A 57,281-nucleotide genomic window follows, 5' to 3' on the forward strand; every position below is an offset into this window, starting at 1 on the left:
CACATCGCCTATGACATCGGCATCGAGGGTCTTTGCCGCCACCTTGCCGCGCGGCTCGGTGTCCCGGCGGTGCTCGGCGGCTTTTCCCGCCTGCTGATAGATCCCAATCGCGGCGAGGACGATCCGACCCTGATCATGAAGATTTCCGACGGAGCGATCATCCCCGGCAATCACCCGATTACCGACGAAGAGTGGAATTATCGAATCGAGACCTTCCACCGCCCCTATCACCGCGCCGTGGAAGAGACGATCGTCTCGGTCGCGGATGCGACGGGCAAGGCACCACTGGTGCTGTCGCTGCATTCCTTCACGCCAGCCTGGAAAGGCGTTCCCCGCCCCTGGCATGCGAGCGTGCTCTGGGACAGCGACGAGCGCGCCGTCTTGCCGCTTCTTGCAAAGCTTGGTGCCGATACCAATCTCGTCATAGGCGACAACGAACCCTATGATGGCGCGCTGAAGAACGACACCATGTATCGCCATTGCATGGTAAAGGGCATTCCGCATGCGCTGCTGGAGGTCCGCCAGGATCTGATCGGCGATGAGGCCGGCATCGCCGAATGGGCCGAGCGGCTGGCGCCGATCTTCTCGGCGATGAACGATGACCCGGCGCTGCACGAATACAAGATCTATCCGTCGCGCACCGGTCCATACGAAGAGGCTTGATCCCCAAAAGTGTGAAACGGTTTTTGGATAAGATCATGCCATAGAAGAAATGTAAGGAAGTCACGATGAGCACGCTCAGCAAGCAACAGCAGACCGAACTGGAAGCGGCAGCCTTCCGTCGTCTCGTCGCGCACTTACGCGAACGCAGCGACGTCCAGAATATCGACCTGATGAATCTCGCCGGCTTTTGCCGCAATTGCCTGTCCAACTGGTATCGCGAGGCGGCCGAAGAGGCGGGCCTGCCGGTGACCAAGGACGAATCGCGCGAGATGGTCTACGGCATGCCCTATGAGGACTGGAAGAATCTGCATCAGGCCGAAGCCTCGGCTGTGCAAAAAGCCAGTTTTGAGCAGAACAAGCCGAAAGAATAGACCGGCTTTCGCCAAGACGGCTTGACCTCGCGCTCCATTCGCGGCACGTCAACGGCCCGATCGAATTCGAAACCCCACGCACTCCGGAGACGATGTATCCGAGACTGCCGGCGTCACCCGCGATCAGCTTTGCGCTTCCGTCGAAGCGGATCGAGCGGATGGACGCGCAAGACAAGCGCATGGGATTTCGGCCAGGAATTTCGTAATTCCCGCCTTTAAACAGGGAATTGCATGAACCACAGAGCAGCGCAGGCTGCCGCCTTGAAAGGAAAAGAAAATGGACGACACGACGAGTGTTGAGAATGTCGCCGCCGCCGAACTGCGGGCGTTCATTGAGCGTATCGAACGGCTTGAAGAAGAAAAGGGCGCCATCCAGTCCGACATCAAGGACGTGATGGGCGAGGCAAAGGGGCGCGGCTACGACACCAAGGCGATCCGCACCATCATTCGCCTGCGCAAGAAGGACGCCAACGAGCGCCTCGAAGAAGAATCCATCCTGCAGACCTATATGGCTGCGCTCGGAATGGAATAGGTCGCAGCCCGCCTCCGGGCGCAGCGCTGAAAGCCTATGTTCAACAAAACCCAACGGCCGGCATTGTCCGGCCGTCGATCATTCCGCCTGTTCGACCGATCAGGCGCGCATACCAAATTGCCGCATTGAGCTCGCCCATCGAATGTCGTAGGTGCTTTGCCTGCAAGAGGTGATGGGGACGGCAGTGGGGAAAAAACCCTCCAGGACAACACAGTGGCTGCTGCGCATTCTATGCGCCTTCGCGCTGTTATCCGTCGGCTTTGCCCATCAGCCGGCCGTTGCCAGCGCCGACGAACTGACACCCGCTGCACTTGCCCAATACAGGCTGCCGGACGGAACCCTGCCGGTTCTCTGCGTCACCGAAAAGACGGCGGACGGCAAGGAACACAGCAAGGCGCATGTGCCGAGCTGTGAGGCCTGCCGCATCTCTTCGGCGGCCCTGCTTCCCCTGCCGCCGATGGATATCTGCGAGCATGTCGCCTTCACACGCCAAGATATTCCGGCCCCGAAAACCGAAGCCTTCCACCGCCAGCTCTATCCGCCGAATACCGGCCCGCGCGCGCCACCCCTCCTCCGCATCACCATTGCCTGAGCCTGCGTTGCGGCCCGCGCCGTGACGCTCGTCGTCAACGGCGGCCGGACCATGCACGAGATCTGATCGTGCCGGCTGCGGGTGGATTGCCTCCATGCTGATCATCGCTGCGCGAAACGGGCCGCCTCGGCATCCCAACCGCGGGTGCAGATCCTCATAGGGCAGCGACCGGAACGGTTGTCACCTCCCCCGCAGACAGGCCCTCCCGTCGCCAGCCGGATTTCCGGAGGATCTTTCATGTCTGCCTTCACCGCGGCCGAACCTGCCGCTATAACCACCGACACCATCTCGCTCTATCGCGCGATCTGGCGCTGGCATTTCTTTGCCGGCCTGCTCGTCATCCCCTTCATGCTCAATCTTGCGATCACCGGATCGCTCTATCTCTTCAAGAACGAGATCGACACCACCTTCTATAGCCATCGCCATGTCGTCGCCGATACCGGACCTGCGTTGGCGCCGCAGCAGATCGTCGATGCGGCGACCGCAGCCATGCCGGGCGCCAGGGCTACCTCCTATCGCGAAGCCCCGGCCGGCAATCGATCGGCCGCGGTCACCGTATCGAAAGGCGGCCAGTCAACCGTCGTCTATGTCAATCCGCACAATGGCGAGGTGCTGGATTCGGTCGGTTCCAAACAGGATTTCGGCTGGGTCGTCCGGCGTCTCCACAGCCTCGACTATTTCGGGACATGGACCAACCGGCTCATCGAGATTGTCGGCGGCTTCGCACTCGTGCTTGTCGTCACCGGCATCTATCTCTGGTGGCCGCGCAAGCAGACCGGCGGCGTCCTGACGGTTCGCGGCACACCTTCGCGCCGCGTCTTCTGGCGCGACCTGCATGCCGTCACCGGTGCCGGCGCGGGTGTCCTCATCTTCTTTCTCGCCCTCAGCGGCATGCCGTGGTCGGGTTATTGGGGCGCCAATGTCAAAACCTGGCTGACGGAGCACGACCTCGGTTTTCCCGCCGCCCTATGGGACAATGTGCCGACATCGACAAAGGTCACGGACGATATCCTGCCGGCGCCGGGCTGGATCGTCGAAAAGGCGCCAATTCCCCTATCCGATGTGGCCGCCGCGCAGCCAGCCAAGCCGATCGGCATCGACAAGGCGGTGGAGATCGCCAAGGGGCTCGCCATGGCACCGGGTTTTGCAACCGCCATCCCTTCCGACGCAACAGGCGTCTACACCGCAGCACTCTATCCCGCCGATCTCGCCGACGAGCGCACCATCCATATCGACCAATATTCCGGAAAGCCGCTCGTCGATCTCTCCTTCAGCCAGTACCCCGCTCTCGGCAAGGCGATCGAATGGGGGATCAACGTCCATCTGGGCCAGGAATGGGGCCTCTTCAACCAGCTTCTGATGCTGACGACCTGCCTGGCGATCATTCTGTCCTGCGTGACGGCCGTCATCATGTGGTGGAAGCGCCGCCCAGTGGGTCGCCTCGGCGTTCCGCCCATGCCGCCAAGGAAGTCCGTCTATATCGGCCTTTGGCTGATCGTCATCGCTTTCGGCACCGCCTTCCCGCTCACCGGGCTCGCCATCGTCGTCATGCTGCTCTTCGACCAGATCCTGCTGCGCTTCGTACCGCCGTTCCGGCGCTTCTTCTCATGACGAACGCCTGCCTTACCGTCACCACAACCTGCCGCAGGAAACCCCTGCGGATCCTCAACCTGAAAGGACAATCACCATGCCCCAGATGAAGAAACTCCTTATCGCAGCATTCGCAACCAGCCTCGCTTTCGCGGGCCAGGCCTTCGCCCATGCTCATCTCAAATCAGCCGCGCCAGTCATCGATGGCACCGTGAAACAGGCGCCCTCCGAACTCGACCTTACCTTCACCGAAGGATTGAATCTCAAATTCAGCGACGTGACCGTCACTGGCCCGGATAAGGCGGCGGTGAAAACAGGAGAAGCCATGCTGATGAAAGGCGATACTACGCTGATGATCCCGGTCACAGACAAGCTGGCGGCCGGCAAATACACCGTCGAATGGCATGTCCTCTCCACCGACGGCCACAAGACGAACGGCACCTACAGCTTCACCGTCGCGCCGTGAAATATTCACGATCGCTCCCTGCTACTGGCAAGGAGCGATCAGCTTGCATCCTGCCGCCACTGCGCAATCACCCGGAGACACATTTCTTGATGAAATGGAGCCAGCTGTCGTTGCGGCGAACCGTGGCGCGTGGCAGGCCGAAGGGATCATGGTCCTGCCGCGCTCTGCCGCGCCGTGTGGTCGTTGCCGCGCTGTAGCCAGCCTCATAGGCCAGAACCCGATCGAGCGGCATTTCGTCCCCGTAAGGAAAACAGAAGGAAGAGACGACCTCGTCCAGCATGTCCTCCAGCAGCTCCCGCGAATGGGTGATCTGGCGGCGGGCTTCCGGCATCGGCAATTGCGGAAGGTGGACATGATCGAGCGTATGCGAACCGACCTCATGCCCGAGAGCCACCCATTTGCGCAGCTGCTCCAGGGACATGCAGGGCGCCCGCGCCACGCCGTTCGGAATATCCCAGACATTGCTGCCGCCGACCTGATTGGCAACCACGAAATTGGTGGCGGTGAAGCCGAATTCCTGCAAGACGGGCAAGGCGTTCTCATAGACATTGGCGTAGCTGTCGTCGAAGGTGATGGCAGCAACCTTGCCGGTCTTGGCGCCCTGGATGTAGGGGAGCGCCTCACGCAGCGAAAGAGCCTGCACGCCCAGTCTTTTCAGCCAGGCCATCTGGCTATGGAACGCCTCCGGATGCACCGCCATGCTTCTGAAAGGCGCGCGCCGCGAGGGCGGCACCGCGATCTGATGATATAAGAGAATTGGAACGGCCAACGTGTTTGGTCTCAGCTTGAGCGGCGGGAACGTATAGCGATTTTCGCACGATAAAGCGGTCGCAGGATCTCTCTCGACAGCTTCTCGAACACGGTCTTCCGGCTCTTGATGGTGCTGCCGCCGAGTTGCGCGGATATCTCATGAACGCCGCCCGGCAAGACAGCGAGGGGCGAAAGGCCGGTCAGCCAGCGCATCTGGACCGTCGTGTCGACCGGACGGTCAAACAAGGTCGTCGCCTCAAGCAACCGGATGGCGGCATCGCGGCTGACAAGCTGCGCCACCATGCCAAGACCGACGCGGGCTGGCTGGATGACGCTGGCCTGACCATGCGTCAAAACACACTCACCATGTTCCTTGCCCATCCGGAAAGGAAAGCGAATGAAGGCACCCGGCGTGAGACAAGCTTGAGCGGCGGCAAAAGCGGCGTGAAACGAGGCATCGATCTCCACGTCATCTTCAAACACGAGGCCGGCATCGACACCCTGCTCGACGATTGCCGCCCATGCCTTGCGATGCGAGAGGAAACAGGCGATCTCGCCGACACTCATCTCGAAGGGATAGCGCGGTGTGTGCAAATGCCGCCGATAGACGAGGTCTATGTCGGCGTCGGGCAAAGCGCTTGCATCAACGGCCTGGATGATGTCGCTTCGAACCGGAAGCATGGCCGCGAGCCTCTCCACCTGGGGCAGACGCTCGTGTGCGCGATCCAGATGAATGATGAAGCCGCGTATGTTCGCTTGACCCGGCTGAGGATGGATCCTGCCCAGGGGAGCATTGTCCAGCCCCAATCCGGCATGAGCTCTTTCAAGCGGCGCGGCGGCCAGGGAGCCGAGTTTATAGGTCTGCATCTGAGGAATCTCGCTGTCTTATGCGAGACGCCTAGCAATCGTGAATGAAGGCGGGCTTAGGCAAACCTGACGCGAAACTGAAGACGATCATTTTCAATGATACCGCGCGCAGCGACTTCCTAGGCAAGCATGCTGACGCGGCCGCTCGCTATCTTCTCCTCGACCCAGCGGCGTTCGTCCTGCCAAGCATGGCGCTTCCAGCCTTCCCAGGTGAAGCCGCAGAGTTTTACCTCCCATTCGTCTTCGGTAAAGTTCGAAAGAACATGGCAGATGCCGAGAAATCCCGTGCTCGGAAAGACCTCACGCATTCTGGAGCCCGTTATCCCTAAAGCCGCACAGCCGTGAAGGTAGAATTGCGGCGGCATGATACGGATTTCCTTACCCGCACTGCCGATCAAATCGATCGCCTGCATCGACCAATCAGCCTTCCTTCCCTTCAAACGTGAAAGGATATTCGGCTTAGGGTGATATTGGCGGATGATGCCCGGATGATAGACCAGCACGACCTCTTTCACCGCCTTGAAAGCAGGGCTTTCCAGAAAGGCCGGATCGACCAATCGCCGCTGCATCGCCTTGCTCGACGCGGCCAGCATGAGCATATCCGCGCGCGTGCCGCTCATGCCGCCCGAGAGGTTCGGCTCGTTGAAGCGCATCACGAATTCCGCATCGTCCACGATCGCCGAGACATCGCTTTGCAGTTTTCCGTTGCCGATGATAATAGCCGTCTTGCGTGTCAATGAAGGATATCCAGCCCAGCAGCTATGATGGATTAGCAGCGCTTGCTGAGCCAAGGATGAAGCGAGACTAAATTCCCACGATCACAGGAGCAGGAAGCGGATATGGCCCTATCCGTACAACGGCAACGAAAGCTCGCCGGTCACAACTCTTTGCAGCGTTTCAACGAAGAGAGCGCATTCCGCCTGCATCACGCGCCGCTCGATGGCTGCCACATCGTCCGAGGTATTTATGCGGACCTCCTTGGCAGCAATGACCCGGCCATGATCATAGTCCGCGTCTACCAGATGGATTGTGGCGCCCGTCACCGGCTCCCCTGCGTCAAGAACGGCCTCATGTACTTTTCGACCATACATGCCAGCGCCGCCATACTTTGGCAGAAGCGCGGGATGAACGTTCAAAATTCTGCCTTCGAAAGCCGACAGGGTTTTCGGCCCCAGCCTTCGCAAATAACCCGAGAGAATGACCAGTTCCGTACCGGCATCCATAAGAGCCGCATGAAGCTTCTCGTCGGCTTCGGATTCGATTCCTTTCGTCGGGATGCACAAGGCGGGAATGCCGCACGCCCGGGCATAATCGAGCACAGGGGCGCTCAAACGATTACTTACCAGAAGCGAAATGGTCGCATCGAGCTCGCCGGCGACAATCGCCTCTGCGATTGCGCGAAGGGATGAACCGTTGTTGGAAGCAAGAGCTGCGATACGAAGCGTTTTCATCGCCGTTGGTACTCAATGGGTGTTTTCAACCTCGTTCACGATGTTGAAACAAAAGATCGCCCGCAGCGCCATGCTGCAAGCGATCTCATATCAAATTCAACATTTTCGAGGAACCCGGGCGGCTCTGGCTATTCGACCGAATTGAATTTCTTGACCTGCAGGAAATTCACGGCCGTGCCGCTGAAGCGCTCAGGATCCATCGAGGCGGTCTGCACCTTGAAGCCTTCCGTGTAGACGGCTGTCGGCTGGGCGCGGAGCGTCGGGCTGACGAAGCGCGGTGCCTTGACCGGGCGATTGACGATCTCGACGCGGGCATTGGCGATCGCCCATTGCGAGATCATCTTATCCGTCAGCTTCGGCGGGGTGGTCACTGCGGCGCGACCGGAATCGGCCACCACGGCATCCTGCTTGCTCGGACGACCGCCCTTCGTCGCAACACCCACGGCAATCGGACGTTCCTGCGGCGCCATCACTTCAAAACTGTCGTTGAAGCGGCGGCTTCTGGTCTTGATTTCGCTGGCTGTCGGCGCAAGGGCGGCCACCTGCATCGGCATCTGTTGCGCCGGCCTCTTCTGCGGCAGGACGGCAGCAATAGCCCGCACGGCATCATTGTCAGCCGCAGCGTTATCGGCAGGCAACACCTCATCCTTGGACGCAACATTGTTGGCAACCGTATTGACGGCAACGCCGGTATTCGGGGCCGTTTGATCGGCACGATGCTGCTCGAGCGCGGCAACGATCGATGGCGACAGCGTGCCCTCATCGGCGGCATCGTCGATCGCATCCGGATCGGCATCGGCGGAAGCAAGCAGATTTTCGGCGATTTCCGGACGCTCGACCGGAACCGGAACGCCAACGGCCTGATCGGTTCCGTCAGACGTGGCGGAGGCCAGCTCGGCATCGCCCGGCGTGCGGCGGTTTAGCAGAGCCGGAACTGGAACGCGGTAGTCTCGAAGGTCGGCAAATTGCGATTGCTGGTCATCCGCAGCCGGCATCGCGGCGGCAAGCGCATCCTGAGCAGCATTGCGCGGCGGCGACATCAAAGCCGAAGCGACCTCGCTGCCGGCCTGATTCCCGAAAGCCGGACGAACCTGTGGAACAGGCGCATTGACGCTGGCAACCTGCACCTGCGTCGGCTGGCTGTCGTCGCCATCATCCGTCGCTACCGGAGCCCGCTGGGTATTCTTCGCAACCAGCGTGGTCGGCGCAGCCGCTGCCGGCGTACCAGTATCCGCATTGTCCTCTTCCTCATCAGCACCGCCGCCGCCAAACAACCGGGCAAAGAAGCCACGGCGCGGCGAAGAAGCACTGGCAATCTGGATATCGTCGGACGACATGCGGCGCTTGTAATCGGCAACAGCCTGCTGATAGCCCGGCAACGGTTTGCCATCGGCCGGAATATGCATGGTCTTGCCATCGGGGAATAGACGGACGAGATCCTGGCGATCCATGCGCGGCCATGCGCGCACGCCGCCGACGTCCATATGCACGAAAGGCGAGCCGGAGGTCGGATAATAGCCGACGCCGCCGACCTGCAGCTTCATGCCAAGTTCGCGCAGCTTGGTGAGTTTGACGTCGGGAATATAGAAGTCCATCGCGTTGCCGAGCATATGCTGGCTCTTCTTGGCGACGCCTGTATGGGCCGTGCGCGTGCGCAGCATCTCGTTGGTTCCCGGCGAGCGGAAACCGCAGATCACATAGATAAATTCATGCGAACCGCTTTCGCGGTAGACTTCCCAGATCAGATCGAACAGGCGTGGATTCATCTTGGTCGGCTGGTTTTTACGCCAGTCGCGCAGGATGCGATTCAGCTTTTCCAGACCGTCCGGATCATACTTGCCATTGCGCTTGTAGGTGATGACGGCCTTTTCGCCGGTATGGACATAGTAAATCTTCAGGCTACGGGTTTCCCCGCCAGCCTGAGAGGGCGTTCCAACAAAAACTGGGGTGGAGACAGCCATAGCAAGGAGGCCAACGGCTACGACCTTGGCCACCTTACGAAATATCTCAGAGCACGCAGAATGCCAGCTCAAGCTATTAGGCTTGGTATTTCCACTCAGATTCGGCAATTCGATCCCCGTCCGACAGACAATGTCGCATCGTGTTCCAAATGGCTGTCAATTGCGGTGACACGATGGCAAAAATGCCACACATGGTCGCCCTCTTCATACATGGTGAACGATGCACTAACAAGTGCTTTACGACAGGTAACAAAATATGCTTGCCTAAATATTAACTCGTGCTCAGGCCGCGTTTTTTTGCGGGTCATCAGGATCTATCCCATAGTCTTTCAACTTGCGATAGAGCGTCGAACGGCCGATTCCAAGCTTCCTTGCCACCTGACTCATTTGTCCTCGATAGAATTTGAGGGCGAACCGAATGAGCTCTTCTTCGACATCCGCGAGCTTTCTGACGTCGCCGGACGTATCGGTGCTGACGATGACATTATCCGATATTGGCGAAGACGGCGTCTCGACGATCGAGAGCGGTGAGGTTGTAGTTTCATCCGAAGACGCGACGCGCAAGCCGCGTTCAAATTTGTCGGCTGCGACCGCGTCGACGCTGTAGGCATGCGAATTATCCACAACTAAGGTCGGGTGCTCGCCGGTGAAATAGCCCGGCAATTGCGCCGCGATCTGCGGGAAATCTGTTTCCAGCAGCTCCGGTCCTTCCGATAGAACGACCGCGCGGAAGACCGCGTTTTCGAGCTGACGGATATTGCCTGGCCAGTCATAGGCCGTCAGCAGCGCCAGAGCGCCAGAGCTGATCGACAGCGAATGACCAAGCTTCTGTTCAAACGCAAAGCGATCGGCGAAGGCGCGCGCAAGATGCGGAATGTCCTCCTTGCGGCGGCGCAGCGCCGGCATGGTGATCGGGAAGACGTTGAGGCGATAGTAGAGGTCCTCACGGAACCGCCCGGCCTTTACCTCTTCGATCAAATCCTTGTTGGTGGCCGAGATTAGCCGGACGTTGACCTTCTGCGCCACGCGGGCGCCGACCGTTTCGATCTCGCCCTGCTGCACGGCGCGCAGGAGCTTGACCTGCACCTCCAGCGGCAGATCGCCGACCTCGTCGAGGAACAGCGTACCGCCGTCGGCCTCCATGAACTTGCCGACATGCCGTTCGGCCGCACCGGTAAAGGCACCCTTCTCGTGGCCGAAGAGAATGCTCTCGACCAGATTATGCGGAATGGCACCACAATTGACCGTCACGAAGGGTTTGCCGGCACGGTCGCTGGCAGCCTGGATAGCGCGGGCCACCAGTTCCTTGCCGACGCCGGACTCGCCTTCCAGCACCACGGGGATATTCGATTGCGCAGCACGATGGGCAAGATCGATCACCCGCATCATCGCCGGGCTCGCCGAGACGATATCGTCGAAGCTGATCGTACCCGAGCGTGACTTACGTCCGGCGCGCGCCTTGGCCTCACGCTGATCGAGCTTCAGAGCATTGGCGATCGACGCGGCTATCCGTTCCGGCGAAACCGGCTTGACGACGAAATCGAAGGCGCCGGCCCGCATGGCCTGAACCACGGTCTCGATACCGCCCTGCCCGGTCTGCACGATCACCGGAATATCGGTGCCCATGTCGCTGAGAGCGCCCAGAAGCTCGAGGCCGGTCATCTCCGGCATCATGAGATCGAGCACGATCACATTGATCTGGTCGCCATCACGCTTCAGAAACTCAAGACCAAGACGGCCGTTCTCCACCAGGTGAGCAACATGTCCGTGTCGCTCGATGGCGTTTTTGAGCAGGCGTCGTTGGATCGGATCATCCTCAACAACGAGAACCTGCGCGCCCCCCTTGGCGCTATTAAATATAGTCATTGGTGCCTCACTTCATGCGAAACCTGACGGGAACCTTCGCAGAAAGGCTTGAACACGACGTTTTGCCAAACCATCGTATTTTAATCATTATGACGAATGTAACATCGTCTATGACTCCATTGTCCGACCTTCGAAAGTCCACCCTTGCCGCGGCCTTTTTCGCCGAATAGACACGGATGGACCGGATCGTTCCGAAAAGAAAAACAGAGGAAATACTGTCCATGAGCTCGACCTCGCTCCATTCGCCCCTCAATTTTTCCACCGGCCCGGCCGGTGCCGCGACCAACGCCGCGCTTGGGGATCTGCCCGCCTGGAAGCTCAGTGATCTCTATCCGTCCGCCACCTCCACCGCCTTCACCGGCGACATGGAAAAGGCGGGCAAGCTGGCCATCGCCTTCGAAGAAAAATGGAAGGGCAAGCTGGCCGAGGCCGCAACCAAGACCGGCGACGCCGGCATCGGCGCGGCGCTGAAAGAATATGAAGCCCTTGACGATATCATCGGTCGCCTCGGCTCCTTTGCCGGGCTCACCTATTTCTCCAACACCAGCGATCCCGCAAATGGCAAGCTCTATGGCGACGTGCAGACGCGGCTGACCGACTACGCCGCCCATCTGCTCTTCTTCCCGCTGGAACTGAACCGCATCGACGATGCCGTGATGGATGCCTGCATGGCGAACGACCCCGCCGCCGGCCACTATCTCCCCTGGCTCGTCGACCTGCGCAAGGACAAGCCCTACCAACTCGACGACAAGTTGGAGCAGCTGTTCCTCGAAAAATCCATGACGAGTGCGGCCGCCTTCAACCGCCTGTTCGACGAGACCATGGCGGAGCTGCGCTTCGAGGTCGACGGTGAAAAACTGCCGCTGGAAGTCACCCTCAACATGCTGCAGGAAAAGGACCCGGAAGTGCGTCGCAAGGCGGCGATGGCTTTGACCGCGACCTTCAAGGCCAATCTGCGCGTCTTCACGCTGATCACCAATACGCTCGCCAAGGACAAGGATATTGCCGATCGCTGGCGCGGTTTCGAAGACATTGCCGACAGCCGGCATCTGGCCAACCGCGTCGAGCGCGAGGTGGTCGATGCGCTGGCCGCCGCCGTGCGCGACGCCTATCCGCGCCTCTCGCATCGCTATTACAAGATGAAGGCCAAATGGCTCGGCATGGAACAGATGAATTTCTGGGACCGCAATGCGCCGCTGCCGGAAACCTCCAATGCGCTGATCTCGTGGAGCGAGGCCAAGGAAACCGTGCTGTCCGCCTACGGTAATTTCGCCCCGGAAATGGCCGATATCGCCAAGCGCTTCTTCGATGAAGAATGGATCGACGCGCCGGTGCGTCCCGGCAAGGCGCCGGGCGCCTTCGCCCATCCGACCGTGCCTTCCGCGCACCCCTATGTGCTCGTGAACTATATGGGCAAGCCGCGCGACGTGATGACGCTTGCCCATGAACTCGGTCATGGCGTGCACCAGGTGCTCGCCGGCGGCCAGGGCGCGCTGATGTGCCAGACGCCGCTGACGCTTGCTGAAACCGCATCAGTCTTCGGCGAGATGCTGACCTTCCGCGCCCTGCTCGACAAGACCACCGACAAGCGCGAGCGCAAGGCGATGCTCGCCCAAAAGGTTGAGGACATGATCAACACGGTCGTGCGCCAGATCGCCTTCTACGAATTTGAGCGCAAGGTGCACACCGCCCGTAAGAATGGCGAACTGACTTCCGACGATATCGGCGAGCTGTGGCTCTCCGTGCAGTCGGAAAGCCTCGGACCGGCGATCAAGATTTCCGAGGGCTATGAGACCTACTGGACCTATATCCCCCACTTCATCCATTCGCCCTTCTATGTCTACGCCTATGCCTTCGGCGATTGCCTGGTGAACTCGCTCTATGCCGTCTACCAGAATGCCGAAGAAGGCTTTCAGGCGAAATATTTCGAGCTGCTGAAGGCCGGCGGCACCAAGCATCACTCGGAACTTCTGAAGCCTTTCGGCCTCGACGCCACCGATCCGTCGTTCTGGAGCAAAGGACTGTCGATGATCGAAGGGCTGATCGACGAGCTTGAGGCGCTTGATAAGAGTGCTTGATGCACATTGATGAAGATCCGCGCATGGCCGATGCCCAACCCTACGTCCTCTTTAGGGACGACAGCACAGGACAGGTAATGCTCTTCGCCGAACCGGCGGAGATCATCATCGCTCGGACGCGCGCGGAATTCTTCGATGCCCTCGACCGGATGGAGCAGGCAAAGACCGAAGGAAAATGGCTGGCGGGCTATATGGCCTATGAAGCCGGCCATCTCTTCGAAGAAAAACTTACGCCCTTTGCTGAAGAAAATCGCGAAACGCCGTTGCTCTGCTTCGGCGTTTTCGAGGCTCCAGCAGCGGACGGCCATCCTCTCGCCCAGCCGCTGCAGCGCCTTGAAAACCAGGAGTTCCTGACCGAGCCAACTGCCGCGTGGAATCCCGCTATATATAAAGGGAGATTCGACCGGCTGCATGGGCATATCCGCCAGGGCGACTGCTATCAGGCAAATCTCACCATGCCGATCTCGGCGCGCTGGAATGGCGATATCAGAGCCGCCTTCTGGTCGCTGATCGAGCGTCAGCCGGTGAAGTACGGCGCGCTGGTCGATCTCGGCGGCCCGGTCATCCTGTCACGCTCGCCGGAGCTCTTTTTCCGCACCGACGATGACGGCTGGATCGAGACGCATCCGATGAAGGGCACGGCCAAGCGCGGCGCCGACGCCACCGAGGATGCCGAGATCATCAGCGCCATGCTTGCCGACGAAAAGACGCAGGCGGAAAACCGCATGATCGTCGACCTCCTGCGCAACGATATCTCCCGCATCACCGAAGTCGGCACGCTCGACGTGCCTAAACTCTTCGAGATCGAGACCTATCCGACCCTGCATCAGATGGTCAGCCATGTGCAGGCGAAGCTGCGCCCAGACATGACCATCCGCGATATCTTCGCTGCTCTCTTCCCCTGCGGCTCGATTACCGGCGCCCCGAAAATGCGAGCAATGGAAATCCTGCACGATCTCGAGGACGGCCCGCGCGACGCCTATTGCGGGGCGATCGGCATGATCTCGCCGACGGGCGCCATGCGCTTTTCCGTGGCGATCCGCACCATCACGCTGTTCGACGACGGCCGCGCGGTGTTCAATGTTGGCGGCGGCATCGTTTTCGATTCGACGGCGGAAGCGGAATATGAAGAATGCCTGCTGAAGGCACGCTTCGCCGTGGGGGATCGATGGATCAAGCGTTAGAGGATTTTTCGTTGATCGAAACGCTGCGTTACGAGCCACAATCCGGCTTCGTGCGCCTGCGCCTGCATCTTGCCCGCCTGCAACGCTCCGCCCGCCGGCTGGGCTTTCCCGCACCCAAGGATGCGCTGACGAAACTGGACGCCGCCGTCGCCGGCGCGACCGCACCCTTGCGGGTGCGCCTGACTTTCGATCGCACCGGACGAACCGACGTCACCACCGCCGCTTTCACGCCACTTGCTCCCGATACCGTCTGGCGCGTCCGCATCGCCAAAACCCGGATCGATTCCGCCGACACGCTGCTGCGTGTCAAGACCACTCGCCGATCCGTCTATGAAGCCGCCCGCGCCGAATACTTGCCGACCGAGACAGACGAAGTGCTGCTGCTCAATGAAAAAAACGAGGTCTGCGAGGGCACCATCACCTCGATCTTCCTCGACGACGGCTCCGGCCGGCTGAAAACGCCGCCTATCTCCTCCGGTCTGCTCGCCGGCGTGTTGCGCACCGAACTCATCTGCCAGCGCAAGGCCCGCGTCGGCCGGATCAGGCTGGACGATCTGGAAAATGCCACGCTTTATGTCGGAAACTCTCTGCGCGGTCTGATCCGCGCGCAACTCCTATGGAATTGACGCAATGCTCATTCTTTCGCTGACCTATCTCAAAGGCAATGACGAAGCCGACAAACACATGGAGCCGCATATGGCTTGGGTAAAGGAAGGCTATGCCAAGGGCTGGTTCCTCGCTTCGGGCCGCAAGGTGCCGCGTAGCGGCGGCGTCATCTTCGCCCGCGGCGACCGCGCCGAGCTCGAAGCCTATGTCGCCGCCGACCCCTTCACCATCCACGGCGTCGCCGCCTACGACATCACGGAAATCGCCCTGACGACCGTGACCGAAGGGCTGGAGACATTGAAGAGCTGAGATAAAGACGGAGAGCCCAATGGATGACCTGCACGCACATCTGAAAGAGCTGGAAGAAAGGCTCTTTAACCCGGCGGTGCGGGGCTCGCGGCAGGCACTGGCGGAACTGCTCTGCCCGGAGTTCCGCGAAATCGGCAGCTCAGGCCGGCTCTTCGACCTGGAAGACATCATGACCCAGCTTCCGACCGATCCTCAGAATATCGCCTTGCGGACACTCGAGGACTTCGATGCGCGCCCGCTGTCCGACGGCATCGCTCTCATCACCTACCGGGCCGCCCGCGCGTTTGTGGACAAGCCAACCGTCAGATCGCTCAGAAGTTCGATCTGGCGGATGGAGCCGGACGGATGTTGGCGGATGCTCTTCCATCAGGGAACGTTGACGCGATAGACTTCATCCATGACACAACTGACCTACACACCCTATGACGGTTCCGCCAAACCCTTCACCATTGGTCTGGTGCCTCTGGACCTCGCCCGCTGGATCGAGCCCGACGCCGATCTCGGGCGCTATCTCGATGAGAAACGCCGTCTTTCCCGTGATTATCTGAGTGAGATCTTCGTTGCCGAAGACGATACACAGGAGGCGCAGCAAGAGGCGCTCGGCCTGCTGACGGCCTATCTCTGCGAAGGCCATCCGACCATCTGTCATCGCGATGGCAGTATCGTCTCCATCGCCGGTCATTCGGTCGATCTGGCTGACGCCTCTGTTCCGCCATTGCTGAAAGCCGGATCGCTGGTTGCAGACGATCTCGTCATCATGCGCCGGAAGGCCGATGGCTGGCACCTTGTCGCCGGCCATGTCGCCTTCCCCTCCTCCTGGTCGCTGCAGGAAAAATTCGGCCGGCCGATGCAGGCGATCCACGCCGATGTGCCCGGCTTTGGCGAAGGCACGCGCAACGCCGCCCTGATCACCCGCATCTTCGACAATCTGCAGGTTTCGCAGCCCGTCGAGCGGCTGAACTGGTCGGTGAACGCAACAAGGGAGCTGTTTCTCTCAGCCTCGAAACATCGCCGCCCGCCAGTCACCACGCCCCCCACGCTCGAAACCCGCTTCGCCCGCGTCGAGCGCCAGACGCTGCGTAAGCTGCCGATCTCGGGCGATATCCTCTTCACCATCCGCGTCTACGTCGATCCGATCGCCGCGATCGCCAATCATCCCAAAGCCCCGGAACTGGCATCGAGCTTCGCCACGCAACTGGATGCATTGGATGAATACCAGACCGCGTATAAGGGATTGATCCACCAGAAAGCCGAGCTGGTGAAGCAATTGCGGATGCTGGCCGGCATTTAGCGATGCGATAAGCAACAAACCCGTCGCATACCGCGTGTATGGTGCCATCATCTTGACTTTGCCCAGCTTACCTCGAACAGCTCTTTATTGTGACATCAATTTGTGATTAGAGCCGTTCACCTTGCGCATCTCCGCGCAAACTCTGATTGAATTTCACGGACCGAACGGCGTCCTGCCCTTCGAAGGAGACAAGAATGACGAAACACAACTATCCGGTATATGCCGAAATTACCGGCCCGATCGTGATGATCGGCTTTGGCTCCATCGGCCGCGGCACCTTGCCCCTGATCGAGCGCCATTTCAAATTCGACAAAAGCCGGATAGTCGTCATCGACCCCCGCGAAGAACCAGCCGACATGGAAATCCTGGCGAAGCACGGCGTTCGTCACATCAAGGAATATGTCACCAAGGAAAACTACAAGGAGCTGCTGAAGCCGCTTCTGACGGAAGGTGGCGGCCAGGGCTTCTGCGTCAATCTCTCGGTCGATACCGGCTCGCTCGATCTGGTGAAGCTCTGCCGCAAGCTCGACGTGCTCTACATCGACACCGTCGTCGAACCCTGGCTCGGCTTCTATTTCGACAAGAGCCTGAAGAATGCCGACCGCACCAACTACGCGCTGCGCGAAACCATGCGCAAGGAAAAAGCGAAGAACCCGGGCGGCACGACGGCCGTTTCCACCTGCGGCGCAAACCCGGGCATGGTCTCCTGGTTCGTCAAGCAGGCGCTCGTCAACCTCGCCAAGGATATCGGCCTGAAGTTCGAAGAGCCGGATCAGCATGACCGCGAAGGCTGGGCCAAGCTGATGAAGAAGGTCGGTGTCAAGGGCATCCACATCGCCGAACGCGACACGCAGCGCACCAAGCACCCGAAGCCGCTCAACGTCTTCTGGAACACCTGGTCTGTCGAAGGCTTCATCTCCGAAGGCCTGCAGCCGGCCGAACTCGGCTGGGGCACCCATGAAGAATGGATGCCGAAGAACGCCAAGAAGCACAAGAAGGGCTGCCAGGCCGCCATCTATCTGGAGCAGCCGGGCGCCAACACCCGCGTCCGTACCTGGTGCCCGACGCCAGGCCCGCAATACGGCTTCCTGGTCACGCACAACGAATCGATCTCGATCGCCGACTACTTCACGGTTCGCGACAAGGACGGCGACGTGACCTTCCGCCCGACCTGCCACTATGCCTACCATCCGGCCAACGATGCCGTGCTCTCGCTGCACGAAATGTTCGGCAATGGCGGCACGCCGCAGCCGGTTCACCACGTCCTCGACGAGCATGAACTGGAAGACGGCATCGACGAACTCGGCGTGCTGCTCTATGGCCACGACAAGAACGCCTATTGGTACGGTTCGCGCCTGTCTCTCGAAGAGACCCGCCGCATTGCCCCCTACCAGAACGCAACCGGCCTGCAGGTAACCTCCGCCGTTCTCGCCGGCATGGTGTGGGCGCTCGAAAATCCGACCGCCGGCATCGTCGAAGCCGACGAGATCGATTACAAGCGCTGCCTCGAAGTGCAGCTGCCCTATCTCGGTCCGGTAGAAGGCCACTACACCGACTGGACGCCGCTCGATGGTCGCCCGGGTCTGTTCCCGGAAGATATCGACACCAAGGATCCCTGGCAGTTCAAGAACATCCTGGTTCGCTGATTGACAGACAATTAGAATAATCGGAAATTAAAATGCTCGCACAGGTCGTGCGGGCATTTTTGTTACGCTCGTCAGATAAATCAAGGTGATGAGGCCGTGAAGCCTTGCTTTCAACAGATGGTCGCGCCATGTTTCTTGCAATCGCCACGACGCCAATCCGCCTTTTATCGCGGGAGACATTTATGAAGCTCAAAACCAGTCTTGCCCTTGTCACCGCCGCGGCAGCGCTATCCGCCTGCGTCGATTTCGGCGGATCCCGTCCTCCACCGGTTACCATGGGCGGGAGCGCGCAACCGCGCGCAACATCGGTTGAGGGCAACTGGGGCGATGCGAATGGGCTGAACTCGTCGTTTTCGGGTGGCCGCTTCGAAACGCACACGACCGATGGTACGAACACGCAGATGGCGTCTGGCACCTATACGACCGATCCGTCGGGTGTGATCCAGATCAACCTCTATTCGAACGTCAAGCGCACCAGCTCCAAGGTCAATTGCTTCCTGGCAAATCCCAGTCAGCTTAACTGCACCGGAGAAGGCGGCGGGCATTTCTCGCTCAACCGTCAGGGCTGAGACCGGCATCGCGGACGGGTAGGACGCCATGCGCAGGATGGCGCTCTATATCCTTCTCATCGCCGCCTTGCCGCTCGCCGCTCTGGCGGCGGTTCTCCCCGCCAATAGCTATAAGGCCCAAGGCATCACCGCGCTCGATTGCGACGGGCCGGCGAGCGTTCTGATCATCGCCATACCCGCCTTGCTGCTCTATGCTGGCGGCATGATCCTGCTCTATTGCGACAAGAGTCGGCGCTTTCATCGCATCGCGGCACTTTGCTGCCTGCTCCTCTCTCTCGCCATCGGCTGGAACATCATCGCCGCTGTGCGGGAAGCTTATGGCGACGCCTCGATCGAGGCCTGTGCCTGATCTCGCGGCCTTCCGCCTGTGGATTTGTAAAATCCGAATGAACCCAACAGCTTTCGCTTGCGCTCGTCCCGGCGTGATGGAAACATCGTCATGGGGGCCGCCGTGGGGCACGGGCGGATCGGATTGTAAAAAATAACAGGAGAGAAAGATGACGAAGCCCTTCGGAGTGGGCCTTTTGGCTGCAGCCGCCCTGGCGCTCAGCACAAGCGCCGCTTTCGCGGACTATCAGCTCAACATTCTGCACTTCAATGACTTCCATTCGCGCGTGGAATCGATCAACAAGTTCGACACCACCTGCTCGGCAGCGGAAGAAGCTAAGAATGAATGCTTCGGCGGCGCCGCGCGGATGAAGACCATGATCGACCAGCGCCGCGCAGCCCTTGCCGGCCAGAATGTCCTGTTGCTCGACGCCGGCGATAATTTCCAGGGCTCGCTGTTCTATACGACCTACAAGGGCGCTGCCGAAGTCGAGTTCCTCAACGATATGAAGATCGACGCCATGACCGTCGGCAACCACGAATTCGATGATGGCGAAGAGCCGCTGGCCGCTTTCCTGGATAAGGCGAAATTCCCCGTCGTCACCGCCAATATGGTCGTCGATGGTCAGTCGAAAATCGGCGACCGTATCAAGAAATCCATCGTGCTTACGATCGGCGGCCAGAAGATCGGCATCGTCGGCGCCGTCACCACTGAAACGCCGGAACTCTCCTCGCCCGGCCCGCATGTCAAGATCACCGACGATGCCGCCGCCATCAGCGCCGAGGTGGATGCGCTGAAGTCGCAGGGCGTCAACAAGATCATCGCGCTCACCCATGTCGGCTATCCGCGCGACATCGAGAAGATCGCCAAGATCGCCGGCGTCAGTGTCGTCGTTGGCGGCCATTCGCATACGCTGCTGTCGAACACGGATCCGAAAGCCGCCGGCCCCTATCCGACCATGGTCGACAATCCGGCCGGCTATAAGGTTCCGGTTGTCCAGGCCGCGTCCTACAGCAAATATCTCGGCGATGTCGTCATCACCTTCGACGACAACGGCGCCGTCAAGGACGCCAAGGGCGATCCGATCCTCCTCGACGCCTCGGTCAAGCCCGATCCCGCAATCGCCGCCCGCGTTCAGGAGATGGCCAAGCCGATCGAAGAACTGCGCCATAAGGTGATCGGCACCTCCGAGGCCCCGATCGAAGGCGCCCGCGAGATTTGCCGCGTGCAGGAATGCTCGATGGGCAACCTCGTCGCCGACGCCATCCTCGACCGGACGAAGGGACAGGGCATCAGCATTGCCATCCAGAACGGCGGCGGATTGCGCGCCTCGATCGGCGCCGGCGACGTCAGCATGGGCGGCGTGCTGACCGTGCTGCCGTTCCAGAACACGGTCGCCACCTTCCAGCTGACGGGTGCCGAGGTGAAGACGGCGCTGGAGAACGGCCTCAGCCAGATCGACGAGGGTGCCGGCCGCTTCCCGCAAGTTTCCGGTCTCAAATATACCTACGATAAATCCAAGCCGCCTGGCAGCCGCCTGGTCTCCGTCACGGTGCAAGAGGGTGCGGAATTCGTGCCCATCGATCCCGACAAGACCTATGGCGTCGTTAGCAACAACTATATGCGCGCCGGCGGCGACGGCTATGTCGTCTTCGCTCAGAACGGCAAGAACGCCTATGACTTCGGTCCCGATCTGGCGGGCGTGGTGGCCGACTATCTGGCGGCGCATAGTCCCTACAAGCCCTATACGGACGGCCGCGTGACACAGGTCGCCGCAACCGCCGCCCAGCCGGAGGCCGCAAAACCTGAGCAAACGCAGCAGCCCGCGGCCACGCCCGATCAAAAGCCCGCTCCAGCGGCAACGGATAGCGGCACGGCACCCGCGGCCACCACGGCGCCGGCCACGCCAGCACCCGCTGCCTCGGCACCCGCAACCGCCGCGCCTACGACTGCGGCACCGGCAGCAACCGCTCCGGCTGCGACGACACCCGCGCCCGCCGCGACAGCTCCCGCAACCGCGACGGAAACTCCGGCAGCCCCGGCCAGCGAACCACCGAAGACACCGACGACCCATGTCATCGTCGCCGGCGACACGCTCTGGGATCTCGCCAAGACCTACTACGGCAACCCCAACGACTGGCACAAGCTGCTGGCCGCCAACCACAATCTCAAGCCGCACCGCCTTCTCGTCGGTGAGGAATTGAAGATTCCGGCCAAGTAAGGACGATTTGTCTCGCAGGACTTCGCCGGTCCGGGCTTTTCCGGGCCGGTTTTTGTTCCTATGTGAGGGGCTTCGTTTCGTTGAGAGGACATGATTGATGACAGCAGATCTGACCGCCGTCCCGCCCGATCACCCGAATGTCAAATTCGGCAAGGTTGGCGTGCTGCTTGTCAACCTCGGAACACCGGATGGCACCGACTACTCCTCCATGCGCCGCTACCTGCGTGAATTTCTGACGGACCGCCGCGTCATCGAGTGGTCTCGCTGGAAATGGTATCCGATCCTGTTCGGTATCGTACTCAACACTCGACCGCAGAAAGTCGGCAAGGCCTACGAGACGATCTGGAACAGAGAAAAAAACGAGAGCTTCCTCCGCACCTATACGCGCAATCAGTCCGATCTGATGGCCCAACGCCTGCGCGATCTACCCAACATCAGCGTCGATTGGGCCATGCGTTACGGTCAGCCCTCCATCGGCGACCGCATCCAGGCTCTAAAGGATCAAGGTTGCGAACGCATCGTGCTCTTTCCGCTGTATCCGCAATACGCGGCCGCAACGACGGCAACCGTCAATGACAAGGCATTCGAGAAACTGGCTAAGATGCGCTGGCAGCCGGCGATCCGCACCGTGCCGCAATACCATGACGACGACACCTACATCGAGGCACTTGCCAATTCCGTGACCCGGCATCTTTCAACACTGGACTGGAAGCCCGAAAAGATCCTCGCCTCTTTCCACGGCATACCGATGTCGTACTTCAAACTGGGCGATCCGTATTATTGTTTCTGTCAGAAAACCGGCCGGCTGCTGCGTGAAAAGCTCGGTCTTGCCGAGGATCAGTTCATGGTCACCTTCCAGTCCCGTTTCGGCCCGGAGGAATGGCTGCAGCCCTATACGGACAAGACGGTGGAAAGCCTTGCCAAAGAAGGCACCAAGCGTATCGCCGTCCTCAATCCCGGCTTCGTTTCCGACTGTCTGGAAACACTCGAGGAAATCGCCGAACAGGCGGCCGAATCCTTCCACCACAACGGCGGCGAGAAGTTCACGCATATCCCGTGCCTCAACGACGGCGAAGACGGCATGCGGGTGCTGGAGACGGTAGTGCGGCGGGAGCTGTCGGGCTGGGCCTGATCTGAACGGCCCAGCGCCGCCTCATTGCAGATGCGGCTTCCTCAGGAAACTGCTGCGGTCGGCCGACTTGACCCTTAGCCATGCCTCGCGGCCATTGCGCAGGACCCGCATGGGGATTTCCGCTCCGGCGGAGCCGCTTTCCCATATCTTGCGGTAGAAATCGGCAAGGCCGTCCACCTCGTCATCACGGATTTCGGAGATGACATCGCCTCGGCGCAAGCCCGCCTGTTCGGCGGGACCGCCCTCGGCCACGCTCATGACCACGACCTCGCCATCGCTTTCGGCGGAGAACGCCCCGAGCCAGGGCCTCGGCGGCTTGTTGACCTGACCCCGATTGAGCAGATCATCGAGAATGGGCGGCAAGAGATCGATCGGTACGACCATGTTGATATCGGCGCTTCCGCCGTCTTTTGCCGCCATCTGCAGGTGCAGCGAACCAATACCCAGAAGCTTGCCGTCGGCGTCGATGAGGGCAGCGCCTCCCCAGGAGGGATGAGCGGGCGCGGTGAAGATCGCTTCATCAAGCAGATATTCCCAATAACCGGCGAACTCCTGCTTGGCGACGATGTTCGCCTGCACGAACTGGCCGATACCATCGGCCATCATAACGGGATCGCCGATATCGGCTTTGGCGACGTTGCCGAAATCCAGCGGGGGAACATCAAGCCGTCCAAGCGCCTGCACCAGGCCGAAGCCGGTTTCCTGATCATAGGCCAGCGCATGGGCGGGAACCACGCGGCCGTCATTGGTCGTCAGCCAGACCTCCTCGGCCTCCGTGATCAGATAGCCGATGGTCAGCACCAGCCCGTTGTTCCGGATGACCACGCCGCTGCCCTCCCGGCGCGTGCCGAGCGATCCCGCCGTAAAGGCATCCTCTGGAATTTTGGAATGCACGGCCACGACCGAGCGCAAGGTCCTATCGATATTCATAGCTTCACCTGCTGATGCGCAATGCTTTGGCTCTGAAGACTGCATGACAGCCGAGCCGGATCTTTCCTTCCCCTAAGGTATGAAGATGCAGGGCCGGAGGCAAGACCTTGGCGAGATTGAATATCCTCGCTGCCGGGCGCGAAAGGTTGGATGTCGCAGACCATTTCACCCTTGCCGAGAACATGGTAACCCACCACATCTGATTGAGCTGCTTCGCGAGCCACTCGACCGTGGGCGTCAGAGATACAGCAACGCTTGGGAATGACGTCAGCCTCGCATCGTCCGGGGAACGTCGATGGAGGATTTTATGGTCATCGGTGGATTCAGCATCTTTGTAATTGCCCTGGTTGTCTTGATCATCCTGGTGCTGTTTGCAGGGATCAAGACCGTGCCGCAGGGATATCGCTACACGGTCCAGCGCTTCGGCCGCTACACCCGCACACTGGAGCCGGGCCTCAATCTGATCGTGCCTTTCATCGACACGCTCGGCGTGCGCATGAATGTGATGGAACAGGTGCTGGCGGTGCCCACTCAGGAGGTCATCACCAAGGACAATGCCAGCATTTCCACCGACGCCGTCGCCTTCTTCCAGGTGCTGAATGCGGCCCAGGCGGCCTATCAGATCACCAATCTCGAAAGTGCGATCCTCAACCTCACCAAGACCAATATCCGCTCTGTTATGGGTTCGATGGATCTCGATGAGCTGTTGTCCAATCGCGATGCCATCAATGAACGGCTGCTGCGCGTTGTCGACAACGCGGTCGAACCATGGGGCATCAAGGTGACCCGCGTCGAGATCAAGGACATTCAGCCGCCGAAGGATCTGGTCGACGCCATGGGTCGGCAGATGAAGGCGGAGCGCGAAAAGCGCGCCCAGGTTCTGGAAGCAGAAGGTCTGCGCGCCGCGCAAATCCTGCGTGCCGAAGGTGCGAAGCAATCGGCTGTGCTCCAGGCCGAGGGCCAGCGCGAAGCCGCCTTCCGCAACGCCGAGGCCCGCGAACGTCTGGCCGAAGCCGAAGCCAAGGCGACCCGCGTGGTCTCCGAGGCGATCGCCGAGGGCAATGTGCAGGCAATCAACTACTTCGTCGCGCAGAAATACACCGAGGCACTGACCGCGATCGGCACCGCCGGCAATTCCAAGATCGTGCTGATGCCGATGGAAGCCACCTCCATTCTCGGTTCGCTTGCCGGCATTGGGTCAATTGCCCGCGAGGTGTTCGGCGATAACGGCGATGGCACATCGCCGCAGTCCCCTCGTCCACGTTCCAGCCCGGCGCGCACCACACCCTCTATCAATCCGCTGACACCACGGGAGAGCTGATCCATGTTCGACAATCTCGTCGTTCAACTCGGCCCGTGGAGCTGGTGGGTACTGGGACTAGTGCTGCTCGCCGCCGAACTCGTATTGCCGGGCTTTTTCCTGATCTGGATCGGCCTTGCCGGCATTATCGTCGGCGCGCTGTCGCTGCTCTTCTGGGACAGCGCCTTCTGGGTCTGGCAGATGCAATGGCTTATCTTTGCGGCATCCGCCGCCACCGTCACCCTGCTCGGCCGCCGCTATGTCTATAATAACAGCCAGGTGACGGACGAGCCATTTCTCAACCAGCGCAGCGCCAGCCTCGTCGGTCGCACGGCAACGCTTGACGAGCCGATCACCGAAGGCCGCGGCCGCATCCGTCTGGAGGATACCTATTGGATCGTGACCGGGCCGGACCTGCCGGCCGGCACCCGCGTCAAGGTCGTCGCCAGCAACGGGCGCGACCTGACCGTCGAGGCCGCCTGATCAGGCGACGCCGATCCGCAGCAGATCGTGGAAATGGACGATGCCGATCGGCCGCTTGGTTTCGTCGACAACCATCAGCGCCGAGATATTGTAGCGGTTCAGCAACGCCATCGCGCCGGTCGCCAGCGTCGTTTCCTTCACCGTCTTCGGATTACGGGTCATTACCTCGTCAACCCGCATCTCCGCGAGGCTGCTGCCGAGATTACGGGCGATATCGCCATCGGTGATGATACCGCAAAGGCAACCGTCGTCATCGATCACACCGACGCAGCCGAAGCGCATATTCGAGAGCGTCATCGCGGCTTCCGGCATGCCGGTGCCCAGGCTGACCAGCGGAACGCGATCGCCCTTATGCATGATATCGACGACATGCGAGAGGCTCGCACCAAGCTTGCCGCCCGGATGGAAAGTGCGGAAATCCTGGGCGGTAAAACCGCGCGCTTCCAGCAACGCCACGACAAGCGCGTCGCCGATCGCAAGCTGCAACAGCGTCGACGTCGTCGGCGCCAATCCGTGCGGGCAGGCTTCCTGCTCCTTCGGCAGCAACAGGACCACGTCGGATTCACGCGCCAGCGTCGAGGTTTCGCCGGCGGTGATCGCGATCATCGGGATCGAGAAGCGGCGGGAATAGCTGATGATACCGCGCAGCTCGGCACTTTCGCCGCCCCATGATATGGCGATGATGACATCGTCCTGGGTGATCATGCCGAGATCGCCATGATTGGCTTCGACCGGATGCACGAAGAAAGACGGCGTTCCCGTGGAGGCGAACGAGGCAGCGAGCTTGTTGCCGATATGGCCGCTCTTGCCGACACCGGTGATGATGACGCGCCCATCGATGCCGCCGATCACCTCCACCGCTCGGCTGAAAGGCCCGGCCAAACCGTCGGCCAATGCGCGTTCCAGCGCTTCCAGCCCCTGCCTTTCGATCTCGATCGTCCGCATCGCGGATTCGATCGCACCGTTCTCGATGAATTTCACTGCTCTCTTATTCATGACGGAGGCCTACCGCTTTTCTCTATTTCTGTCCACCGGAGATCGTTTTCCCACAGCAAGGACCAAGCCTGTCATCCCCTACTCCTTATAATTCTCTGGCAAGGAAGCGTTAACCATGAGGCTTTAGGATTGGGTAAGAATTTAAGGCATTTCCAGTAAGATCAGACATAGGATCAAATGGACATCGGCAACAACAAGGCGGGTGGACGCTCCCTCCGGCTGACGGCATGCGCTGCATCCGCTCTGCTGGGCTGGGGCGTATTCGCCATGCCGATGCCTGTTCATGCGCAGTCGGCCGATGCCAGCCAGGCAGGATCGACCGACACCGATAGCCTCGATCTTCCCGCCACGACCACAACATCCACCAAGTCCAAGACGACCAAAGCAACGAACCAGAGTTCCACGAATACGGACACGCCAGTCAACGGTCGCCTGCGGCTCGGGGGCATCGACCCGACGACGACCGGCTCGACCCTCGACGACGATCTGCGCCGCGTCAATCTGCGCGAGACCGGCGTCGATGATCTGAGAGCTCGGCAATATCCGGACCGCGACGACGCGCAGGGCATACCGCTCGGCACCTTTACCCTGCGCCCCTCCATCAACCAGTCCGTCAATGTCGAGCGCAACCGCACCGGCTCCACCAATGACGACCACAGCTTCCTGCAGACCGACCTGCGCAGCACACTGACCTCGGATTGGGATCGGCACGCGCTGACCATCACCGGTGAAGGCGTCTGGCAGAAGAATCTCAGCGGCAGCGGCGCGGAGCAGCCGACCGTCAATCTCAACGCCGACCTGCGCCTCGACCTTCCGGCCGATACCGTCGCGCATATCACCGCCGGCTATCAATTCTTCCGCGAGGATACCAGCGACCCGAACGCCATTGCCAACGCCTCGAAGCAATCGGCCGTCAACCAGTTCAATACCGGCCTCTCGCTCGAGCGTGATTTTGGCGTGCTGCGCGGCACGACCGCCGTGGCGTTGACCCGCACTGTCTATTCCGACGCTGTGCTCTCGGACGGAACGCCGGTCACGCTCAGTGACCGCAACCAGACGGCAGGCACCTGGAGCGGCCGTATCGGTTATGAGCTGTCGCCAGCCCTCATTCCCTTCCTCGAAGCCGATCTCGGCCTCGCCGTATACGACCAGTCGCATGACAGCAACGGCTACGCCCGCTCGAACCAGAGCTTCGGCGGCAAGGCAGGCGTCGAGCTCGACCTCGGCGAGAAGATGAAGGGTGAACTCGGCTTTGGCTACCAACACACGGAATTCGACGATTCACGGCTCGCCGCGATCGATTCACCGACCGTCGACGGCAAGCTCGCCTGGTCGCCGCAGCGTGGCACCGATGTCAGCATCGGTCTTGCGACCACGGTGCAGCCGTCCACGACGGCAGGCGAAAGCGGCTATACCGCCTATCAGCTAACCAGCACCCTGAGCCACCAGCTGCGCGACGACCTCACCGCCAAGCTGAGCGGCGGCACGATCTGGCGCAATTATCCCTCCGACAGCTCTTTCGCCGACGAAACGGAATATGACGCAGCCCTCGGCTTCACCTGGGGCATCAACCGCTACCTCGATCTCACCAGCAACGTCGGCTACCAGCTGACGTCACGAAAGACGGGCGACGATACACGACAGGTCCAGGCGGGTGTGGGATTGACGGTGAAGAGGTAAACTCTCCCCGCCCTTTCGAAACTCTCGAGAGCGGGGAGAGAAGACTTTGATCGCCGTTACTTCAGCGCCGCGACCAGCGCCTTCAGTCCGTCTTCGACAGTCGGTCGGATATCCGCACGGGCGAGGGCAAAGGCGACGTTGGCGAGGATGAAGCCATCCTTGGCGCCACAGTCGAAGGTCTGGCCCTGGAAGTGATAACCGGCGAAATCCTGCTTCTGCGCAAGCTTCAGCATGCCGTCGGTCAACTGGATCTCGTTGCCCGCACCACGCTCCTGGCTCTCCAGGATCTCGAAAATCTCCGGCTGCAGGATGTAGCGGCCGTTGATGAAGAAATTCGACGGGGCAGTGCCCTTGGCCGGCTTTTCAACCATCCCGGTGATGCGGAAGCCATTGCCGATGGCGTCGCCGACGCCGACGATGCCGTATTTGTGGGTCTGATCCGGCGTGCATTCCTCGACCGCGATGACATTGCCGCCGCTGGTTTCATAGAGCTCGATCATGCCCTTCATGCAGCCCTTTTCGGCGCTCATGACCATGTCGGGCAGAAGCAGCGCGAACGGCTCGTCGCCGACGATTTCACGAGCGCACCAGACGGCGTGGCCGAGGCCGAGCGGTTCCTGCTGGCGCGTGAAGCTTGCCGTGCCGGCCTTCGGCAACAGGCCGCTCAGAAGCGTCAGCTCCGCGTTCTTGTTGCGCTGGCGCAATGTCTGCTCGAGCTCGAACTGAATGTCGAAATAGTCTTCGATGACATGCTTGCTACGGCCGGTCACGAACACGAAATGCTCGATGCCCGCCTCCATCGCCTCGTCGACGACGTATTGGATCACCGGCTTGTCGACGACGGTCAGCATTTCCTTCGGCACCGCCTTGGTAGCCGGCAAGAATCGCGTCCCGAGCCCGGCGACCGGAAATACTGCCTTACGCACCTTTTTATGCTGTCCCACTCATACCTCCTGGGGAATTAAATCGTTCTGCGCCAACATTATTTGAGGGTCAGTAGAATAAATTTGCGACTGTTTTGCAATGATGACTGACCCCGGCTTCCATGGTAAACAATTTGTTGACTTCATTCCTGTAATGTCATGCTTGGGCGACTGCTACGTGCATCGCCGCTCCGAAATCCAAGTATTGATGGACACGGCTGTAGATGACTTCAAACCGCAAACACTCCCTTCTTGGTCTCGCTCTGGCGCTCGCGCTTAGCGCCTTTGCGGGATTGACCCCCATTAACGCCAATGCGGACCCAGGGTTCCAAAAATGGATTGCGGGTTTCTACAGCACCGCCGCCAAGAGCGGCATTACGCAGTCGACCTATCGCAATGCATTTGCCGGCGTAACGGACCCCGACCCCACGGTCCTCGAAAAAGCGCAATACCAACCGGAATTCAAATCCCAGATCTGGGATTACCTGGATTCCCGCGTCAACCCCTATACCGTCGATGTTGGCCGCAAGATGGCGACCAAATACGGTTCCACACTGCGCTCACTTGAACAGCATTTCGGGGTGGACCGCAATATCATGCTCGCCATCTGGTCGATGGAATCAAATTACGGCGCAGTCCTTGCCAAGGAAGAGAAGCTCCATTACGTGCCGCGCGCGCTGGCGACGCTTGCCTATGCCGACCCGAAGCGCGCCAACTACGCCAAGAAACAATTGATCGCGGCGCTGAAAATCCTGCAGAATGGCGACATCTCGCGCAAGGAGCTGACCGGCTCCTGGGCCGGCGCCATGGGCCACACGCAATTTATCCCGACCAGCTACCTGCTCTATGCCGTCGATGCCGATGGCAGCGGCCACGCTGATATCTGGAATTCGGTTCCCGACGCGCTGGCAACGACGGCAAACCTTCTGGCCAAGAACGGCTGGAGCACCGGACATACCTGGGGCTATGAAGTGACCGTGCCTGCGGGTGGCAGCGCGCAGGCCGGCAAGACACGCACGCTCGCCCAATGGGCCGCCCTCGGCTTCGCCCGCCCGAACGGCAAGGGCTTCCGCCTGAACTCCGAACGCGCGCAGTTGAAGATGCCGGGTGGACCGAATGGGCCTGGCTTCCTGATGACCGGCAACTTCTTCACCATCAAGCGCTACAACGCCTCAGACAGCTACGCGATTGCCGTCGGCCTGCTCGCCGACCAACTCGCCGGCTATGGCGGCATGCAGCAATCCTGGCCGCGCCCGAGCGGCACGCTGGATGTGAAGCAGAAGTTCGAGTTGCAGACGCGGCTGAAGCAACTCGGCTATTATGACGGCGTTGTCGACGGCAATTTCGGCTCCGGCTCCAAGGCCGCCATTGCAGCGGTTCAGCAGCGCATCGGCATGGACGCCGATGGCGAACCCTCAATGAGCCTGTTGAACGCGCTGCGCAAATAGGTCGCCGCCGTCAACCATGAACCTTGGATCGGCTGGACGGCGGTGCCGTCCTCATGCGACCATGGGGCATTGAGCGGAAAAGAGCCCGATGAAAAAACGACCTGCCCGCACAATCATGGCTGCCGCGAAATCGACCCTCGCGACGCTTCTTGCCGTCTGTCTTACCCTTGCCTGCCTGCTGACGCCCGCCGAGGCGCAGGAGCGGTCGCGCAAGACGCTGCTCGACATATTGTTCGGCCGGTCCGAGCCGGATATTCCCGACCAGCCCTATGATCAGCCGGCCCCGAGGCGCTCGACGCAGCCGCGCAAACGGGTCGCACCACCGCCGAAGCCGCGCCTAGTGGTGGTTCAACCGGATACGCCGCCACCGGCGGAAAAACTGCCTGACGCCAAGACGATCCTCGTCGTCGGTGACTTCCTGGCAAGCGGCCTCGGCGACGGACTGGCAGACGCCCTTTCGACTTCGCCCGGCGTCGTTGTCCAGACCCGCGGCACCGTCGCCTCCGGTCTCGTGCGCCAGGACTATTACAATTGGCCGCAGCAACTCCCCACCATGCTGGATCAGCTGAAGCCGGCGGTCGTCGTCGTGATGATCGGCGCCAACGACCGCCAGCAGATCATCGGTGACGGCCTCAACGAAAAATATGGCACCGACCCCTGGTTCCTCGCCTATGAGGAGCGCGTGCAGCAATTCGCCAAGCTGGTGACGAACCGTCATATCCCCCTCATCTGGGTCGGCCTGCCGGCCTTCGGCTCGGATCAGTTGACCGAAGGCGCGGTGAAGCTCAATCAACTCTATCAGAGTCAGGTCGCAAGCGTCGGCGGCGAGTTCATCGATATCTGGGACGGGTTCACCGACCAGAACGGCGAGTTCATCGTCACCGGCTCCGACATCAACGGCCAGCAGGTGCGGCTCAGAACCGCCGACGGCGTCAATCTGACGGCGGCAGGCAAGCGCAAGGTCGCCTTCTATATCGAAAAGCCGGTGCGCCGGCTGCTGGGCGATCAGGCAAGCCCCGATATCACACGCCTCGACACCGGCAATCCGCTGGCGCCCGAACAGGCAAACCTGCCGGCGACGGAGACGGAAAAGATCACCCGCACCCAGCCGATGAGCATCTCCGACCCCAATCTCGACGGCGGTTCCCAGCTCCTCGGCGGCGCCCCCGCCCCGGTACCTACGACGCCCTCGCCCCGCGACCTCCTGGTCGAAAAAGGCCAGATGGCCCCGGCCCCGACAGGACGTGTCGATGATTATCGGCTGCCGGGGGGTGCAACAGCTACTCCGTAAAGAACCTTCAGAGATCAGTAGCACAACGGGCAATTTGGCATGGCAGAACCGCTTGCAGACCTTGGCTTGCCAGACGCCTTGGCAGATGGATGGACGCTGTCCACTCCCGAAGAGCAGAGTTTCAATGCGGATATATTGCGAGGCATCGGCCCACATTTTGAAGCGTGGACGGAGGCAAATGCACATGCCGTCGTCATCGCGCGCCATGGCAAACTGGTCTATGAGCGATATTTTACCGGCGATGACAAGGCGTGGGCGACGCCGCTCGGCCGCGTTGCCTATCATGCCGGCCTGAGGCACGATCTGCGCTCCATCACCAAGAGCATCGCCTCTCTGCTGATCGGCATTGCCGTCGAGAACGGCTGGATCAAGGATCTGGACACGCCGGTTTTCTCCTTCTTTCCCGATCACGACGATCTTCGTACGCCGGAGAAAGACAGGATCACGCTCCGCCATCTCCTGACGATGTCTGCCGGCCTCGCCTGGAGCGAAGACTTGCCTTACAGCAATCCGGCTAACAGCGAACGTTGTATGATGGCGGCCGCAGATCCGCACCGCTACGTTCTGGAACAACCGGTCGCTAGACCGGCGGGCTTCGTCTATACCTACAATGGCGGACTGACTGCCCTGCTTGGTGCCATTCTGCACAGGGTATCGGGCCGGCAGCCCGATCAGCTTGCGAAGGAATATCTTTTCTCCCCGCTGGGTATCGACGACGTGGAGTGGGTTCGCTACCCGAACGGTACTCCCAACGTCACCTCCGGCTTGCGCATGCGGCCGCGCGATGTCGCTAAGATCGGTCAGCTGGTCCTGAACAAAGGTATTTCGAGCAATACCAAAATCGTATCGCCCACCTGGACGGATCAGGCCACATCACCGCAAATCCAGGGGGAAGGCCTATACTTCTACGGATTCCAGTGGTGGCTTGGGCGCTCGCTGATTAATCGGCAAGAAGTCACCTGGACTGCGGCTGTCGGATGGGGCGGGCAAAGGCTCTACGTCATCCCAAGCCTGGGCATGACGGTTGTCGTACTGGCGGGCCTCTACGACAATCCCATGCTCCAGCCGGCGGTCGGAGATACCATTCTTCGGCGCTTCGTTCTCCCCGCAGCGATGAACGTCTAAACGAAAGGCCTCGCCGAAGCGAGGCCTTAGTCGTTCTCCAAATGCCAACCGCTTATCGCGGCAGCACCGTGGCGCCCATCAGGGCCTCGTCGATCGCGCGAGCGGCCTGGCGGCCTTCGCGGATGGCCCAGACGACCAGGGACTGACCTCGGCGGACGTCGCCGGCGGTCCAGAGCTTGTCGACCGAGGTCTTGTAGCTCTTGTCGTCGGCAACGACGTTGGTCGAGCCGCGCTTGTCGGTGTTGAGCGTCAGCTTGCCGTCGAGATCCTTGAGCACGCTGTCGGTGAACGGGCCGCGGAAGCCGATGGCGATAAAGGCGAGGTCGGCGCGGATAACGAATTCCGTACCGGCGATCGGCTTGCGGCGCTCATCCACTTCGCAGCACTTCACGCCGGTCAGCACGCCGTCTTCGCCGATGAACTCCAGTGTCGCGACCTGGAATTCACGCACGGCACCCTCGGCCTGCGAGGAGGAGGTCCGCATCTTCGTCGCCCAGAACGGCCAGACGGCGAGCTTGTCTTCCTTTTCCGGCGGCTGCGGGCGGATGTCGAGCTGGGTCACCTTGACGGCACCCTGACGGAAAGCCGTGCCGACGCAGTCAGATGCGGTATCGCCACCACCGACGACGACGATATGCTTGCCGCCGGCAAGGATCGGATCGGACGGCCAGCCGATGCTGTCAATGTTTTCGCGACCGACGCGGCGATTCTGCTGCACGAGATAGGGCATGGCGTCATGAACGCCGGCAAGCCCGACGCCGGGAATGCCGGCCTCACGCGGGGTTTCCGAGCCGCCGCAATAAAGAACGGCATCATAATCGGCCAGAAGCTCTTCCATTTTGACGTCGATGCCGACATTGACGCCGCAATGGAAGGTCACGCCCTCGCCCTTCATCTGCTCGACGCGGCGATCGATGAAGTTCTTCTCCATCTTGAAGTCCGGAATGCCGTAGCGCAGCAGCCCGCCAGCCTTCGACTCGCGCTCATAGAGATGAACCTCATGGCCGGCGCGGCCGAGCTGCTGGGCAGCAGCCATGCCGGCGGGGCCGGAGCCGATGACGGCGACTTTTTTACCGGTATGGACCGTGGCCGGCTGTGGGCGGATGAAGCCAAGCTCATAGGCCTTGTCGGCAATCGCCTGCTCGACCGTCTTGATCGCGACCGGCGCATCCTCAAGGTTCAGCGTGCAGGCTTCCTCGCAGGGCGCGGGGCAGACACGGCCGGTGAACTCGGGGAAGTTGTTGGTCGAATGCAGGTTGCGGATCGCCTCTTCCCAGTTGTTGTTGTAGACGAGGTCGTTCCAGTCCGGGATCTGGTTGTGCACCGGGCAGCCGGTCGGGCCGTGGCAATAGGGGATGCCACAGTCCATGCAGCGCGCTGCCTGTTTCTGCACTTCCGGGTCCGACATGGGGATCGTGAATTCGCGGAAATGCCGGATACGGTCCGACGCCGGCTGATACTTGCCAACCTGCCGGTCGATTTCCAAGAAGCCTGTTACCTTGCCCATGCTTTCGTTTCCTCACTCTAAAGAGGAGCCCGATGGCTCCCGTGCCTGAAGGCAAATCCCGCTGCCTTGTCCGGCACTGTAATTCAAATCTGATTCCGCTGTTCGACAGTCGCGACCGCCATTCCGGCGATCGCAATCAGGCGCGAAACCCTCGAATGGAAAGGGCGTTGCCGCGGATCACTCCGCCGCCACGCTCATCCGGTTCCGCTCCATGTCCTCAAGGGCGCGGCGGTATTCAACCGGCATGACCTTGCGGAATTTCGGACGGTAATCGGCCCAATGATCGATGATTTCCTTCGCACGCGTCGAACCGGTGTAGTGGAAATGGTTCGAAATGAGCTGGTAGAGCCGCTCCTCATCATGGCGCGTCATGTCGTCGGAGACGTCGACGCGTCCCTTGTGCATGAGGTCGCCACCGTGATGGTGCAGCTTCTCCAGCAATTCGTCCTCTTCCGGAACCGGCTCCAATTCGACCATCGCCATGTTGCAGCGACGGGCGAAATCGCCCTTCTCGTCGAGCACATAGGCAACGCCGCCCGACATGCCGGCTGCGAAGTTGCGGCCGGTTTCGCCGAGTACGACGACGACACCGCCGGTCATGTATTCGCAGCCATGGTCGCCCACACCTTCGACAACGGCGATGGCGCCGGAGTTGCGCACCGCGAAACGCTCGCCGGCAACGCCACGGAAGTAGCACTCGCCCTCGGTCGCGCCGTAAAGCACGGTGTTGCCGACGATGATCGAATGTTCGGCGAGGATCTTCGAGTTCTCCGGCGGACGGATGATGATGCGGCCGCCCGAAAGCCCCTTGCCGACATAGTCGTTGCCGTCACCGATGAGGTTGAAGGTGACGCCCCGCGCCAGGAACGCGCCGAACGACTGTCCGGCGGTGCCCCTCAGCGTAACGCTGATCGTATCGTCCTTCAAACCACGGGCACCGTAACGCTTGGCGACAGCGCCCGAGAGCATCGCGCCGGCCGAACGGTCGACGTTCTTGATGTCCACTTCGATGGCAACAGGCGTCTTGCTGGCAAGCGCCGGCTCAGCCTGCTCGATCAGCTTGCGGTCGAGAATGTCGTCGATCGGGTGCTTCTGCAGGGACGTCCAATAGGTCGCTTCCTTCGGCGCATCGACCTTGTGGAAGATGCGGCTGAAGTCGAGCCCTCTCGCCTTCCAATGGGCGAGCATGTCATCCTTCTCCAGCAGCTCCGAAGCGCCGATGACATCGTCCAGCCTGGCAAAGCCAAGCGAGGCGAGGATTTCGCGCACTTCCTGGGCGACGAAGAAGAAGTAGTTGATGACGTGCTCCGGCGTGCCCTTGAAGCGCTTGCGCAGGACCGGATCCTGCGTCGCGACACCCACCGGACAGGTGTTGAGGTGGCACTTGCGCATCATGATGCAGCCGGCCGCGATCAGCGGTGCGGTGGCAAAGCCGAACTCGTCCGCGCCGAGCAGCGCGCCGACGATGACGTCACGACCGGTCTTCAAGCCGCCGTCGACCTGCAGGGCGATGCGCGAACGCAGCCCGTTCAGCACCAGCGTCTGCTGTGTCTCGGCAAGGCCGATTTCCCAAGGCGAACCGGCATGCTTTAGCGAGGTGAGCGGCGAAGCGCCCGTACCACCGTCGAAGCCGGCGACGGTGATGTGATCGGCGCGCGCCTTGGCAACGCCAGCGGCAACCGTGCCGACGCCGACTTCCGAGACGAGCTTGACCGAGACATCGGCGGCCGGGTTGACGTTCTTCAGATCGAAGATCAGCTGCGCCAGGTCTTCGATCGAGTAGATGTCGTGATGCGGCGGCGGCGAGATCAGGCCGACACCCGGTGTCGAATGCCGGGTCTTGGCGACAGTCGCGTCGACCTTATGACCGGGCAACTGTCCGCCTTCGCCGGGCTTGGCACCCTGCGCGACCTTGATCTGCAGCACGTCGGCATTAACAAGATATTCGGTGGTGACGCCGAAGCGGCCAGACGCGATCTGCTTGATCGCAGAGCGTTCCGGGTTCGGCGAACCGTCGAAGAGCGGCATGTAACGGTCGGACTCTTCGCCGCCTTCGCCGGTGTTCGACTTGCCGCCGATCCGGTTCATGGCGATCGCCAGCGTCGTATGCGCCTCGCGGCTGATCGAGCCAAAGGACATGGCGCCCGTCGAGAAGCGCTTGACGATGTCGACAGCCGGCTCGACCTCATCGATCGAGATCGGCTTGCGGCCGAGCGCTTCCGCGCTCTTGATCTTGAACAGGCCACGGATGGTGTTCATCCGCAGTGCCGAGTCGTTGACCATATCCGCGAACTCGCGATAGCGGTCCTCGGCATTGCCGCGCACGGCATGCTGAAGAGCGGCCACCGCATCCGGCGTCCAGGCGTGGCTTTCGCCGCGCATACGGTAGGCATATTCGCCGCCGATCTCGAGCGTGCTTGCCAGGATCGGGTCGGCACCGAAGGCCGACTTGTGACGGGCGACGGTTTCCTCGGCAATGGTCTCGAGACCGATGCCTTCGATCATGGTCGCCGTGCCGAAGAAATACTTGTCGACCAGTTCTTCCTGGAGGCCGATCGCGTCGAAGATCTGCGCGCCGCAATAGGACTGATAGGTCGAAATGCCCATCTTCGACATGACCTTGAGGATGCCTTTGCCGACCGCCTTGATGTAGCGATAGACGACTTCGTTGGCATCGACTTCCTTCGGGAATTCGCCGCGCTGATGCATGTCGAGCAGCGTGTCGAAGGCGAGATAGGGGTTGATCGCCTCAGCGCCATAGCCGGCGAGCAGGCAGAAATGATGCACTTCGCGCGGCTCGCCGGTTTCGACGACGAGACCGACCGAGGTGCGCAGCCCCTTGCGGATCAGGTGATGGTGCACGGCAGCCGTCGCCAGCAGCGCCGGGATCGCGATGCGATCCGGTCCGATCTGGCGGTCGGACAGCACGATGATGTTGTAGCCGCCGCGAACGGCCGCTTCGGCACGCTCGCACAGACGGTCGAGCATTTCCGGCATGCCTTCGGCGCCACGATCGACATCATAGGTGAAGTCGAGCGTCTTGGTGTCGAAGCGATCTTCCGTGTGGCCGATCGAGCGGATCTTTTCCAGATCGCCATTGGTCAGGATCGGCTGGCGCACTTCCAGCCGCTTGGCGTTGGCCATGCCGGTATGGTCGAGCAGGTTCGGACGCGGGCCGATGAAGGAGACAAGGCTCATCACCAGCTCTTCGCGGATCGGATCGATCGGCGGGTTCGTTACCTGCGCGAAGTTCTGCTTGAAATAGGTGTAAAGCAGCTTCGGCTTGTCGGACATGGCCGAGATCGGCGTGTCCGTGCCCATGGAGCCGATCGCCTCCTGCCCGGTCGTCGCCATCGGCGACATCAGGAGCTTGGTGTCTTCCAGCGTATAGCCGAAGGCCTGCTGACGATCGAGCAGCGACACGTCGCGGCGCAGTGCCCGCGGCTCCACCGGCTTCAGGTCTTCCAGGATCAGCTGCGTGCGCTTGAGCCAGCTCTGATAGGGATGCTTGCTGGCAAGCTCGGACTTCACCTCGTCATCGGAGATGATGCGGCCCTTTTCCATATCGATCAGCAGCATCTTGCCCGGCTGCAGGCGCCACTTCTGAATGATCTTCTCTTCCTCGACCGGCAGAACACCGGCTTCCGACGCCATGATGATGCGATCGTCATTGGTGACGAGGTAGCGGGCCGGACGCAGGCCGTTACGGTCGAGCGTCGCGCCGATCTGCTTGCCGTCGGTGAAGGCGACGGCGGCAGGGCCATCCCACGGTTCCATCAGGGCGGCATGATACTCGTAGAACGCCTTGCGCTCGGCAGCCATCAGCTGGTTGCCGGCCCATGCCTCAGGAATGAGCATCATCATGGCATGCGCCATGGAGTAGCCGCCGCGCACGAGGAATTCGAGCGCGTTGTCGAAACAGGCGGTGTCCGACTGTCCCTCATAGGAGATCGGCCAGAGCTTGGAGATATCCTCGCCGAACAGCGGCGAAGACACAGACGCCTGACGCGCCGCCATCCAGTTGACGTTGCCGCGCAGCGTGTTGATTTCGCCGTTATGGGCGACCATGCGATACGGATGCGCGAGCTTCCACGACGGGAAGGTGTTGGTCGAGAAGCGCTGGTGCACGAGGGCGACCGCCGTCTCGAAACGAGGGTCAGCCAAGTCTTTATAATAGGCGCCCACCTGATAAGCGAGGAACATGCCCTTGTAGACAATGGTCGAGCTCGACAGCGACACAGGATAGAAGCTGCTCTCTTCGCCCTCATATTCCGCGTAGATGCGGTTGGAGATCACCTTGCGCAGGGTGAACAGGCGGCGCTCGAATTCCTCGTTCGTGCCGGCATCGCGGCCAGCGCCGATGAAGACCTGCACATGATGCGGCTCGGTGGCGGCAATATCAGCTGCCTTCGACAACGAGGAATTGTCGACCGGCACGTCACGGAAGCCGATCAGGACCTGGCCTTCCTCGGTAACCACCTGCTTGATGGCGGTCTTGAAATGCTCGATCAGCGCTTCGTCGCGCGGCAGGAAGAAATGGCCGACGCCATACTCGCCCGCCTTCGGCAGGGTGATGCCCTGCAGGGCCATTTCCTCACGGAAGAAACGATCCGGAATCTGCACGAGAATACCCGCGCCGTCGCCCATCAGCGGATCTGCGCCGACGGCGCCGCGATGCGTCAGGTTCTCGAGAATGAACAGGCCGTCGCGCACGATCTGGTGCGACTTCTGGCCCTTCATATGCGCGACGAAGCCGACGCCGCAGGCATCATGCTCGTTGCGCGGATCGTAGAGGCCTTGCTTCCGTGGGATGCCGGCGGCGCGTTTCGACGTTTTGGCCGCAGCGACAGCATTGGCTGCAGCGATCTGGTCAAAAGTCATGGACGGCGTCCTGTTCGTCATCGTCTTCCCTCCGGTAAGGCCCGCGGCGCGGGCGATCCTTCGTCCCGCGTCGCCCCGTTACCCGGTCCGACGCGCGACAGCGCTGTTGCATTATGAAGATCCGGTCGCAAACCTGGCCCACGGTGGAGCCTGTCGTCAGCGTTCCGCGCCTTGCTATTCCACCGCCACTCCACCCCTTACCTTGAAGGCTTAAAAGGGCGTGCTCTTGGTAACTATAGCTCGAAATCCCGACATCGTCAGGACCCCTGGCGCATCTTCGGCCTCGGTGGCCAAAATAGGACAGCAACCCTGTCCTAATTCACCAGCTCTATGACAGAAAGCTTCTGCCTTCGCAAGAGCAAAACGGCAAAATTTCGTCAACGCGCGACGGAAGATTGCCGATGTTGCAAATTTCAAGCAAGAAAGTTTCGCTGCAGCGCATCATTTTGTTTGTTGATTGCTTAGATCAATTTCTGTGATGAGTCCTTCAGCACTGCACTCTTGATAGCCTGCACCATTGGATTAATGTCCGGCAGACCTTAACTACCTTTCCCGCAAACCTGTAGTCTCAGTTGGTGTTATCAATGTTTTTTGCTTCCGATAATTGGGCCGGCGCCCATTCCAAGATCGCCGAACGTCTGCTTGCCGAATCCAGCGGCTTCGCCTCGGCCTACGGCACCAGCGATCTCGACCAGAAGGTCGAAGCCAAGTTCGCCGAGATTTTCGAGCGCGAAGTCTCCGTCTTCTTCGTCGCGACCGGCACCGCCGCCAATTCGCTATCGCTCGCCAGTGTCCAGAAGCCGGGCGGGATCAGCTTCTGCCATACTGAGGCGCATGTCGCCGAAGACGAATGCGGCGCGCCGGATTTCTTCAGCGGCGCGAGGCTCGCGACCGTTGACGGTCCCGGCGGCAAGATCGACCCGAAGGCGCTCGCCACCAAGGTCGCGCGCTTCCCGCAGGACGCCATCCATCACGGCCGCGCCGCCGCCGTGACCATCACCCAGGCGACGGAAATCGGCACGGTCTATTCGCTCGCCGAGATCGACGCCATCGCCGCCATCAGCAAGGCGAACGGACTGCCGCTGCACATGGATGGCGCGCGCTTCGCCAATGCGCTGGTCGCGCTCGACGCCAGCCCGGCGGAGATGACCTGGAAGCGCGGCGTCGACATTCTCTCCTTCGGCGGCACCAAGAACGGCTGCTGGTGCGCCGAGGCGATCGTCTTCTTCAATCCGGAGCAGGCGAGGGAAATGCATTTCATCCGCAAGCGCGCCGCCCAGCTTTTCTCCAAGTCGCGCTTCATCGCCGCCCAGTTCGACGGCTATTTCCAGGATGGTCTCTGGCTCGACCTCGCCCGCCATTCCAACCGCATGGCCGACCGCCTGCGCGCCGGCATCGAGCGGACGCCTGACGCCCGCCTCGCATGGCCGACCGCATCGAACGAAGTCTTTGCCATCATCTCGAAATCAGCCGCCAGGACCGCCGAGGACAAGGGCGCGAAGTTTTATGAATGGCCGATCCCGGAATCGCAGCCGGACCTGGTGAACGAGAATGAGGCCCTGATCCGCCTCGTCACCAGCTTTGCCACGACCGAGGACGATGTCGCCGGCTTCCTCGGCTGCCTTGCTTGACGATTAAATAAAAAAGAGCGCCGAACTGGCTAAAAGCCAGTTCGGCGCTCAGTCTGGCGACAAAAGCCTAGTTCTGATTCCGATGCGTGAACATCGTGAAGTTCGATACGCCGTCAGAAGGCGGCGCATGATGAACGATCATCGTCATTGCCATTACGCAGGCTACAAGTCCGGAAATGAAGATGGCACCATAGATCATGGAGGCTGATATCCTCGCTTCAGCTGATTCACTGGAAAATAGGATAGCAACACAAACTGACTCGAACCTGAACCGCGTGCACTTCCAAATCGGGACACGCGAAAAGAGAAATGACAGCCGGCGAAGGAATCTTAACAAAACCTTTACGCCTATCCACATGATCAGTAACGGCTTTCATGATCGGCTCGAAACAAACCCGACGCGTCACATCGACCGCAATCCCCTCACCTTCGCCAGGATATCCTCCGACAGAGCGCTGACCAGCAGCTGATCCGCCCCCTTGCGCGGCACCAGCACGAACTCGACATCCTCCAGCGCCGGCAGCCAGCCGGGCGCGATTTCCGACAATCCCGCCGGCGCCATGCTGCGCGGCTGGACGAGCACGCCCATGCCGGCGCGGGCCGCGGCCGTCAATCCGCTGAGGCTGCCGCAGGTGCAGACGATGCGCCAGGGCACCTGCTGGCGGCGCAGCGCTTCCAGCGCCACGGCCCTCGTAACGCTCGGCGCCGGAAAGGCGATCAATGGCAGCGGCCCGGCAAGCGCGCGGATGCGCGCCGGATCGCGCGCCAGCCAGACCAACGGCTCGCGATAGACCAGTTTTCCCCTGACATCGCCGAGACGACGCTTGGCGAGCACGAGGTCGAGATCGCCATTGTCCTGCATCTCGTAAAGTGTACCGCTTAGCGCCACTGTCAGTTCGAAATCGACGGAAGGGTGCGAGCGGACGAAATCCTCCAGCACATCCGGCAACTGGCTGGTGACGAAATCTTCAGAAACGCCGAGCCGCAGACTGCCGCGCAGGCTGTTGCCGGCAAAGAGCTGCTGCACTTCCCCTTCGATCGACAGCATCTGCCTCGCATGGCCAAGCAACGCCTCGCCGTCGCCCGTCAGCACTACCCGATGCGTATCGCGCGCCAGCAGCCTGCGCCCGAGCGTGGCTTCCAGCCGCTGTATATGCTGGCTGACCGTGGACTGGCCAAGACCGAGGCGCTCGGCGGCCAGCGTGAAGCTGCCCATCTGCTCGACGGCGACGAAGCTGCGCAATTGCGTGAGATCGAGCATCGCTTTTATCCTGAACTGCGATAACTGTTATTCCTTGCATCGTGGATCACGATAGGTCTATCTGCAAGGACATTCTTACGGCTTATAATTGCGATTGGGGTTGGCACGATGCGCCGCTTTCTTCCAGACACCTTCACCATGCTGCTTGTCCTGACGGTCCTGACGGCTTCCTTCTTTCCCGTTCAGGGAGCGAGTGCCCACTATTTCAGTATCGCCACGAACTTTGCCATCGGCCTGCTGTTCTTCCTGCACGGCGCGCGCCTGTCGCGCGATGTCGTCATAGCCGGCCTGCTGCATTGGCGGCTGCATCTCGTCATCCTGCTGACGACCTTCGGCATTTTCCCGCTGCTGGTGCTCGGCATCGGACAGGTCGTGCCGAACAGCATCTTGCCTGTGTCGCTCTATACCGGCTTGCTGTTTCTGAGCGTGCTGCCCTCGACGGTACAGTCGTCCATCGCCTTCACATCGATCGCCGGCGGCAACGTTCCGGCCGCCATCTGCTCGGCTTCGGCTTCCAACATCTTCGGCATGTTCCTGACGCCGCTGCTCGTCGGCGTGCTGTTTTCGGTCGGCGGCCAGGGCGGCGGCTTTTCCTGGGACGTGCTGTGGCAGATCATGCTGCAGCTGCTGGCTCCCTTCATCGCCGGCCAACTGTTGCAGCCGTGGATCGGCGACTGGATCCGTTCGAAGAAGAAGATCCTGATGCCGGTCGATCGCGGCTCGATCCTGATGGTCGTCTATTCCGCTTTCAGCGAGGCCGTCGTCGAGGGCCTGTGGCACACCTTCTCGGTGCTCGACATCACCACGGTCATCGTCGCAAACATGGTGCTGCTGGCTACGGTACTCTGCATCACCATGTTCGGCAGCCGTGCGCTCGGTTTCTCCAAGGCCGACGAAATCACCATCACCTTCTGCGGCTCGAAAAAGTCACTGGCAAGCGGCGTGCCGATGGCCAACGTCATCTTCGCCGGTCAGGGCATCGGTGCCATCGTCCTACCGTTGATGCTGTTCCATCAGATCCAGCTGATGACCTGCGCCTTCCTCGCCCAGAAATATGCCGATGCGGCCAAGAGGCGGGAGACGGCCAAGGCGGAAACCGAGGCCAATGGTGCCACGAACGCAGCCTAAACATCCTTGACGGTACCAAACACAAAGGCGGCGCCCCATCGGAGCGCCGCCTTTTTTTGATCTTGGGAGGATCTGTCTTCAGCCTGTCGGCTGACGACGGTTAGCTGATATGAGCTTCGATCGCCTTCGGGGTATCGACCGGCTCGGCGGCGATGGAGATGCGGCGGGGCTTCATGGCTTCGGGAATGTTGCGCAACAGATCGATGTGCAGCAGACCATTCTTCAGCGAAGCCGCCTGGACCTCGACATGATCGGCGAGCTGGAAGCGGCGCTCGAAGGCGCGCTTGGCGATGCCGCGATAGAGATATTCGCTGGCTTCCGCCGGCTCTTCGCTCTTTTCACCCTTGACCTGCAGAACATGGGCGTGAGCCTCGATGCTCAGTTCCTTCTCATCAAACCCGGCAACGGCCATGGTGATGCGATAGGTGTTCTCACCCGTGCGCTCGATGTTGTAGGGCGGATAGGTCTGACCCTGATCCGGCTGCGCAAGGCTGTCGAGCATGGTGAAGAGACGGTCGAAACCGACGGTGGAACGGTAAAGGGGAGTAAAGTCTACGTGACGCATGGTGTCCTCCTGTGAGCGACGATTGCGATTTACGATTTGCCCCGCGACCCCGCTCTGGGCGGCCTTGGGACGGTTTTGCGGGCCCGTTTGGCACCCGCAGAATGGAGATGGTGATCGCTTTTCGGGAGTTCAAGACCCCGATGGTCAGCCCCGGATTTCGGTCAAAAGCCGCGTGAACCGCAGATGAACACCCGGTTCGGTACCCGTTCAGGCTGGCGGGACTATCAATATAACCGTCGGATGCATCGAATACATCCGATGACTGAAGCATATCGTCCCTTCTTCTTCAGTCCTTACTCGGCCGGCTCAGCGGATCTCTCTATCTCCGCAAGCCGGCCTTTTTTATGCGATACGGTGGGGATCTACCCTACCGCAAAAGCTTCAACGATCCGGTCAGCGATTTCACCCATTTCGATGGACCTGCGAGCCCCAGGCCGTCGATCACCTCTTCCGACAAGTCCCGGTCGGGGAATGTCGCCTCATAGTCCGCATAGGCGTGCAGCGACCGCGCGAAGGCTGGAAAAGGCACGATTGCCCGTTCGTCCGGCTGCGACAAGGCCTTCAGCATCAGCGCCCGGATCGTATCCGCATCGGCCTGCAGGATCGGAACCGGCAGGTTGGAGCTGATGTCGATGGCGCGATCGTCGCGATCGGCAAGCTGACGGGCCGCAAGACCCGGAAATCGGGCGCCGAGACCAATGGCGATCGCGCCCGCCGTGTTGGCGATCAGGCCGAGCGGCAGTTCCGGATTGATGATGATGGCGAGGCGGGTATCGGGGACCATGGGAACCTGCGGCAAGAGTGAATTTGCGCCGCAGGATATATCGCTCCCCGCGAATGATCCTGCCTTTCATTGCCTGAAAATTGCCTATTGTGGTAGAGTCTACCCAATTTAACTCCACTTAAGGTGAAGTATGCCCTTTCCGCTCGAACCAGTCGATACACGTATCCTGGGCGCCCTCCAGAACGACGGTCGCCTGACGAATCAGGCACTCTCTTCCGAGGTCGGACTTTCGACCTCGCCTTGCTGGCGGCGGGTTCGGCAACTGGAGGAGAGCGGCGTCATCCAGAGCTATACGGCGGTTCTGGATCGGCGGCAGATCGGCCTCGGGGTTCTCGCCTTTATACGGGTCAAGATCGACAGTCACAGCGAGGCGGAAGCGGAGGAGTTCTCGCAAGACGTCCTGAAACTGAGCGAGGTCGTCGCCTGCTACAGCATCGCCGGAGACGCCGATTTCCTGCTGCAGGTCGTGGCCGCGGATCTCGATAGCTACGCCGACTTCGCCATGACCATCGTACGCCGCCTGCCTCGGATCAAGGAAATGCAGACGACGTTCGTTCTGAAGGAAATCAAGCCCTTCAAGGGTTTTCCGTTGGATGTGGCGGGCCGTTGAGCAAGACCACATACCGGCCCTATCAAACGCCGTGTTTTGCGATCACTCGTCCCAGCCTATTATTTTGAGCCCTGGCCACGATACAACCCATCGATCGATCTTATTTTTATATATGTCGCGCGTAATCTGCTTCTTGATCGGGCGGACGACCAGCTTGAGGAGATCGGAGATTCCATATGGCGCGCAGAGTTCCAGGCCATTGGTCCCGGGCTGCACACCGACGGCCGTTGCCGTCGTTGGAAATGTCGTGATTGCGTCGGCGGCAGATGTGTACGGGGCTATCGGATATTTGAATTTTTCTTCATACCAGAGATGAACCCTGGCTTCGTTTTTCACGTCTATCCACACTGGCAAATCAGAGAAAGAACTCCGGATTCGAAGTGCGTGCTCCGCCTCCGCACCCTCCGAAAGATCCCCGGCGTCAAAGTAGACGATATCGACATCGTTGATGCCATGCGTCAGGGGAAGGCCAAAAGAGTGATTCCAGACCGTTTGCGCAACAGCACCAGCAACCAGCCAGCAATCCGGGAGAGCAATTTTTTCCCAGTTGCGCAGGATCGGAGATAGCAGAGGGCTTTCCTGAACGATCGCCTGTAGCCGTAAAGATAACGCATCCTCCACGTCGAATCCCCCTACCGAATCCATCAACAGCCGATGACGATCACCATGAAAAGTCTTTCACGGCCGATTTTGCAATGGCACATTTGTCGCAACCAAACAGCGGATCGGGAAAGTGAGCGCCCCGCCTAGACACAACAAAGACCCTCAATAAAGCAGTTGGAACTCCCCCGCTGCGCTATCCCCTTCGGAAGACCCACCCGCTAGCAAGGCGCGACATCGTCATGGATTCGATCATCTTTTCCACGCCAGACAATCCGGTGCTGGAGAATCGCATCGGGGGGCTTCAGGCGCTTTGATGGGCACAAGCGGCTCCATACAGCCATAAATTGCTTATTTCGCTGATCAACAGTTGGTCGCCGTGCATGTCCCGCAAGCCCTTTACGTTTGGACCGAAGACATCCTATTCTGGGAGAGTGGCTGCCCAGTCGGGGTATTGAATGTCGGCACTCCCTTTTTCGAAGATTTACGCATCGCTGAACGCGCTGCTCGCCGCAATCGGTCTGTTGACGGTGGCTGCGCTGACGACGCCTGATATAGCCGGACCAACCAGGCTCGTCTTGGAAGTGCTGCTCACCAGCGTCTGGGCCGCCTATGTTCTGCAATTGATCGAGACGCTGTTCATGCAGCGGTCGAGAGAGGCTCGCGGCAGAGCGCTGGAAACCACCGTCGACGTGCTTGCCGTTTTGGTCCCCGTGGCCGCATTGCTTTTCGTCCGCGGCCGCGACCAAAGCCTCTATTGCGCTATTTGGCTTTTGAAGCCGCTGCGCGGCTCGACCTTCTTCCGACTGCTGGGCAGGGTGTTGACCAAAGAGGCGCGCAACCTGATCGGCGTCACCTCGATTTTCGGCATCGTTCTATTCGGCGCGGCACTCGCAGCCTATATCATGGAGCGCGACGTCCAGCCTGACAAGTTCGGCAGCATCCCCCTGGCGATGTGGTGGGCGGTTGTCACGCTATCGACCACCGGTTATGGCGACGAGATTCCGCAAAGTTTCGCCGGTCGCGTCCTTGCTGGGTTAGTCATGATGTGCGGGATCGGCATCTTTGCGCTGTGGGCCGGCATCCTCGCCACCGGCTTCTACGAAGAAGTTCGTCGCCAGGACTTCGTGCGCAATTGGCAACTGGTTGCAGCAGTACCGCTGTTTGAGAAACTCGGTTCGGGCGCGCTCATCGAGATTGTGCGGGCGCTGAGACCTCGTGTCGTGCCGGCCGGCGCCATAATCTGCCGCAAGGGCGAGACAGGCGATCAAATGTTCTTCATCGTCGAGGGCCGCGTCACCGTCGCCACGCCGAACCCTGTAGAGCTCGGCTCCGGCAGCTTCTTCGGCGAGATGGCGTTGATCAGCGGCGAGCCCCGCTCGGCGACCGTCAGCGCCGCGACTGAAGTCTCACTGTTGTCGCTCTATTCGTCGGATTTCCAGATGCTGTCCAGCAGCAGCCCGGAAATCGCCGACATTATCCGCAAGACTGCACTCGAGCGACGCGGTGCGACACCAAAGGCCTGATGAAGACGATGTTTTGAGGAGGCCGTATTTGGCGGCGTCTTAGGTACCAGCGCTGCCATCGGAGATGGCTGATGGAGGAATATATCGGGACCGGATATGCGACCGCAAAGACCGTCAATAAACCTGTTGCAATTCCCCCCACCTACGCTATCCCCTTCTAAAGAACCACCCCGCTAGCGAGGCGCGACATCGTCATGGATTCGATCCTCTATTCCACACCAGACAATCCGGTGCCGGAAAACCGCATCGAGGGGTTTTTCGAGAGCTTTGACGGGCGCAAGTTGCGCTATGTCGTCTTTCGCAGCGAGCAGCCGGTCGCCAAGGGAACCGTGGTGCTGCTGCAGGGCCGCAACGAGTTCATCGAAAAATATCTGGAGACGATCCGTGATCTCACCGCCAAGGGCCTGTGGGTCGCGACCTTCGATCTGCGTAGCCAGGGTGGATCCGAGCGGCTCTTGAAGGATCCTAGGCGCGGACATGTCCGCCGTTTTTCCGATTACGAACAGGACCTGACCGCCTTCCTCGACAAGATCGTGCTGCCGGACACACGCCTACCCTTCTTCCTGCTCGCGCATTCGACAGGCGCGCTGATCGCGCTGTCGGCGGCGCCCCGGCTTGCGAGCCGGATCGAGCGCATGGTGCTGCTCGCGCCCTTTGTCGGCCTCACCGGCCAGGGTGTCTCGCCCGGCATCGTGCGCGCCATCTCAAGTGCCGCCAGCGCTATCGGTCTTGGCCGGATCCAATTCAGCAAGAAAAATCTGGAAAGACCCTTCCCCGAGAACCCGCTCACCGGTGACGAACGGCGCTATCGGCGCAACACAGCGATCGCCGCCGCCTATCCGCAGCTCGTTCTCGGTCCGCCGACAGCGCGCTGGCTGTCGGAAGCCTTCCGTGCCATCGATCGCGTCACCAGGCCCGAGCATCTGTTCTCGATCAGCATTCCGACGGTACTGATCGCACCGACCCGCGACGGCATCGTGCCCTATGCCGATCAGGAACGGCTGGCGCGCTATTTCCGAGCAGCCCAGCTCGTGCCCATTTACGGGTCCAAGCATGAAATCCTGCAGGAGCGGGATATTTACCGGAACGCAGCACTTGCCGCCATCAACGCTTTCATTCCCGGCAGCGACGCCGAAACGAGTGCCGAGGCAATGGACGTCGGAAGCTAGCGCAATTCCAGGAAAACTGTGCTGCGGTTTTCCGTCCGGAATTGCGTAAAAACAAGAGTTAGCGCGCTAGAATAGCCCGTGCCTGATCGTAGACCGCGCGGCTGCCGGCGGCGATGATCGAGCCGCCCATTTCCGGCCGGCCGCCGTCCCAGGTGGTGATGATGCCACCCGCCTGCTCGATGACGGGAATGATACCGCCGACATCATAGGGTTTTAGCGAATTTTCGATGACGAGATCGACATGACCGGCGGCAAGCAGCGCATAGGCGTAGCAATCCGTGCCGTAGCGGAAGAGCCGCACCTGGCTCTCGATCTCGCGATACTTCACCATCTCCTCGCCGACAAAGAGATGCGGTGAGGTGGTGAAGAGGATAGCCTTGGACAGACTGCCGCAATCGCGCACCTGCAACCGCCTTTCGCCGTCCGGGCCGGAATAGGTCGAGCCGCTGCCATCGGCGAAATAACGCTCGCCAGTAAACGGCTGGTCGATTAGCCCCATGATGGCACGGCCGTTTTTCTGCAGACCGATCAGCGTTCCCCAGACGGGAACACCGGAAATGAACGCGCGCGTGCCGTCGATCGGATCGATCACCCAGACATGCTCGCGGTCGAGGCCGACATTACCGTGCTCCTCGCCCAGAATGCCGTGATCGGGAAACTCCGCCTCGATCAGCGTCCGGATCGCCACCTCGGCGGCCCGGTCACCCTCCGTCACCGGGTCGAAGCCTTCAGCTTCCTTGTTGACCACATCGACGCCGGCGCGAAAGCGCGGCAGTGTTTCGGCCTTGGCCGCTTCGGCCAGACGATAGAAGAACGAGCGATCAGGAAGCATGGTCGATCCGGATAAATGACGGGACGGGCGAAGTCATAGCGCATAAAGATCGGGAAGCAAACCGAATGCCGATGCAAGAGGCGGAATGCTCGCGGATCAAGCAGAAATTTCTAAATTGCCTAAATATCTTGCACTGCAATATTCTGCTTGACATTTGTGCAATGCGGTAGCATCATCCCCCTACAGTCTTCTGACTGTAAATACCCTCCTTGGGTGTTTCCTCCCTAGACTTAGCCGCGCCACAAGCGCGGTTCTTTTTTTGTCGGGATTATTGTTTCACTGGAATGACGCGGCAGATGCAGAGCCGATTTCTCCGGTGTATTGTAGGTGACTTCAAAGGTCCTGCGAACCATCATTATCCCGCGATATTCGGCCTGTCGCCAAACTCCCGCAAACCGTCTGCCCGGAATTTGCAAAGCGTGCCAAAGCACCGCTAACGCTAGTAGAGCGTCCTTTTGTAATCTTCCTCCAAGTCGTCGTCCATTTTGCGCATCTCATCCTTGTCGCTTGGCGCTCCAGTTGTTTCATCAAGAATGATCTTGATGAGCGACGGCATCTCGGTACGGTTTTGAAAGTGATCCGGGCTCCACAACCGAGAGCGCCGAAAAGCCTTGGCGCAATGCATGAAAACCTCAGCCACCTCGACTACAATCGCGAGTTTAGGGGCGCGATCATTAACGCTCATACCTTTCAGCAGATCAGGGTCATTCACCAGAGTAGCCCGCCCATTCACGCGCAATGTGTCGTCAAACCCGGGAATAACGAACATCAGCCCAACACTTGGATTGGCTATGATATTGACCAGGGTATCAAGGCGGTTGTTGCCAGGTCGATCCGGTATCGCCAACGTGCGCTTGTCGAGAATTTTGACGAAACCCACGGGGTCACCACGAGGACTGACATCCGCTTTTCCATCCAGATTTTGTGTGCCTATACACAAGAATGGCGAGCGCCTGATGAAGTCTTGCGCGTGCTCGCCGAGAGCGTCCTGACACTTCAATATTGCCAGAGCATGCGTGGCTTCAAATAGGCCTCGAAGAGACTGTTCATCTGCTATCACAAATTCTGGATTAAGCGTGAACCCCTTCATTATCTCGCCTTTCTAAGTTGCCTTGTTGGCTGAAGCAGCCGTGCCTAAGCGGTCGAGTTTGAATGTGAGCGCTTCACGTTCCTGCCCAGTGAAACGTCGCTTTCGGTACTGCAGATAGGTGGATGGCATCATTTTGATGTACGTACATCAAAAATCAATATCGCAAGATTTCGACGCAATCAAGATGACCGAGCTTGTTTGGTTTCTAAAATGGGACGCCCGCCGCAGTCGGTAACGTTCGCTACCAACGAAACAACACCATTGATTGTATATTTAGCGAAAACCCGGCAAGCCATCGGAAAGCCCGAACAAGGGTTCCGAAGGTTATATTGCGCCCAGACTTTCGGACGGTCTGCACGATTTCTGCACTCGCTTATAGGATGATTTTCTGTCTCGCTCGCCCATTTCGGCGAGTTCAGAGCGCGAGATACGCCCTACTCAGCCGCCAACGCCGGATCGCCCGCGTAGGATTCCACATGCTCGGCGATGCGCTTCATGAACAGGGTAATGGCAGCCGCGACCTGATCGAAATCCGCACGCTTCTCCAGCGTCGTCTCATCGACATAAAGCGAGCGATTGACCTCAATCTGCAGGGCATGCAGCCCACGGGAGGGGCGGCCGTAGTGCTCGGTGATGAAACCGCCGGCATAGGGCTTATTGCGCACGGCGTTGAAGCCCATCTCCTCGAGAATCTGCATGGCGGCGCGCGAAAGCTCCGCCGAGGCGCTGGTGCCATAGCGGTCGCCCAGGATGAAATCGGGCCGCATATTGCTGCCGGCGATGCGGATATTGCCCGGCATGGAATGGCAATCGACCAAAACGCCGAAGCCGAACTGGACATGGGTGCGGGCAATCAGCCGCCGCAGCGTCGCGTGATAAGGCTTGTAGATCGTGTCGATACGCCTCAGCGCATCCTCGACCGGCACGCGCCGGGCATAGATTTCCATGTTTTCCGCGACGATTCGCGGGATCGTGCCGAGGCCGCCAGCGACCCGCAACGAATTGACGTTTGCGTAAGGCGGCAAGGCGCCATCGAACATGCGCGGATCGAGCTCATATGGCTCGCGATTGACGTCGATATAGGCGCGCGGGAAATTGGCGAGCAGCAGCGGTGCACCGAGATCGCTCGCCGCCGAAAACAGCTCATCGACATAGTGATCTTCCGAACGGCGGATGGCGATGCCCTGCAGGCGGGATTGGGCGATGAAGTCGGGCGGATAGATGCGACCGCTATGCGGCGAACTATAGACAAAGGGAATTGTCTGGGAGACTGGCTCCGATACCTCGAAAATCTCGAAATTACGCATTTCTGCGGACATCAACGTCTTACCGTTTCAACACCTTGTCGCAAAATCCATGTTGCCAGTTGCACGCCCGCAAGTCCATACTAACTTTAGCAAAATGGCCTTAATCCAACGCTGTAAAAGCGACGGACCCGGAAGCCCGATCCCAGGGTCCGCGCGAAGCGGCCTTGCGGATGCAACCACGCAGTAGCGACGCGGATGATTATATATCTCGTCCGACCATTCACAGCTTGTTTACGGCGACAGGCTACCTTACAGGCTGGACAAGTCCAACAAGACAACAGTTGATTAGCGAACAGATGATGACCCAGAAGATACTTCTTGCCGAAGATGACAACGACATGCGTCGCTTCCTTGTGAAGGCACTGGAAAAGGCCGGCTACAAGGTCTTGTCCTTTGACAACGGAGCAAGCGCCTACGACCGGCTGCGCGAAGAACCCTTTTCGCTGCTCCTGACCGATATCGTCATGCCGGAGATGGATGGCATAGAGCTGGCACGCCGCGCCACCGAGCTCGATCCCGACCTGAAAGTGATGTTCATCACCGGTTTTGCCGCCGTGGCGCTGAACCCTGATTCGAAGGCGCCGAAGGATGCGAAGGTGCTTTCCAAGCCCTTCCACCTGCGCGAACTCGTCGACGAAGTGAACAAACTCCTTGCCGCATAAGGCTTGCCGCGCACGGCGTCATAAAATTGAAAAAAGCCTATTGACGGCTCCCAAGGTTTTATGATCTATGCGCCGCCATCGGATGGGCGTGTAGCTCAGCGGGAGAGCACTACGTTGACATCGTAGGGGTCACAGGTTCAATCCCTGTCACGCCCACCATCCTAATTCGCTGAAAAGCAAGGCCTTTCGAGAAATCGAAAGGCCTTTTTCATTTGGCGCCGGCTTGCCCGGCCATCCCCTCGTCCAGACGCAAAGCACCCTTCCCAATTTGTGGAAAAGGCGCTTCTGAATGCGACAAGGAACAGGGGCGATCAGCGGTCCAGAAAATGCTGGAACACCGCCGACGTGGGATAGGCATAGGAGCCGCGATCCACGAAGCTGTGCCTGTACAGACAATTTCTCAATGCCAGAATATACAGGGTGCTGCTTGGATCGGGCGATCCGCGATGCCAGGAATAGGCCTCCGGTTCGCAACGGTTCAGCGCCCTGTCATATCTCTCCAGAAGCACGGGATCGCTGTCGGCGCGAATGCCGCCGTGGTAAGATTGGTAGTTCGAGGGTGCCTCGCCTGCGGAGACGCAAGCCAAGCTCAATAAAGCTCCCAACGCTAACATCATTCTCATCTGCTTTGACCTCTCGCTCGTAGCGCCTCGAATACTCGATCGCGCAGACCTGAGAATAATGGTCTTTCCTGCAATATCCAATCACATGCTGATGTTCAGCGCCGGAACCCACCGCCGGCGAGCAATTTCCATTCGCGAACCGCTTGACTTCCGCTCGCGCTGTCACACTACTGTTACGTTAAGGCATTGATCGTACGGGAGGACGAGATGGCGGTCGTAAAGAAGCAGTTCTACAAAAATCACAAGCCCAATGGCGATGAGTATCTGTTCCATCTCGCCCGCGACACCGATAGCGGCGAGGTCTTCATCATCCGCCAATCCGACTATCTCGTCGATGGCGGCATCGAGAAGCAGATGACACTCTATGAATTCCTCGCGGGCGGCGGAAACCGGCAGAATGCGCTTCTGCAGTTGATCGGGACGCTCGTGCCGGAGTGACCGGCGCCCTTTCCGCGGTCGTATCTGGGCGCTGCGGGTTGACTGCCACATTTCGATCGGCAAACGTGTCCGGGCTTTAAAGGAGCCCGTAACATGCGATTCGCAGGCATTGCCATTGCTTTGACAGTCATGACCGTTGCCACGAGTGCCGACGCGCAGAATTTCCCTGGTCCTGGCGTGGCCGTCATCGACGGCAAGTGCTCCAAGCTGGTTGTCGGCAAGCTCGACGCATCCAAAGGCTGCACGCCCCAGATCGCCAGTGTGACGGGACCGGACGGCTCCGTAACCTTTATTTTTTCAGCCGGCGGCAAGATGCTTGGCTTCCAGGGTGACGGGCGCGGGATCAAGCCCGGCGCGACCAAGGGAACTATACAATTACCGGTCGAGGTCATCTCTACCGGCGCCGGCAACAAGATGGCCGGCCAGGTTGAGGCAAAAGGCGTCTGCACCTTCTCCAACCCCTATTCCGGCAAGCCTGTTGCGTTCCAATGCTCGGCGAAATCGACCGAACTGAGCTTTACCGGCAGCTTCCTGTCGAACGGCAAGCCGCCGCGCACCAAGAAATAGCCGATAGCGTCAGACCGGTCGAATGCATCTGATCCAGAACGGGCGCCGGAGAGCGCCCGTTCTGAATTTTATTGGGAACCGCCCTTTTTCTTGCCCCCGTGATTGGCATCGCCCGGCGCTTCGCGCGAAAGATCCGCGCCGCTGACATGGGCCGGTACGTGGACATCATCACGTGTCTGCGGCTGCAATGTCAGGTCGACATTGTGCGGCGGCAGCACTTGCGCCTGGCGCAGTGAGTTTGGTCGCGCGCGTTTCTGCCGCGCCGTCAGTTCGGGCCTTGGTTCTTTCGCCTTGGGGTGGATGGGGTGTGGACTCATGGGAGGTGCTCCTTGTCCGTTGTTCTCTATCCGACAATGGAATCCGCCTGAGGAATCCGCTCAACAACGGACATTGCCCTGCCCGCCTCAAAGCCAAACGCCTCCTTTTCCTGTTTGGTTCCGGAAAATTGCAGATAAACGGAAGCCAAGGCACCCGCATCCAATTCGGCTCTTGACGCGCATCGCAACTTCACTAACTAATGGTGGCATCTTCGCGCCTTCTGACATCGGCTGCGAAGTGAACTTTGGTGCCGGGCCCCTCTGGCGAGAGTTTTTACGGCGCTCTCGCGATGTCGGTACCGCCTGCAGATGAGCCGGCGGATTTCTTTTCATGAATAGTTTGACCATGCCTCGCCCGCATGCCGTCTTTGGCACGCGGCTGCGCTTTCGATCCGAATATCTCTCCTCCGTTTGTAGCGAGGTGCGCCCATGACGCCGCCCACCTCCTCCAGATCCGTGCTCGGCTATTTCGGCTGGGCTTTCGCCGTTACCGTTGCCGGTCTCGCCCTTGGCGCGCTGCTGGGCTGGAATGCGACCGGCACGCTCAGCGGCCTGGCGACAGCCTTTTTCATCTGCTCGGTGCTCGCCGTGCTGGAAATATCGCTCTCCTTCGACAACGCCATCGTCAATGCCAATAAGCTGAAGGAGATGACGCCGCTCTGGCAGCATCGCTTTTTGACCTGGGGCATCGTCATCGCCGTCTTCGGTATGCGCATCGTCTTCCCGCTGGCCATCGTCGCCATCGCCGCCTGGATCAATCCCTGGGAAGCGCTGAAGCTTGCGGCCGCGGAGCCGGAGCAATATGCGCGGATCATGCATGATGCCCATCTGCCCATCGCCGCGTTTGGCGGTACCTTCCTGATGATGGTCGGCCTCACCTACTTCTTCAATCACGAGAAGGATGTGCACTGGATCGCTTTCGTGGAAAAGGCGATGGCGCGTTTCGCCACCATCAAGGGCATCGAGATCGCCTTCGTACTGATCCTCATTCTGATCTTCTCCTCCCTGCTCGACGGAGAGGATTCGACGACATTCCTCCATGCCTCCATCTACGGTCTCCTGACCTTCCTGCTGGTGGAAGTCCTTGCCGGCTTTCTCGATGCCTCGCAAAAGACGATGAGTGCCGCCGCCAAGGGAGGCTTCGGCGCCTTCCTTTATCTCGAGGTTCTCGACGCCAGCTTCTCGTTCGACGGCGTCATCGGCGCTTTCGCGCTGACCCAGAACCTCTTCATCATCGCCATCGGCCTCGGCATCGGCGCCATGTATGTGCGCTCCATGACGATCATGTTGGTGGAAAAGGGCACGCTTGCCCATTATCGCTACCTGGAGCACGGCGCCTTCTACGCCATCCTGATCCTCTCGGTGATCATGTATGTCCAGACGCTCATGCATATTCCCGAGGTCATCACCGGCCTTGGCGGCGCGGCCCTGATCGGCATCTCGCTGTGGTCGTCGATCCGCTACAACAAGCGCAACGGCGTCGAACATGGGCCTGCCCATGAAGAACCGGGCGACCGGGCCGAGGCGTAAGCAAGAACACATGATCGTTGCCGCCTACCATCGCGGCAACGATCACCTCTCGCGGCAAGCGATCCGCCATACAGCTGCCTCCTTTTTGTCGAAACGTAACCTCTCCGATGAGAGTCTATTAGAACTTCCGCACTAAGATTGATGAACTTCCCAGTCGACGGCAGATCGCAATGGCGATATGAGTTGTCGAAGGGATGATATTTATAATCCTATAAGTTGCAGATATTCGCGTAACGCTTGAACAAGTGTCTAGGAGAGAGAAAGAATGGTAGCGAAAATCGTCCCGGTGATCATGGCCGGAGGCAAGGGAACACGGTTGTGGCCGCTGTCTCGTGCCTCGGCGCCAAAGCAATTCATTCAGTTCATCGGCGACAAGACGCTCTTTCAGAACACACTGGAGCGCGTTTCCGATCCCGAGCTTTATGAAGCGCCGATCGTGCTCACCAACGAAGAATTCCGCTTCCTCGTCGCCGAGCAGGCGCGTGAACTCGGCCTGACACTGGCCGCCGTGTTGCTGGAGCCGGTTGCTCGCAACACCGCCGCCGCTGTGGCCGCCGCCGCCGCGCTCGTCACCGAACTCTTCGGCAAGGACGCGACCATGCACGTCCTTGGCTCCGACTACGAGATCGATGCCAACGCGACCTATTACGATTGCGTCCGCATTGCCCGTGACACAGCGCTGCAGGGCAAGCTCGTCACCTTCGGTATCGCGCCGACCGAACCGGCAACCGGTTATGGCTATATTGAAAGCGGCAAGGCGCTGCCGAGCGGCGCCCATGTCGTCAAGCGCTTCGTCGAAAAGCCGGTTCTCGAAAAGGCCAAGGAGATGATCGCCAGCGGCGGGTTCTACTGGAACTCCGGCATGTTCATGTTCTCCGCCGCCCAGCTCCTTTCCGAAATCGGCGAATATGCGCCGGAAGTCGAAAAAGCAGCCAGCAAGGCGGTCTCCAAGTCCAAGCGCGACCTCGACTTCACCCGCCTCGATGCCGAGGCCTTCGCAAAGAGCCCGGATATCTCCATCGACTATGCGCTGATGGAAAAGACGGCGAATGCAGCCGTCGTCCCCTCGCCCTTCACCTGGTCGGATCTCGGAAGCTGGGATTCTGTCTGGAAGGTCGGCAAGCAGGACGACAACGGCAACGTCGCCGCCGGCAGCACGACATTGGTCAACACCAAGAACTCGCTCGTCATGACCCACGGCATCCATCTCGCCGTACAGGGGCTTGAGGACGTCGCGGTCATCGCCAGCGAAGACGCCGTCTATGTCGGCCACCTCAAGGACAGCCAGGAAGTCGGCAAGCTGGTCAAGCTGCTGGCGGGCCACAAGACCACGGCCAAGCTCACCGAGACGCATCCGACCTCCTATCGTCCCTGGGGCGGCTATACCTCGGTGCTGAACGGCGAACGCTTCCAGGTGAAGCGCATCTTCGTGCTGCCTGGCAAAAAGCTGTCGCTGCAGAAGCATCACCACCGCTCCGAACACTGGATCGTCGTCAAGGGCACGGCTGAGGTGACCGTCGGCGAGAATGTGCAGATGCTGCGCGAGAACGAGTCGGTCTATATCCCGCTCGGCGAGGTGCATCGCCTGTCCAACCCCGGCAAGA

At 60.1% G+C, this 57,281-nt stretch carries 53 protein-coding genes and 1 tRNA gene (2 of these 54 running past the window's edge); 34 read left to right on the top strand and 20 right to left on the bottom strand.

Translation table 11 applies throughout. The features are described 5' to 3' along the window. The 6 genes from AB6803_RS10595 to copC all read left to right on the top strand — a co-directional run. Nucleotides 1-663, top strand: the 3' portion of a protein-coding gene (locus tag AB6803_RS10595) for an N-formylglutamate amidohydrolase (protein ID WP_371108825.1). Its footprint begins 135 nt before the window's first position; the window shows 663 of its 798 coding nt (coding positions 136-798); its start codon lies off the left edge, out of view; it ends in the stop codon at nt 661-663. Nucleotides 664-728: 65 nt separating this feature from the next. Then, a complete protein-coding gene (locus AB6803_RS10600; protein WP_371108826.1) occupies nt 729-1,034 on the top strand; it encodes a DUF1244 domain-containing protein in 306 nt (101 codons plus the stop codon). A gap of 277 nt (nt 1,035-1,311) precedes the next feature. Then, complete coding sequence (locus AB6803_RS10605) at nt 1,312-1,566, top strand: DUF2312 domain-containing protein (RefSeq protein WP_007701156.1); 255 nt, start codon at nt 1,312-1,314, stop codon at nt 1,564-1,566. A gap of 172 nt (nt 1,567-1,738) precedes the next feature. Beyond that, nucleotides 1,739-2,158 carry a hypothetical protein gene (locus AB6803_RS10610; RefSeq protein WP_371108827.1) on the top strand — a complete coding sequence of 140 codons (420 nt, stop codon included), beginning with the start codon at nt 1,739-1,741 and terminating at the stop codon, nt 2,156-2,158. A 237-nt stretch (nt 2,159-2,395) separates the two neighbouring features. Beyond that, nucleotides 2,396-3,769, top strand: coding sequence for a PepSY-associated TM helix domain-containing protein (locus tag AB6803_RS10615; protein ID WP_371108828.1), 1,374 nt, complete (start codon nt 2,396-2,398; stop codon nt 3,767-3,769). A 76-nt stretch (nt 3,770-3,845) separates the two neighbouring features. Further along, nucleotides 3,846-4,214, top strand: a complete 369-nt coding sequence (gene copC, locus AB6803_RS10620; RefSeq protein WP_371108829.1) for a copper homeostasis periplasmic binding protein CopC — start codon at nt 3,846-3,848, stop codon at nt 4,212-4,214. A 67-nt stretch (nt 4,215-4,281) separates the two neighbouring features. Here the strand turns inward: copC and AB6803_RS10625 are convergent, their stop codons facing one another. The 6 genes from AB6803_RS10625 to AB6803_RS10650 form a co-directional block, all read right to left on the bottom strand. Then, nucleotides 4,282-4,983: a polysaccharide deacetylase family protein gene (locus AB6803_RS10625; RefSeq protein ID WP_371108830.1), complete on the bottom strand. Its 702-nt coding sequence runs from the start codon at nt 4,981-4,983 to the stop codon at nt 4,282-4,284. A gap of 11 nt (nt 4,984-4,994) precedes the next feature. Further along, on the bottom strand, nt 4,995-5,831 hold the full coding sequence (locus AB6803_RS10630) for a glycosyltransferase family 25 protein (RefSeq protein ID WP_371108831.1): 837 nt from the start codon (nt 5,829-5,831) through the stop codon (nt 4,995-4,997). A gap of 119 nt (nt 5,832-5,950) precedes the next feature. Beyond that, on the bottom strand, nt 5,951-6,568 hold the full coding sequence (locus AB6803_RS10635) for a hypothetical protein (protein WP_371108832.1): 618 nt from the start codon (nt 6,566-6,568) through the stop codon (nt 5,951-5,953). Nucleotides 6,569-6,676: 108 nt separating this feature from the next. Further along, a complete protein-coding gene (locus AB6803_RS10640; RefSeq protein WP_371108833.1) occupies nt 6,677-7,282 on the bottom strand; it encodes a phosphoribosylglycinamide formyltransferase in 606 nt (201 codons plus the stop codon). Nucleotides 7,283-7,410: 128 nt separating this feature from the next. Beyond that, entirely contained in the window at nt 7,411-9,351 is a 1,941-nt protein-coding gene (locus AB6803_RS10645) for a DUF882 domain-containing protein (protein ID WP_371108834.1), read from the bottom strand. Nucleotides 9,352-9,525: 174 nt separating this feature from the next. Next, entirely contained in the window at nt 9,526-11,109 is a 1,584-nt protein-coding gene (locus AB6803_RS10650) for a sigma-54-dependent transcriptional regulator (protein ID WP_371108835.1), read from the bottom strand. Between the two features lie 221 nt (nt 11,110-11,330). Between AB6803_RS10650 and AB6803_RS10655 the strand changes: the two genes are divergently transcribed. The 11 genes from AB6803_RS10655 (at nt 11,331) to hemH (ending at nt 22,473) form a co-directional block, all read left to right on the top strand. Further along, complete coding sequence (locus AB6803_RS10655) at nt 11,331-13,187, top strand: M3 family oligoendopeptidase (protein ID WP_371108836.1); 1,857 nt, start codon at nt 11,331-11,333, stop codon at nt 13,185-13,187. A 23-nt stretch (nt 13,188-13,210) separates the two neighbouring features. Next, on the top strand, nt 13,211-14,371 hold the full coding sequence (locus tag AB6803_RS10660; RefSeq protein WP_371109008.1) for an aminodeoxychorismate synthase component I: 1,161 nt from the start codon (nt 13,211-13,213) through the stop codon (nt 14,369-14,371). Further along, nucleotides 14,356-14,997 (top strand): aminotransferase class IV family protein, encoded by a 642-nt coding sequence (locus AB6803_RS10665; RefSeq protein WP_371108837.1) that lies wholly within the window; start codon nt 14,356-14,358, stop codon nt 14,995-14,997. Before AB6803_RS10660 ends, AB6803_RS10665 begins: the two co-directional genes overlap by 16 nt. Nucleotides 14,998-15,001: 4 nt before the next feature. Continuing rightward, nucleotides 15,002-15,286: a YciI family protein gene (locus AB6803_RS10670; protein WP_371108838.1), complete on the top strand. Its 285-nt coding sequence runs from the start codon at nt 15,002-15,004 to the stop codon at nt 15,284-15,286. A 19-nt stretch (nt 15,287-15,305) separates the two neighbouring features. Further along, nucleotides 15,306-15,674, top strand: coding sequence for a DUF4440 domain-containing protein (locus AB6803_RS10675; RefSeq protein WP_371108839.1), 369 nt, complete (start codon nt 15,306-15,308; stop codon nt 15,672-15,674). A 9-nt stretch (nt 15,675-15,683) separates the two neighbouring features. Continuing rightward, on the top strand, nt 15,684-16,577 hold the full coding sequence (locus AB6803_RS10680; RefSeq protein WP_371108840.1) for a DUF3445 domain-containing protein: 894 nt from the start codon (nt 15,684-15,686) through the stop codon (nt 16,575-16,577). Nucleotides 16,578-16,771: 194 nt separating this feature from the next. Then, a complete protein-coding gene (locus tag AB6803_RS10685) occupies nt 16,772-18,223 on the top strand; it encodes a homospermidine synthase (RefSeq protein WP_371108841.1) in 1,452 nt (483 codons plus the stop codon). 182 nt (nt 18,224-18,405) lie between these two features. Beyond that, the gene (locus AB6803_RS10690; protein ID WP_371108842.1) at nt 18,406-18,792 is read left to right on the top strand and encodes a hypothetical protein; all 387 of its coding nucleotides are present in this window, start codon (nt 18,406-18,408) and stop codon (nt 18,790-18,792) included. A gap of 28 nt (nt 18,793-18,820) precedes the next feature. After that, complete coding sequence (locus AB6803_RS10695; RefSeq protein WP_371108843.1) at nt 18,821-19,141, top strand: hypothetical protein; 321 nt, start codon at nt 18,821-18,823, stop codon at nt 19,139-19,141. 148 nt (nt 19,142-19,289) lie between these two features. After that, on the top strand, nt 19,290-21,341 hold the full coding sequence (locus tag AB6803_RS10700) for a 5'-nucleotidase C-terminal domain-containing protein (RefSeq protein ID WP_371108844.1): 2,052 nt from the start codon (nt 19,290-19,292) through the stop codon (nt 21,339-21,341). 97 nt (nt 21,342-21,438) lie between these two features. Further along, nucleotides 21,439-22,473 carry a ferrochelatase gene (hemH, locus tag AB6803_RS10705; RefSeq protein WP_371108845.1) on the top strand — a complete coding sequence of 345 codons (1,035 nt, stop codon included), beginning with the start codon at nt 21,439-21,441 and terminating at the stop codon, nt 22,471-22,473. Nucleotides 22,474-22,494: 21 nt separating this feature from the next. On the opposite strand, the gene AB6803_RS10710 is transcribed toward hemH, so the two are convergent. Further along, nucleotides 22,495-23,403, bottom strand: a complete 909-nt coding sequence (locus AB6803_RS10710) for a S1C family serine protease (RefSeq protein WP_371108846.1) — start codon at nt 23,401-23,403, stop codon at nt 22,495-22,497. Nucleotides 23,404-23,710: 307 nt separating this feature from the next. Here AB6803_RS10710 and AB6803_RS10715 point away from each other — a divergent pair, with 307 nt between their 5' ends. Both AB6803_RS10715 and AB6803_RS10720 read left to right on the top strand, forming a co-directional pair. Continuing rightward, nucleotides 23,711-24,724, top strand: coding sequence for an SPFH domain-containing protein (locus AB6803_RS10715; RefSeq protein ID WP_371108847.1), 1,014 nt, complete (start codon nt 23,711-23,713; stop codon nt 24,722-24,724). 3 nt (nt 24,725-24,727) lie between these two features. Then, on the top strand, nt 24,728-25,186 hold the full coding sequence (locus tag AB6803_RS10720; RefSeq protein ID WP_371108848.1) for an NfeD family protein: 459 nt from the start codon (nt 24,728-24,730) through the stop codon (nt 25,184-25,186). Here the strand turns inward: AB6803_RS10720 and AB6803_RS10725 are convergent, their stop codons facing one another. Further along, on the bottom strand, nt 25,187-26,182 hold the full coding sequence (locus AB6803_RS10725; RefSeq protein WP_371108849.1) for an SIS domain-containing protein: 996 nt from the start codon (nt 26,180-26,182) through the stop codon (nt 25,187-25,189). It lies immediately after the preceding gene. A 177-nt stretch (nt 26,183-26,359) separates the two neighbouring features. Here AB6803_RS10725 and AB6803_RS10730 point away from each other — a divergent pair, with 177 nt between their 5' ends. Then, on the top strand, nt 26,360-27,862 hold the full coding sequence (locus AB6803_RS10730; RefSeq protein ID WP_371108850.1) for an outer membrane beta-barrel protein: 1,503 nt from the start codon (nt 26,360-26,362) through the stop codon (nt 27,860-27,862). Between the two features lie 56 nt (nt 27,863-27,918). Here AB6803_RS10730 and galU read toward each other — a convergent pair whose 3' ends face one another. Continuing rightward, on the bottom strand, nt 27,919-28,806 hold the full coding sequence (galU, locus tag AB6803_RS10735) for a UTP--glucose-1-phosphate uridylyltransferase GalU (RefSeq protein WP_371108851.1): 888 nt from the start codon (nt 28,804-28,806) through the stop codon (nt 27,919-27,921). Nucleotides 28,807-29,009: 203 nt separating this feature from the next. On the opposite strand from galU, the gene AB6803_RS10740 reads away from it, so the two are divergent. The 3 genes from AB6803_RS10740 to AB6803_RS10750 all read left to right on the top strand — a co-directional run bounded on the left by AB6803_RS10740 (nt 29,010) and on the right by AB6803_RS10750 (nt 32,649). Then, a complete protein-coding gene (locus AB6803_RS10740; protein ID WP_371108852.1) occupies nt 29,010-30,233 on the top strand; it encodes a lytic murein transglycosylase in 1,224 nt (407 codons plus the stop codon). A gap of 88 nt (nt 30,234-30,321) precedes the next feature. After that, nucleotides 30,322-31,524 carry a DUF459 domain-containing protein gene (locus AB6803_RS10745; RefSeq protein WP_371108853.1) on the top strand — a complete coding sequence of 401 codons (1,203 nt, stop codon included), beginning with the start codon at nt 30,322-30,324 and terminating at the stop codon, nt 31,522-31,524. 39 nt (nt 31,525-31,563) lie between these two features. After that, nucleotides 31,564-32,649 (top strand): serine hydrolase domain-containing protein, encoded by a 1,086-nt coding sequence (locus AB6803_RS10750; RefSeq protein ID WP_371108854.1) that lies wholly within the window; start codon nt 31,564-31,566, stop codon nt 32,647-32,649. 52 nt (nt 32,650-32,701) lie between these two features. Here AB6803_RS10750 and AB6803_RS10755 read toward each other — a convergent pair whose 3' ends face one another. After that, nucleotides 32,702-34,156: a glutamate synthase subunit beta gene (locus tag AB6803_RS10755; protein WP_371108855.1), complete on the bottom strand. Its 1,455-nt coding sequence runs from the start codon at nt 34,154-34,156 to the stop codon at nt 32,702-32,704. Nucleotides 34,157-34,333: 177 nt separating this feature from the next. Further along, nucleotides 34,334-39,058, bottom strand: coding sequence for a glutamate synthase large subunit (gene gltB / locus AB6803_RS10760; RefSeq protein WP_371108856.1), 4,725 nt, complete (start codon nt 39,056-39,058; stop codon nt 34,334-34,336). Nucleotides 39,059-39,621: 563 nt separating this feature from the next. Between gltB and AB6803_RS10765 the strand changes: the two genes are divergently transcribed. Further along, nucleotides 39,622-40,668: a low specificity L-threonine aldolase gene (locus AB6803_RS10765; protein WP_371108857.1), complete on the top strand. Its 1,047-nt coding sequence runs from the start codon at nt 39,622-39,624 to the stop codon at nt 40,666-40,668. A 403-nt stretch (nt 40,669-41,071) separates the two neighbouring features. Here the strand turns inward: AB6803_RS10765 and AB6803_RS10770 are convergent, their stop codons facing one another. Further along, nucleotides 41,072-41,929, bottom strand: coding sequence for a LysR family transcriptional regulator (locus tag AB6803_RS10770; protein ID WP_174052302.1), 858 nt, complete (start codon nt 41,927-41,929; stop codon nt 41,072-41,074). A 108-nt stretch (nt 41,930-42,037) separates the two neighbouring features. Between AB6803_RS10770 and AB6803_RS10775 the strand changes: the two genes are divergently transcribed. Beyond that, a complete protein-coding gene (locus AB6803_RS10775; protein WP_371108858.1) occupies nt 42,038-43,057 on the top strand; it encodes a bile acid:sodium symporter family protein in 1,020 nt (339 codons plus the stop codon). A gap of 100 nt (nt 43,058-43,157) precedes the next feature. On the opposite strand, the gene AB6803_RS10780 is transcribed toward AB6803_RS10775, so the two are convergent. After that, nucleotides 43,158-43,622 carry an Hsp20 family protein gene (locus AB6803_RS10780; RefSeq protein ID WP_007701033.1) on the bottom strand — a complete coding sequence of 155 codons (465 nt, stop codon included), beginning with the start codon at nt 43,620-43,622 and terminating at the stop codon, nt 43,158-43,160. A gap of 367 nt (nt 43,623-43,989) precedes the next feature. Further along, entirely contained in the window at nt 43,990-44,406 is a 417-nt protein-coding gene (locus AB6803_RS10785; RefSeq protein ID WP_371108859.1) for a DUF2000 domain-containing protein, read from the bottom strand. Nucleotides 44,407-44,536: 130 nt separating this feature from the next. Between AB6803_RS10785 and AB6803_RS10790 the strand changes: the two genes are divergently transcribed. Then, a complete protein-coding gene (locus tag AB6803_RS10790; protein ID WP_371108860.1) occupies nt 44,537-45,016 on the top strand; it encodes an Lrp/AsnC family transcriptional regulator in 480 nt (159 codons plus the stop codon). Between the two features lie 42 nt (nt 45,017-45,058). Here the strand turns inward: AB6803_RS10790 and AB6803_RS10795 are convergent, their stop codons facing one another. Beyond that, a complete protein-coding gene (locus AB6803_RS10795) occupies nt 45,059-45,637 on the bottom strand; it encodes a nucleotidyltransferase family protein (RefSeq protein ID WP_371108861.1) in 579 nt (192 codons plus the stop codon). 437 nt (nt 45,638-46,074) lie between these two features. On the opposite strand from AB6803_RS10795, the gene AB6803_RS10800 reads away from it, so the two are divergent. Beyond that, nucleotides 46,075-47,142, top strand: coding sequence for a cyclic nucleotide-gated ion channel (locus AB6803_RS10800; RefSeq protein ID WP_371108862.1), 1,068 nt, complete (start codon nt 46,075-46,077; stop codon nt 47,140-47,142). 194 nt (nt 47,143-47,336) lie between these two features. Then, the gene (locus AB6803_RS10805; protein WP_371108863.1) at nt 47,337-48,311 is read left to right on the top strand and encodes an alpha/beta fold hydrolase; all 975 of its coding nucleotides are present in this window, start codon (nt 47,337-47,339) and stop codon (nt 48,309-48,311) included. A gap of 58 nt (nt 48,312-48,369) precedes the next feature. Here AB6803_RS10805 and hisN read toward each other — a convergent pair whose 3' ends face one another. From hisN to AB6803_RS10820, 3 genes are all read right to left on the bottom strand, one after another. Beyond that, on the bottom strand, nt 48,370-49,143 hold the full coding sequence (gene hisN, locus AB6803_RS10810) for a histidinol-phosphatase (RefSeq protein ID WP_371108864.1): 774 nt from the start codon (nt 49,141-49,143) through the stop codon (nt 48,370-48,372). A gap of 439 nt (nt 49,144-49,582) precedes the next feature. After that, complete coding sequence (locus AB6803_RS10815) at nt 49,583-50,233, bottom strand: pyridoxamine 5'-phosphate oxidase family protein (RefSeq protein ID WP_371108865.1); 651 nt, start codon at nt 50,231-50,233, stop codon at nt 49,583-49,585. Nucleotides 50,234-50,667: 434 nt separating this feature from the next. Then, complete coding sequence (locus AB6803_RS10820) at nt 50,668-51,552, bottom strand: N-formylglutamate amidohydrolase (protein WP_371108866.1); 885 nt, start codon at nt 51,550-51,552, stop codon at nt 50,668-50,670. 287 nt (nt 51,553-51,839) lie between these two features. Between AB6803_RS10820 and cpdR1 the strand changes: the two genes are divergently transcribed. Together cpdR1 and AB6803_RS10830 are read left to right on the top strand one after the other, a co-directional pair. Next, a complete protein-coding gene (cpdR1, locus tag AB6803_RS10825; protein WP_004117561.1) occupies nt 51,840-52,202 on the top strand; it encodes a response regulator CpdR1 in 363 nt (120 codons plus the stop codon). Between the two features lie 84 nt (nt 52,203-52,286). Beyond that, nucleotides 52,287-52,361: transfer RNA gene (locus AB6803_RS10830), tRNA-Val, on the top strand. A 152-nt stretch (nt 52,362-52,513) separates the two neighbouring features. Here AB6803_RS10830 and AB6803_RS10835 read toward each other — a convergent pair. Then, the gene (locus AB6803_RS10835; protein WP_371108867.1) at nt 52,514-52,825 is read right to left on the bottom strand and encodes a hypothetical protein; all 312 of its coding nucleotides are present in this window, start codon (nt 52,823-52,825) and stop codon (nt 52,514-52,516) included. Nucleotides 52,826-53,032: 207 nt separating this feature from the next. On the opposite strand from AB6803_RS10835, the gene AB6803_RS10840 reads away from it, so the two are divergent. Together AB6803_RS10840 and AB6803_RS10845 are read left to right on the top strand one after the other, a co-directional pair. Beyond that, nucleotides 53,033-53,263: a hypothetical protein gene (locus AB6803_RS10840; protein ID WP_371108868.1), complete on the top strand. Its 231-nt coding sequence runs from the start codon at nt 53,033-53,035 to the stop codon at nt 53,261-53,263. Between the two features lie 93 nt (nt 53,264-53,356). Continuing rightward, nucleotides 53,357-53,830, top strand: a complete 474-nt coding sequence (locus AB6803_RS10845; protein WP_371108869.1) for a hypothetical protein — start codon at nt 53,357-53,359, stop codon at nt 53,828-53,830. A 68-nt stretch (nt 53,831-53,898) separates the two neighbouring features. Here AB6803_RS10845 and AB6803_RS10850 read toward each other — a convergent pair whose 3' ends face one another. After that, on the bottom strand, nt 53,899-54,147 hold the full coding sequence (locus AB6803_RS10850; RefSeq protein ID WP_371108870.1) for a hypothetical protein: 249 nt from the start codon (nt 54,145-54,147) through the stop codon (nt 53,899-53,901). A gap of 429 nt (nt 54,148-54,576) precedes the next feature. On the opposite strand from AB6803_RS10850, the gene AB6803_RS10855 reads away from it, so the two are divergent. Together AB6803_RS10855 and AB6803_RS10860 are read left to right on the top strand one after the other, a co-directional pair. After that, entirely contained in the window at nt 54,577-55,677 is a 1,101-nt protein-coding gene (locus AB6803_RS10855) for a DUF475 domain-containing protein (protein WP_371108871.1), read from the top strand. 265 nt (nt 55,678-55,942) lie between these two features. Next, nucleotides 55,943-57,281: the 5' portion of a mannose-1-phosphate guanylyltransferase/mannose-6-phosphate isomerase gene (locus AB6803_RS10860; protein ID WP_371108872.1), read on the top strand. It continues 89 nt past the right edge of the window; the window shows 1,339 of its 1,428 coding nt (coding positions 1-1,339); it begins with the start codon at nt 55,943-55,945; its stop codon lies off the right edge, out of view.

This window comes from Rhizobium sp. RCC_161_2 (assembly GCF_041355235.1).
Classification (GTDB): Bacteria; Pseudomonadota; Alphaproteobacteria; order Rhizobiales; family Rhizobiaceae; genus Rhizobium.

Coding starts and splice junctions, on each gene's coding strand:
- AB6803_RS10765 (WP_371108857.1), top strand. CDS start 39,622: ATGTTTTTTGCTTCCGATAATTGGGCCGGCGCCCATTCCAAGATCGCC.
- AB6803_RS10695 (WP_371108843.1), top strand. CDS start 18,821: ATGCGCAGGATGGCGCTCTATATCCTTCTCATCGCCGCCTTGCCGCTC.
- AB6803_RS10690 (WP_371108842.1), top strand. CDS start 18,406: ATGAAGCTCAAAACCAGTCTTGCCCTTGTCACCGCCGCGGCAGCGCTA.
- AB6803_RS10700 (WP_371108844.1), top strand. CDS start 19,290: ATGACGAAGCCCTTCGGAGTGGGCCTTTTGGCTGCAGCCGCCCTGGCG.
- AB6803_RS10820 (WP_371108866.1), bottom strand. CDS start 51,552: ATGTCCGCAGAAATGCGTAATTTCGAGATTTTCGAGGTATCGGAGCCA.
- hemH (WP_371108845.1), top strand. CDS start 21,439: ATGACAGCAGATCTGACCGCCGTCCCGCCCGATCACCCGAATGTCAAA.
- AB6803_RS10665 (WP_371108837.1), top strand. CDS start 14,356: ATGGATCAAGCGTTAGAGGATTTTTCGTTGATCGAAACGCTGCGTTAC.
- AB6803_RS10660 (WP_371109008.1), top strand. CDS start 13,211: ATGGCCGATGCCCAACCCTACGTCCTCTTTAGGGACGACAGCACAGGA.
- AB6803_RS10745 (WP_371108853.1), top strand. CDS start 30,322: ATGAAAAAACGACCTGCCCGCACAATCATGGCTGCCGCGAAATCGACC.
- gltB (WP_371108856.1), bottom strand. CDS start 39,058: ATGACGAACAGGACGCCGTCCATGACTTTTGACCAGATCGCTGCAGCC.
- AB6803_RS10835 (WP_371108867.1), bottom strand. CDS start 52,825: ATGAGAATGATGTTAGCGTTGGGAGCTTTATTGAGCTTGGCTTGCGTC.
- AB6803_RS10685 (WP_371108841.1), top strand. CDS start 16,772: ATGACGAAACACAACTATCCGGTATATGCCGAAATTACCGGCCCGATC.
- AB6803_RS10750 (WP_371108854.1), top strand. CDS start 31,564: ATGGCAGAACCGCTTGCAGACCTTGGCTTGCCAGACGCCTTGGCAGAT.
- AB6803_RS10680 (WP_371108840.1), top strand. CDS start 15,684: ATGACACAACTGACCTACACACCCTATGACGGTTCCGCCAAACCCTTC.
- copC (WP_371108829.1), top strand. CDS start 3,846: ATGCCCCAGATGAAGAAACTCCTTATCGCAGCATTCGCAACCAGCCTC.
- AB6803_RS10630 (WP_371108831.1), bottom strand. CDS start 5,831: ATGCAGACCTATAAACTCGGCTCCCTGGCCGCCGCGCCGCTTGAAAGA.
- AB6803_RS10610 (WP_371108827.1), top strand. CDS start 1,739: ATGGGGACGGCAGTGGGGAAAAAACCCTCCAGGACAACACAGTGGCTG.
- AB6803_RS10640 (WP_371108833.1), bottom strand. CDS start 7,282: ATGAAAACGCTTCGTATCGCAGCTCTTGCTTCCAACAACGGTTCATCC.
- AB6803_RS10710 (WP_371108846.1), bottom strand. CDS start 23,403: ATGAATATCGATAGGACCTTGCGCTCGGTCGTGGCCGTGCATTCCAAA.
- AB6803_RS10615 (WP_371108828.1), top strand. CDS start 2,396: ATGTCTGCCTTCACCGCGGCCGAACCTGCCGCTATAACCACCGACACC.
- cpdR1 (WP_004117561.1), top strand. CDS start 51,840: ATGACCCAGAAGATACTTCTTGCCGAAGATGACAACGACATGCGTCGC.
- AB6803_RS10605 (WP_007701156.1), top strand. CDS start 1,312: ATGGACGACACGACGAGTGTTGAGAATGTCGCCGCCGCCGAACTGCGG.
- AB6803_RS10775 (WP_371108858.1), top strand. CDS start 42,038: ATGCGCCGCTTTCTTCCAGACACCTTCACCATGCTGCTTGTCCTGACG.
- AB6803_RS10655 (WP_371108836.1), top strand. CDS start 11,331: ATGAGCTCGACCTCGCTCCATTCGCCCCTCAATTTTTCCACCGGCCCG.
- AB6803_RS10790 (WP_371108860.1), top strand. CDS start 44,537: ATGCCCTTTCCGCTCGAACCAGTCGATACACGTATCCTGGGCGCCCTC.
- AB6803_RS10600 (WP_371108826.1), top strand. CDS start 729: ATGAGCACGCTCAGCAAGCAACAGCAGACCGAACTGGAAGCGGCAGCC.
- AB6803_RS10805 (WP_371108863.1), top strand. CDS start 47,337: ATGGATTCGATCCTCTATTCCACACCAGACAATCCGGTGCCGGAAAAC.
- AB6803_RS10785 (WP_371108859.1), bottom strand. CDS start 44,406: ATGGTCCCCGATACCCGCCTCGCCATCATCATCAATCCGGAACTGCCG.
- AB6803_RS10780 (WP_007701033.1), bottom strand. CDS start 43,622: ATGCGTCACGTAGACTTTACTCCCCTTTACCGTTCCACCGTCGGTTTC.
- hisN (WP_371108864.1), bottom strand. CDS start 49,143: ATGCTTCCTGATCGCTCGTTCTTCTATCGTCTGGCCGAAGCGGCCAAG.
- AB6803_RS10845 (WP_371108869.1), top strand. CDS start 53,357: ATGCGATTCGCAGGCATTGCCATTGCTTTGACAGTCATGACCGTTGCC.
- AB6803_RS10800 (WP_371108862.1), top strand. CDS start 46,075: ATGTCGGCACTCCCTTTTTCGAAGATTTACGCATCGCTGAACGCGCTG.
- AB6803_RS10840 (WP_371108868.1), top strand. CDS start 53,033: ATGGCGGTCGTAAAGAAGCAGTTCTACAAAAATCACAAGCCCAATGGC.
- AB6803_RS10730 (WP_371108850.1), top strand. CDS start 26,360: ATGGACATCGGCAACAACAAGGCGGGTGGACGCTCCCTCCGGCTGACG.
- AB6803_RS10850 (WP_371108870.1), bottom strand. CDS start 54,147: ATGAGTCCACACCCCATCCACCCCAAGGCGAAAGAACCAAGGCCCGAA.
- AB6803_RS10650 (WP_371108835.1), bottom strand. CDS start 11,109: ATGACTATATTTAATAGCGCCAAGGGGGGCGCGCAGGTTCTCGTTGTT.
- AB6803_RS10770 (WP_174052302.1), bottom strand. CDS start 41,929: ATGCTCGATCTCACGCAATTGCGCAGCTTCGTCGCCGTCGAGCAGATG.
- AB6803_RS10675 (WP_371108839.1), top strand. CDS start 15,306: ATGGATGACCTGCACGCACATCTGAAAGAGCTGGAAGAAAGGCTCTTT.
- AB6803_RS10715 (WP_371108847.1), top strand. CDS start 23,711: ATGGTCATCGGTGGATTCAGCATCTTTGTAATTGCCCTGGTTGTCTTG.
- AB6803_RS10670 (WP_371108838.1), top strand. CDS start 15,002: ATGCTCATTCTTTCGCTGACCTATCTCAAAGGCAATGACGAAGCCGAC.
- AB6803_RS10755 (WP_371108855.1), bottom strand. CDS start 34,156: ATGGGCAAGGTAACAGGCTTCTTGGAAATCGACCGGCAGGTTGGCAAG.
- AB6803_RS10855 (WP_371108871.1), top strand. CDS start 54,577: ATGACGCCGCCCACCTCCTCCAGATCCGTGCTCGGCTATTTCGGCTGG.
- AB6803_RS10740 (WP_371108852.1), top strand. CDS start 29,010: ATGACTTCAAACCGCAAACACTCCCTTCTTGGTCTCGCTCTGGCGCTC.
- AB6803_RS10815 (WP_371108865.1), bottom strand. CDS start 50,233: ATGAAGGGGTTCACGCTTAATCCAGAATTTGTGATAGCAGATGAACAG.
- AB6803_RS10720 (WP_371108848.1), top strand. CDS start 24,728: ATGTTCGACAATCTCGTCGTTCAACTCGGCCCGTGGAGCTGGTGGGTA.
- AB6803_RS10725 (WP_371108849.1), bottom strand. CDS start 26,182: ATGAATAAGAGAGCAGTGAAATTCATCGAGAACGGTGCGATCGAATCC.